The following is a 57,671-nucleotide window of genomic DNA, read 5'->3' as shown; positions in this document are numbered from 1 at the left end:
GACAACCACATGTTTCCCGTGCCTGACCATTGTATCATATTCGGGGTCATAGGCTTTCATGAGGTTTACGCGGGTCAGGAATTCGTTTGCGGAATATACGCCGTTTAAGTTTTCTCCTTCGATTCCCATGAAGTTCGGGAGCCCTGCGCCCGTAACCAGGAAAACGGCGTCGAAATCGTCACAGAGTTCGTCCAGGGTCTTGATCCTGCCGATGATATAATTGGGCTTGACCTCTACCCCAAGCTTTTCGATGTACTCTACTTCCTGCCGCACAATTTCTTTTGGCAGCCTGAACTCGGGGATGCCGTAACTCAGGACTCCTCCGGCTTTGTGCAAGGATTCAAAGATTGTGACCTTATGCCCGAGCTTTGCAAGGTCTGCTGCGGCAGTAAGCCCTGCAGGGCCTGAACCCACAACTGCTACCTTCTTGCCTGTCGGGGGCATGACTTCAGGAGCCTTCACACCCTTTTCGCGTTCATAGTCTGCGCAGAAACGCTCAAGCCTTCCGATTGCAACAGGCTGGCTTTTCTTCCCGAGTACACAGCGGGCCTCACACTGGGTTTCCTGGGGGCAGACACGGCCGCAGATTGCAGGGAGGGCGTTTGTAGCTTTGATTCTCTCGATCGCCCCTTCGAAGTTTTCCTCGCAGATAAGTTGAATAAAGCCCGGAATGTCCACATTCACAGGGCATCCCTCAACACACTTCGGGTCTTTGCAGGCAAGGCAGCGAGAAGCTTCGGCAAGGGCATCTTCTTTTGTGTATCCGAGGGTTACTTCATTAAAGTTTTTCCTGCGCTCTTCTGCAGGCTGTTCCGGCATCGGGGTTCTTTCTTTCTTTGCTTTTCCCGGTTTTTCTCCTTGTACTTCTTGCATTTTTCATCCCCTCCTGCTCAGTGCAGTCCGCACCTGCATTCCGCTTCGTACTTTTCCACGGCTTCTGTCTCTTCGCCGCGGTACATTGCAAGCCTGTTCATAAGCTGGACAAAATCAACCTTCCGAGCATCAAATTCAGGGCCGTCAACGCATGTAAATTTCGTTTCTCCGCCGACCGTAACTCTGCAGCCTCCGCACATCCCGGTTCCGTCTACCATTATGGAGTTCAGGCTGACAAGAATTTCCACATCATAGGGGGAAGCGACCCCTGCCCCTACTTTCATCATGATAGGAGGTCCGATAATTACGACCCTTGCAACCTTTTCGCCGCTGTCCAGGATCTTTTTCATGATATCGGTTACGAACCCATGGTGTCCTTTTGACCCGTCATCGGTTGCTATGTACAGTTCGGAACTGGCTTTTTCCATCTCATCTTCAAGGATCAGAAGGTCTTTGTTTCGAGCACCGATTATTGAAATTACCCTGTTGCCTGCACTTGTGTAAGCCTTTGCCTGGGGGTAGATCGGGGCAACTCCCACTCCTCCTCCTACAAGAATTACCGTGCCGAGCTTTCTGATGTCGGCAGGGGTTCCGAGGGGCCCTACAAAATCTTCAAGGTAATCGCCTGCAGAAAGCTTTGCAAGCTGTTTTGTGGTTTTGCCCATTTCTTGATATATTACAGTAACCGTACCCTTCTCTTTTTCAAAATCCGCAATTGTAAGAGGAACTCTTTCCCCCCTTTCATCAATCCTGAGGATTATGAACTGTCCGGCTTTTGCAGCCTTTGCCACATCCCGGGCCTCTATTATCATTCTATGCACCGATGGGGCAATTTCTTCCTTTTCCAGTATTCTATATGCCATGAGATCACATTTTCCTGAGTAAAAGCATATCTTCTGAACAAATGATAGGATCAATTTAAGTGTAACTGAGTTTTGTGCGGGGTCCTGTTCTTTTACCTTTCCGCATGGACGTTCTCCTTATAATGATTAATGGGATATATATTCTCCCAAATAATTTTAATTATACCACCTGTTTTGCCCCATCTTTTTAGTAAATTTATAAACACCTGTTTTTTGACAACTTGTTTGGAAATAATCAACATTTTTTTCAGGTTCTTTTGTCTTTTTTACAAAAATTTAATAAATCTGTGAGGTGTAATAAAATTGGGGGCAAATTTCCCAAATCCGTTTTATCCGGGAATAGTAAAAAAGGAGGAATGAAGAGAAGAAGAGGTAAGGGGTCTGAAATAGAGCCACCCGGTTCAAAGACAAGTAATCAATTATTAATCAGGAGACTGTTTGCTCACCGCGATGGGATCTGATAATCTGTCTCAAAATCCCATAGATTGAGGGTTGTTGAAAATGCAATCCGATGAGGCCTGAAAACTGGGAATCCTTCAAAGGTTAGCAGGGTCCTGGGACATTGGATTGAAACTTAAGATAAAAGTATTATTTTCAAAGGCGTAAACTGATTAGGGGAGTTAAATCTATGCCAGAACAAGAGAAAAAGGAAGAACCGCAAGAAACAGAAGAAGCTAAAGTTGAACCGATACACCCCTCCGAAAAGAGGGGAGGCAAGAAGAAAGGTCTTCTTGACACCTGCAAGTAAGCAGGCCTTCATCTTTAATTTTGTTTTTTCTTTTCAGAGTTGAGACAAATTCTCTGAACAAGAATGAATTACAGTAAACTGATATGAATTGCTCAAGGAGGGTTAATTTTGACAGAGAAAGCTACTGTTGAGCCTATCGATCCTATGGAGAAGGCACGGGGAGGCAGGAAAAAGCCTCTGGTGAGCTGCGAAAAATACGATGAGGAAGAAAGAAAGGCGCTTTTAGGGGAAGAAGAGCAAGAAACAGAAGAAGCTAAAGTTGAGCCTATACACCCATCTGAACAGAGAGGGGGTAAAAAGAAAGGCCTGCTTGACACCTGCAAGTAAGCAAAGCAGGTTTTTACTTTTATTTTTTTCTTCTGACTACTCTTTCCCCAAACACTTTTAGTTTCAGATCTTCTTTTAGTTTCAGATCTTCTTTTAGTTTCAGATCTTCTTTTAGTTTCAGATCTACTATTTCTTTCCAGGTAAGCTTTATCACAAATACTATATGGGTAAATGTACATATGCGCATCTAATCATGCTTGGTAGTAAAGTAAAGTTCTTTAAAGCTCTCGGAGATGAGACCCGGCTTACTATCCTTTCTTACCTGCTGGAGCATAGTTACTGTGCCTGTGATTTTTCTTCCCTTACAAAAAAAGACCAGACAACGGTTTCAAAGCACTTGAAGGTTCTTGTTGAAGCCGGAATTTTGAAGTATGAACGGCAGGGCAGAAACATCATCTACAGCATCAAAAACGAGGAGATCAGGGATTTGCTAGTATCTCTCGGAATCCGGGATATAAAACCCTGTTGTGACGGGCGACAAACTTCCGGGGTTTGTTGTGAGGAAATTGAAAATAAACTTCAAGATAAAAAAGGAGAATCTGAAAAATAAGGACTGGGGTAAAAGAATGGATGCCGCTGAAAAAAAAGAAGTTATCAAAAAGAAGTATCAGGAAATTGCAACTTTAGGAGGTTCCTGCTGTTCTGGTGGGGGGTGCTGCGGGGACTTGAGTGCAGCAGACCTTTCCAGATCTCTTGGCTATTCGGAAGCGGATGTTCAGGCTGTGCCTGATGCAAATCTGGGGCTTGGTTGTGGCAATCCTACTGCTTTTGCAGAACTGAAGCCCGGGGATATCGTCTTGGATCTGGGCTCAGGTGCGGGTTTTGATTCTTTTCTTGCTGCACAGAGAGTCGGAAGCCTGGGAAAGGTTATTGGAGTCGATATGACTCAAGAAATGGTTAAAAAAGCTCAGGATAATGCCCGAAAGTATGGCTACTCAAATGTTGAGTTCCGCCAGGGGGATATTGAAGCTCTTCCGCTTGATGATCGTTCCGTGGATGTTATTATCAGCAACTGCGTGATTAACCTCGCGCCGGATAAAGAAAAGGTTTTCAGAGAAGCTTTCAGGGTTCTGAAGCCCGGGGGCCGAATGTATGTTTCGGACATGGTTCTCTTGGAGGATTTGCCCGAAGACCTTAAAAATGATTGCGACCTGCTTGCGGGCTGTGTCGCCGGGGCTTTGTTAAAAGAGGAGTATCTGGGACTTTTAAAAAAGGCAGGTTTTTCGTTTAAAATCCTGGCTGAAGATTCGGATGTCAGTAAAAGACAGTATGAAGGGCTTCCAGTTGAAAGTCTCAAATTAAAGGCCTGGGTATGAACATAATTTACGGGTTCATGTGTTAGAAAGGAGTCTGAGAAGTGAGGTCTGTTTGAGAAGTAGGGTAGATCTGAGAAGCGAGGTCTGTTTGAGAAGTAAGGCAGGTCGAGAAGTAAGGCAGGTCTGAAAAGTAATGTAGGTCTGAAAAGTGAGATCTTTTGGCTTCTTTCCTTCTTTTCCAGATCCAGAGGGCTTATGTCCTTCCAGGAAGAGAATTAAATGGAAGGTTTTATCAGCATGATTCCTCAGAAACTATGCTTCAATAAGTATATCCCTCAATCTATTTATATTACTATTCAATTATTATTTTTTAATGATATGGTGTTCCAGACCCGGGACTCCATGTCTGGTCTTCCGAATGCAGGGGCTCTCCTGAACGTGGGGTAACAGGAGACGGTCTCTTTGAGGTGATACTGCTGAAAACCATAAGAAATGTAAAAATCTGTTTCGCAATAGGTTTTGTACTTTTGTTGCTCAGCTCAGGCACTGCAGCTGCCAGGAGGATCACTGTGGGGAGTGATGAGAATAAGGATTTTTCTTCAATTCAGGAGGCTGTAAATGCTGCCAGTCCCGGAGATACGGTTTATGTCTACGAAGGGCTTTACATAGAAAATATATATCTTGACAAAGAAATTTCTGTCCGTTCTATTTCTGGAATTCCCGATATGATTAATATAACGGCAAAAAACTCCAATGACCATGTTTTTCATGTAAATGCAAACAATGTAACTATCAGCGGTTTTTATATAAATGGTGCCAGTGACCCTTTAAAAGCAGGGATTTATCTGGAAAACACTCACGGAATCCTGATCAGCAATAATAAACTTTCCGACAACCACCTGGGAATTTACCTCGATTCTTCGACCACAAACATGCTGAATCTAAATAATGTTTCAGGGAATGAAGTGGGAATTTTCCTGAAAGCTTCGAAAGACAATTGGGTTATCAACAATAAGGTGAAGGTGAATAGTCTGGATGGCATTTTGCTTGAAGCCTCAGACGAAAACCGTGTTACTGGCAATCTCCTTAATTACAATATCGGGTACGGCTTTGTGCTCTCAAACAGCAGTAGAAACCTCATTTACAATAACTTCTTCCAAAATAATATAAACGTCGGGTACGAAGGAACTAACTCCGAGAATACCTGGAATATGACCCGGAAGAGGGGAATAAATATTGTGGGGGGTCCTTACATCGGTGGAAACTACTGGACTGGTCCTGAAAGTATTGCACTGTGTGCAGTTGACGATCTGGATGACGATGGATTCTGTGATGTTTCCTATGATCTTGGGGAAGGAAATATCGATTACATGCCTCTCATACTCCATCCCTCTGCTTTTCAAGGCAATGAACGGTCTATCACGTTTTCTCTTTTAGGATTTGCCTTATTTGTATTTGCCGTCTCAATATTCATCGTAAAAAAGGTAATGAGCTGGGGCAAGGGCGAGCTTCCAGAAGATGATGTAAAATAAACCCAAGGAAGCTCGTCATTAATTTTTTACCATCTTATTTGAGTTTATCGTGTTTATATTTCATTTATTCATAGCCTGTTCCCCTTCCTTTTTTCGGTTTGAAGGTTCGAATTTGATAGTTTGATACACTTATTTTTCGGCGTTCTCAGAGCCAAAGATTATATATTAACTCCTTATCATATACTACTAAAAAAATTATCAAACTCCAAAAATAATCCAATCTTAAACTCAATTTATTTATTAAGTAGGCAATCCAAAAAGCAATATAATCATTAGTGATTGATACTAAAGAACGTATTACCTCGGATAATTGATACCAACTATAATAGAATCTCAAAGTAACTGATTCCAAAACCAATACATTCTATAATCAATGATTTATATTCAAAGAATGGTTTCTTCTATTTGGAAAATACATCAAAAAATAATCATGTCCTGAAAATAACCTTCTTCCACAGCATATTTACATTTCCTTCCTCCAAGACAATGTTGAAAGGGTTTTGTCTTGAAATACTTTGATTAAATATTTTTTAAATCAATTTCCATGGAGATGAAAGGCATTAAGTCAATAATTCTAGCAGGCGGTTCAGGGACAAGACTCTGGCCTCTAAGTCGGGAAATGTATCCCAAACAATTTTTAAAATTTGGTGACACTTCACTTTTTCAGGAGACAGTGCTTCGATGTCTTGAGGTTTCAGATATTTCTGAGATTTTTGTTGTAACGAACGAAGCCCAGAAATTTTTCGTGATTGGACAGATCAAAGAGATAGGCTACTCAATTCCTCCGGAAAATGTCCTGATAGAGCCAGAAGGCAAAAACACTCTTCCCGCAATCTTCTTTGGAATGAAAGAGATTGAACAAAAATTCGGAAATTCAATCGTAGGGGTATTTTCCTCCGACCATGTGCTTGATAGAGCTGCAATGGCAACGATTTTTTCAGCCGAAAAACTTACTTCGGATTATCTGGTCACTTTCGGGGTTGTTCCCGCCTTCCCTCATACGGGATACGGCTATATTAAAGCCGCCGAATCCTGCGAACCCGGTTACAGAGTTTCGGAATTCAGAGAAAAGCCTGATTTCGAAACTGCACAAAAATACATTGAAGAAGGCTGCCTCTGGAATAGCGGGATGTTCCTTTTTGAAACAAGGCTCTTCTTTGAAGAAGTCAAAAAACATGCGCCTTCGATTTTTGCCTGCTTTGAGAAGGGAGGCAGTATTGATGAGATTTATGCGTGTGTGGATAATGTTTCTATTGATTATGGCATAATGGAAAAGTCCGATAGGGTTGCCGTTGTAAAGCTGGACCAGAAATGGAGTGACCTTGGAAACTTTGCGGCAATTTATGATGAGCTTGAAAAGGATTCAGTAGGAAACGTAGTCCATGAATGCGACTCCATGCTTCTGAACTCCGATGGGAACCTGGTGTATTCGAAATGTGGCAAAATAGTTTCTCTGATTGATATTAAGGACATGGTTATTGTTGACACAAGCGATGCCCTCTTAATATGTCCCAAATCAAGCAGTCAGAGAGTAAAGGAAATAGTCTCCGACCTGAAGGGTAGGAACGATGAAAGAGCATTTATCGGGCAAACAGTCTACCGGCCCTGGGGTTCATATACGCTGCTTGATGCCTCTCCCGGCCATAAGATCAAGAATATTACCGTGCTTTCCGACCACAGGTTAAGCCTTCAACTGCACTATCACAGGAGTGAACACTGGGTGGTTGTAAAAGGTATGGCCTGCGTGGAAGTGAATGGAGAACAGTTTTTCCTGAGACCCGGGGAAAGCACGTTTATCCGGGCCGGACAACGGCACAGACTGTCAAATCCGGGGAAGGTCCCTCTGGAAATTATTGAGGTGCAGTTGGGAGAGCTTGTGGATGAAGACGATATTGTCAGGTTCGATGATGAATATGGGAGAAGCTGAGGGAAACGTATGAAGCTGATTAATACTGAGATAAAAGATCTCTTCATACTCGAACCTGATGTTTTTGGGGATGATAGGGGTTACTTTTTTGAAAGTTACAATAAAATGAAACTTGACGCTCTTATTGGAAAGATGTACCATTTTGTTCAGGACAATGAATCCAAGTCTTCTTATGGGGTTATTCGCGGGTTGCACTATCAACTGGCTCCTTTCAGTCAGACGAAACTTGTGAGAGTTTTGCAGGGAAAGGTATATGACGTTGCCGTAGACCTCAGGAAAGACTCTCCTACTTTCGGGAAGTGGTTTGGAGTTGAACTTTCCGGCGAGAACAAAAGACAGTTCATTATCCCAAAGGGTTTTGCCCATGGATTTTCAGTACTGAGTGAAACCGCAGTTTTTGTGTACAAGTGTGATGAATACTATCATCCCGAAACTGAGGCAGGAATCGCATACAACGACCCTTCATTGAATATTGATTGGAAAGTAAGGGATGAAGATATAAAGGTTTCTCCAAAAGATGGTCTGCTGCCCAGATTTGAAAAAGCCGAAATTAACTTTTAATGCACAAATTTTTATCTTTCAGAACAGTTTGTTTATTGTTGGTTTATTGTTGTGATGTATTATTTGCAGAGGCGACCTGAATGAAACTGTTGGTAACAGGAGGCTGCGGATTTATAGGCAGCAATTTCATCCGTTATATGTTGGGAAAGTACCCGCATTATCAGATCATAAATCTTGACAAATTGACATATGCCGGGAATCCCTCCAGCCTCAAAGATATCAAAAATAATCCGAATTATTTTTTTGTCAAAGGAGATATCTGCGACCCCATCGTTGTGAACGAAGTAATGAAAAAGGTGGATCATGTTGTTCATTTCGCTGCCGAAAGCCATGTTGATCGTTCAATTGAAGATGGTTCGGTTTTTGTAAGGACAAATGTACTAGGTACAAACACCCTTCTCCAGAGTGCGCTTGCAAATAATATAAAAAAGTTTGTACATATTTCTACAGATGAAGTATATGGAAGCATTAAAGAGGGTTCATTTACAGAAACAGACAAACTCAACCCTTCAAGCCCTTATTCTTCAAGCAAAGCAGGTTCAGACCTTCTTGCAATGTCCTATTACACAACTTACGGACTTCCTGTTTGCATTACCAGGTGTACAAACAATTTTGGTCCTTACCAGTATCCTGAAAAATTAATTCCTTTTTTTATCAGCAGGTTAGCGGAAGGAAAGAAGGTTCCCGTCTACGGCACCGGCCTGAACATAAGGGACTGGATCTACGTCGAAGATCACTGTTCCGCAGTAGACTTTGTTCTCCACAATGGCAGTAGCGGAGAAGTCTACAACATAGACGGCGGAAACGAGCTCACCAACCTTGAAATTACTCACCGCCTTCTTAAAATGCTCGGTAAAGACGAATCTTCAATCGAATATGTTGAAGACCGAAAAGGTCACGATTTCCGTTATTCCCTTGATGGCAGCAAACTGAAAAAAATGGGCTGGAAACCTCAATATGATTTTGATACTGCCCTTGAGCAGACAGCCAGATGGTATGTTGAAAATCGATGGTGGTGGGAGCCATTAAAACGCTGATCCTCGGCGCAAATGGGATGCTAGGCTTTGATCTCTGCAAAGCGTTTCCCGATGCTATCAAATTGACTCACAGGGAACTTGATATAACAAACAGAGATCAGGTTCTGGAGTCTATTCTACGAATAAACCCGAAACTGGTAATAAATGCAGCTGCCTATACTGATGTTGAGGGTTGCGAGGATCAGCAGGAACTGGCATTTCAGGTCAACGGGTATGGGCCCGGATATATTGCCGAAGCCTGCAATAAAATAGGGGCGATACTTGTACACTTCAGCACAGACTACGTGTTTGATGGTTCCAAAAAAGAATATGTGGAATCTGATGCTCCAAATCCGATTAATATATATGGCCATTCAAAACTTCTCGGGGAGAAGAAAATTATTGAGAGTATGGATGATTACAGGATCATCAGGATTTCCTGGCTTTTTGGTACCCATGGAAGAAATTTTGTAGAGACAATGCTGAAGCTATCAGGTGAGATAGCTGAGGTCAAGGTTGTAAATGATCAGTTTGGAAAACCCACCTATACTGTGGACCTTGCACATAAAATTTCGGAGCTTGTTGAACTTGACCCTGGAATCTATCATATTACAAATGATGGGATCTGTTCCTGGTACGAATTTGCGTCTTCTTTTATAAGGAATGCTGTTCCATGCACAAGTGAAGAATTCCCTAGAAAAGCAAAACGTCCGAAGTACTCGGTTCTTGTAAATACTAAAATAGAGCCTATGAGGCACTGGAAAGAAGCACTTAAAGCCTATTTGAAGGAGCGAAATATATGAAAGGCGTAATACTTGCAGGCGGTACAGGCAGCAGGCTTTATCCCCTCACAAAGGTTACAAACAAGCATCTGTTACCTGTTTATGATAAACCAATGATCTATTATCCTATCAAGACTCTGATCGATGCAGGCATCAAAGAAATTATGATTGTATCGGGTAGGGGCCATGCCGGACATTTTCTTGAACTGCTTGGTTCAGGTGCGGATTTCGGTGTGAAATTTACATATGAGATTCAGGAAGAAGCGGGAGGCATTGCCCAAGCTCTTAGCCTTGCCGAGAATTTTGCTGATGAGGATGATGTGACTGTAATCCTTGGGGATAACATTTTTCAGGACAACATTAAAGAAGATGTTGAAAATTTCAACAACGGTGCCAAGATCTTCTTAAAAGAGGTACCTGATGTTCACAGGTTTGGAGTAGCCGAACTGAAAGGAGATAAAGTAATAGGAATTGAAGAAAAACCTGCTGTACCAAAGACAAATTTGGCAGTTACAGGCCTTTATATTTATGATTATGATGTTTTTGATGCAATTAAAACACTCAAACCTTCAGGAAGAGGAGAACTTGAGATCACTGATGTAAATAACTATTATGTCAATAAGGGAGTAATGGAGTACAGGGTGCTTGAAGGGTTCTGGAGTGATGCAGGAACATTTGAAAGTTTGTTGAGAGCAAGTATGATGGTAAAGGGTCTCCTTGAAAACAAAAAATGACTTGAAACTTTTGGATTGTTCCAGTAAAACTATAAGCAAACGGTTTGTATTTTTAGACTAATATTCCTGCAAAATATAAATTGCTGTGAATAAAAGCTCAATTCAAAAATGGAGATGTATATGAAAATAGTAATAATTGGAAGTGGTTTTGCAGGACTTTCTGCTGGGTACAAACTATGTAAACAAAATGATGTTGTAATTTTTGAAAAGGATGAAGATCTTGGTGGTATGTCTTCCAGTTATCGTATCAACGACTATGACATTGAAAAATATTATCACCACATCTTCAGGTCAGATAAAGAACTTTTGAAGTTAATAAATGAGCTTGGTCTAAGAGCGTGTCTTAAAATTAAACTTAATCCTACAAATGGGATAGGACTACATGCATTTGAACCGAAAAATGGTAGCATTTAGAGCCTATCCGAAAAGTGTTGTGACCTACTGTAACTTACCATTAGCAATATGCAAAACCGAAGAGGAAGCCCTGCTATTATAGACCTGCTGTAATTTTTCGATCGCATTACCGACTTTTCGGATAGGCACTTAATGTCTAATGTGCTTTATTTTATACTTTGAGTTAGTATAGTCCTATGGGAGAACGGGAGTGTCACGATTTTGCTGTAAATTAGAAGTCATATTATCCAACTGGGGAAATGGTTTGAATTTTAAGACAGCCTCTTATAGATTTCATATGTAACTTTTTTGAGGACTCAACATCTTCAGCACTCATCCACGATCATTTCCTTCCCAAAAGTTCTTATTTTAAAATAATATTCCAGAATACTAATAAAAAGAACAAGGAATAAGCAAAAAACAATAGACGTTGCATAATTTCTATATTTCAAACATTGCTTCCTGACTTCTTTGAAGACACGATAAATGTCCTTAAAAGGAAAATTAATATCCCTTACAAGGTTAAACCTTTTATTGTTAAGAGTGAGGACTACATGGAAAATGTCCTTCCCTGAAATCAAATACTTGCTTTTCAAAATCTTAAAAAATTTAGAGGATATCTGGGGAACCTTTTTGAATTAAACCCTTCGCTTGATTCTTATTTCACTAACCTACAAGTTTCAATGGGATATACGTCTCAACTTGAAGTATTGGCTTTTAATAATATTTTCAAGTTAGAAGTATCAAAATGCAAACTTGGATATTCTAATCTTGAATCATTTATCAGAAATTACAACCAGAACCAAGCTCTAAGGAATGAATTAAAAATCAAAAGCGGAGATAAGATTATTCTTTCTTGTTATCGACGAAACCTAAAAATGATTTATCCTTATCTGGACAAATATGCAGAATTACTGATCCAAGAATGTAGAAATCTTAACCTTATTGGTGACAAAATCTGGATTTGGGATCGAAGATTTTTTGGGTGTAATTGCAGTGGTTTGAAAAATAAAGAGACTGGACAACTTTCCGATCCAGATGCTGGCCATTATGTCAAGAAAACAGGTAAATTTAGTGTATTATCAGGAACAGGATACACTGATACATGTATTGTTGATAGCTGGTGGGGTTTACCTGTTTATTGGGATGCAGTAAATGCTAGTACATCGATTCCAAATTATGGGAAGAATTGGACTTTGAAATCAGCACTGGTCAATGTTTTTTCTATGAGAAAACCACAAGCGGACAAGAATAAACACGAATTGAAAATATTTGTGTTCACTTGTTTTTATTCATGGTTTATTGAGGATATATGGAATCGATGTACTAGTAAAAATGACAACACTATATTTCAGGATACAATAAACCAATGCATGCGTCTTCGGTTAAGTGTGGAATCGTAATAAATTGCCTCCATTCTCACAACAGTTGCCAATAATTTTAATGTGTTGTGGACTGGAACTGGGTATCGATTTCATGTAATAAGGCCAAAATTTAAGGCAGCCTTTTGGTGCAAAATCGATAGCTTTCAGGCAAGAAAATTCCTTAACCGATGACCAATATAAACCAATGTATGAAATCAGCAACAGAAAAACCGTTTTTTGTGATCGCTGATGCAGGATCTGATAGTAATCTTTCCAATGAAACCGTAATTGAGAAAGGGGTTATTCCAATCATAGCAGCAAGAGCGAATAGTGTTGGAAATATCTTGAAAACAGAAAAGGGGAGCCACTTCAGAGCTCAATACATACCACGAATTTACCATAGATTGCTTGGTAAATTGTACAATCTAAGAACTCCTGTTGAAAGGAAAAATTCAAACGATGTTATTGGGTTCAATAGATCAAAAACACCAACAAGAGGAAGTGAGTGGGCTAAAATCTATGTATCAATAAGCAATATTGTCTCGTTACTTACGGCACTTACGGCTTTTAAGGTTGGAAGACATGACCTGATAAGAGCGCCAGGAGCTTTTAGAAGGTTGAATATATGAGTAAGCAGAGGTAATTTTTTTCAAAAAAAGGGAATTTAATACTTTTAACCTACTTTCCGCACTATTTTTTCACATATAATATTTTTCGTACTTTTCTCCCATCAGTTTCAGCACTTTAATGTTTTCCTCATCTAGATTCAATACCTTCTTTATCCTTTTTCCATCAATTTCGATCACTAATTCTGTTATTCTTCTGAACAGGAAGAATACCCATTTCATCGTTGGAGTCTGTGTTTTCTTCTTAACCTGGTTTCTAATAGCTTCTTTTGCTTCTTCCAATCTTGTTCTCAGTTTCCACTCAGCTATTGAATACAACAATAAGCACAGAACCATTACCATTGCAAGTGCTTCTATTCTGGACTCTTTTTTCAGGTATACCTCAGACACTCTGAAACTCTTATCTTTAAGGAACCTGAACCCTCTTTCAACTGTTCCCTGTTCCTTGTAGTATTCTAGGAGTTGATCTGGAGTCAACTCCAGATCATTGGTTGCAAGAATGAACCTTCCTAACTTTGCTCGTCTTTTCTGTACTTTCTCCTGATCATGTTTAATCCCTGCTTCTATCATGTAGAAAGTCTGTACCTCTTCATCTTTTCTTGGTCTTCCTCTCTTGTTTCAAGCCTGCGAGACTTAGTTTTTATATCAAGTTTTGTGAATTCATACGATTCATTCTCTTTCAACCATTGTTCAGCAGCCATTCTTGCGTCAGCTTCACAGGCAAATTCACGATTAGAAAGCTTTTTAAGGGATTTTTCTGCTGCTTCAAGCTCCTTAATAATCTTTTCTTCAAAAGTCTTCTCTTCCTTCTTTTTCATTTCCTCTGAACAGAATACAACCCATAACTGTTCAACTCCGCCATAACAGGACTTTGTAGAATAGCAAGAATAACGTTCATCAGAGCATGTTTCCAGAATTAAGTCGGCTATTAAGAGTTCCTTTGCTTCATTGATGGTTGCAGGAGCTCTCGATATAAAAAAAGCGTTAGTTCCTATTTCTTTCACATTATCTTCAGTATAAAATGCGCTGTCTGCAACATGGTAGACTCTTTCATCAAGATTCAGGTTCTGTGTTAGTTCCTTTATGGTTTTGATGAGAGCTTTCTTGTCGGAACTGTTGCCATCTAATGCTCTTACGAAAAGAGGAATTCCTTTCTGGTCAGTAACCATGGAAATGGAAAAACGAAGTAAGTCGACTCTCTTGTCTTTCGGATGACCATAAGTAATGTTGATAGTTTTGCCATCATCGTTTTCATAGTCACCATAAACACTGAAATTAGTAGTATCTGTATGACAGAAACGGGGATTAATGGGAACATGTTTCATAGCTTGCAGAATTATATAGTTGAAGAGTTCGGTTGCTCCGTGTTCATAGATTTTATCCAAAGTTCTGCCAAAAACATCGTCATTAAGGTGTTCTGGGAGAACACCTTCTCCCAGTAACCTCTCAGTGGGTAAATTTTCAAAAAAGTTTGGAAACAGGTAAAGACGGCGCTCAGTGAATCTTAAACCGTTAATGCACATTGCCTTGATAACAGTAGAATGAGGAATGTTATGGCCACTTTTCTTGGGAAGGAGAGTGTCAATCAAATCTGAAATATCAAGCTCGTCAAATACGCCAGCAATAAGACCATAATGACCAAGATGAGTTGTGGATTCAGAGCTAGGGGAAAGAGTCATCAAGGTAAATGAGAAAATATTTTATAAAAAATAATTGGAAGATTTAAAAAATATAAAATCCTGAAATTTTACTGCGGAAAGTGCGTTTTAATTTAATTTTAAAGTATTAATAGAGTCTACCCCAAAACTCAAAATTTGCTTTTTTGGATCTCTTAATTTAAGTAACCAACAAAGCTTCTGATTACGAAAGCAATCTTGAATTATTTTGATAATTGAGATTAAAACTGGGTTTTGGGATGAGCTCATAGTGAAATTGACAAAGGCTCAAACTATTCTTGATCATATTAACCCAAGTTTGACAGTTTAAGTTTCATTAACGAAAAAACTTTGAAATTTGAAAAAAATCCTGAAATAAATTTGACAGATTCTAAAAATTGAGGCTAACTTTGACTCAATTTTACTTGGAAACTGTCATGTTATGCTTAGAATTCAAACATAGTAATAATTCTGGTGATCGTTTCTAACATAAATGCATAAAAAATTATAAATAATTTTACTTATGTAACAAGTATCAAATTAAAATTTGCCAAAAAATTGATCTGTCAAATTTAGGTATTAATACAAAATACAAGGTGGTTCATTTACGGAAATTTCGCTAATACTCCCTGCTTATAACGAATCCCAAAGAATCATAAATACAGTGGAAACAACCTTAAAAGCGTTAGCTGAGATTAGTCCTTCATTTGAAATAATTATTGCAGAGGATGGTAGCAAGGATGGAACTGATAATATTGCGAAAGAACTTGCACAAAAATATAGTTGTGTGAAACATTTACATTCTGATGAACGTCTAGGGAGAGGTACTGCTTTAAACAGGGCCTTTAAATATGCTTCTGGAGAATTCCTCTGTTACATTGATGTTGATCTTGCGACGGATATGAAACACTTAAAAGAACTGATTGATTCCCTTCGTTTTGAAGGATTTGATTTTTCAACAGGTTCACGGCTGATGTCTCAGAGTGATGTGAATAGACCTATCAAAAGAGATGTTGCAAGTAGGGGATTTAATTTTATTGTACGTACCTTATTTAGATCAAAATTATATGATCATCAGTGTGGATTTAAAGCTTTTTACAGAAAACCATTATTCGAGCTACTAGATTCCATAGAAGATAAACACTGGTTTTGGGATACAGAATTGCTAATTAGGGCACAGTATAATGGATACAAAGTAAAGGAATTTCCTGTTTGCTGGAGGCATGGGGGGCTAACCACAGTAAACCTCAAAAAAGATGTAATAGGTATGGGTTCACAAATTATCCGTTTATGGCGGCAATTATATGTATCAGGTTTCTCAAAAAAAGAATAAGATTTACATTTCTGCTATTTTTGCGATTATTATATTGTCCTCAGGTGCATCTCTTACAGGAGTTCAAGATATTGTTGAAAATTTAAAAAATATGTCAAAGCAAGGGATTATATTTGCAACCTTTATTTACGCGACTGAATGGCCTTTGAGAGGCATAAGGTACAAAACGATTTTAGCTAGACTGAATAAACATTATGGTATATTATTTTTAACTGAATCAATATTTATCAGTCAATTAGCAAATGTCTTGCTCCCTGCTAGAATAGGTGATATTGCTAGAGTTCACGTTTTAAAAAGAAAAGTTGATCTGCCAGTAACAACTGGACTTTCATCTCTTGCAGTTGAGCGAATTTGTGACATTACTGCAATCACATTAATTGCCTTTCTAACTATATTAATGGTTTCCTCTATGGTTACGGTATATCTTTGGGTTATATCTACAATTTATCTAGGTGGGATTATTGTCCTTGTTTTCTTTATTTTTTTGTGTGCATCTGTCATCATCAAAGGAAACATATCTTATGGTTTAATTGGGAAAATTTCTAATCCTTGTAATTCTGTGAAGTATTTGAATAAAATTAAACATTTTATCTTTCAATTAATTCGTGAAATTTTGATTTTTGCCTCCGATCCAAAATCATTCATATCATCTCTGTTACTGTCGATTTATATCTGGATAATTGATATTATAACTTGTTTTGCGGTTTTAGCATCATTTCAAGAAGTTCATTTTTCAGTTTCTATGGTAGCACTCATCTTTCTCGCAGTTGCTGTTGGAACCATAACCAAAATGTTTCCAGTTACTCCTGGTGCAATAGGGACGTACGAAGTTGCAGTAGTTGCAATATTTGGATTAGCTGGTATTGAACCGAGCATTGCTTTTATTGTTGCTGTAGTTGACCATCTTATTAAGAATTGCGTTACAGTATTTGGAGGAGGAATTTCTCTTTATAGTCTTGGTATAAAGTGGAATGAAGAATCAATATCTCTCCAAAATACATTATAAATGTGCATAATAACAAAATGTTCCAACATTCAGTGACTGTTTGCCTCACATTTGATCACTGTATTTTGGAACAGTATTGGTAAAGTGGCCAGAGGGGGAGTACACAATGAATACAAATTCAATCGAATGTCAACAGATAATGAAAGAAGTTAAAAAAAGATTATTCAATTTGAACTTAAGTAGTATCTACTATTTCTATCTCCCAGTACTGCTAATATGCTTCATTTCATATGTTGTCACCCCTTTCACAGCAGACACAAGAGTATTCTACAGTTCAGCGATCTTGGCAGATCAGTTAGGTAATTTCCCATACAATATTGATGCCTCTTGGGAAATCAAACCTATTGGAAATCGTTTAATCGTATATTTACTATATAAGTTCACACTTTTATTTGTAGAGATTGACGAGAAGACAAATTTTGAAATCACTACAAAAATAATCTTTTCTGTAATATCTTTAGTTGCGGTTTTAGCTTTTGTATATAGAATAAAAAATTTAATAAATAAATATTCAGTTACAGTGACACAAGTGTTTATTGTTACAACTTTTTCATTATTCTCAATCTCATATTGGTGTGCCCTACAAGCTGAAAACTTTTGTGTAATATTAATACTTTTTTCATTTTATTTAATACTCTCCAAATCCAAAATTTTAAATATTCTTTCTGGATTTACACTCGCCTTATTATTTCCAATTAAAGGCATCACAATCATATTAGCACTTTATGTTTTTGTAGCAGTATATTACTTAGGGGAAGATTACCGACAAAATTTAGTTGTTTCACTAAAAGGTTTTATTGTTTCAATGATACTAATCGTAATTTCAATCGTTTTTGTATTCCCTTATGCGCTTAATGATATGTCAAATTCAACGTTGTATCAAAATACATTCCAAGATTTCAATATAGTATCCCGACTAATACTTTTCTCTGAAGGTTATATTAGGAATTATCCTCATATTCCAGTCTTACTACCAAGTATTTATGTTAGTGTTATAACACTTAGCTACCTAATGTGGGGGAATAAATTTAATGAAGTTGCCATATATTCATTCTTTTGGTTAATAGGCGTAATTCCAATTGTTGTTCAAGGAAAATATTTTGGCTATCACTATTTTCCACTAGTTATCCCTGCTATATTTTCATGTTTTTACTTTGAATATATCTTCAAAGAGTTTATTTCAACTCTAAACGAAAAACGCTTAATTTATTTGAATTTATTATTATTTTTGATAACCTGTAGTGCTTTATATGTTACAACTCATGTAGGGGGATTCGGTTATAAGTTAGGTACCAATTTTTATTATCTATATCCCGGATTAGTTGCAATTGTATATATTATATTTTCAATCTTGATCATAACAAAATACAATTTAGATTCCCCAGGGGAAATAAAAGGATGTAAAACACTACATGTGTTACTAATAATTGCAATATTAATATGGGCAATTTTCAATTCTTTTTCAGGATGTTTATTTAAACCTTATTACGAATACTCTGTTCAAGAAATAGAAGTGATGCAAGAATTAGATAAAAGCTATGAACTATCGTCAGAACCTTCTATTTTATATCTTTCCGACGGAGTTTGTTCATATTACATTAATTCTAAAAGTTATTGTAGATATTATTACCCTTTACCAGTTCAAAGAGCAAATTACAATCCAAATCTTTATGAAACTCAAGTGTACAAAGAGACATTTGATTGTATTTTGAACTACTCAGGAGACTTCATCGTTGTTCAGACAGATTGGTTTGACCTAAACTTTGAAAAAAATAAACCAATAAAAGAAAAAATATATTCAAGCTATGGGGTAGTTGATGAAACTCCTACATCTAAAAGGCATTACGTTATTTTCAAGAAAAAATGAAATGTGTCGTATCTAAAAATTATCATGATTAGATTGGATTATAGAAAATAAATATGAAATTATTAATAGCAAAAAAGAATAGGAGGAGAAATGGACAATATAAAAGTAATTGCTGAAATCGGGTGCAACCATAAAGGCGAGATGGAAATTGCTCATGAAATGATAAAAGTTGCTGCCCAATTTTGTAAAGTAGACATTGTTAAATTCCAAAAAAGAACTCCTGTTGAACTGCTAACTCCAGAAGAATATAATGCTCCCCATCCGGTGCCTCACAATTCTTACGGAAAAACATATGGTGAACACAGGGAATTTCTGGAATTCAATCTTGATCAACACAAACAGTTAAAAAAATGGTGTGATGATTGGGGTGTCGTTTATTCTACGTCTGTCTGGGATCTGACAGCTGCAAAGGAAATTGTCTCAATAAATCCTGAATTGATCAAAATTCCTTCGGCATGTAATCTTAAGTTTGATATGCTTGAATATCTTTGCAAAGAATATGATGGAGAAATCCATTTATCTTTTGGAATGACAACAAACGAAGAAGAAGAGAAAGTTGTAACATTTTTTGAAGATCGAGGCCGTGGAAAAGACCTTATAATATACAGTTGCACTTCAGGTTATCCCGTTCCTTTCGAGGACATTTGTTTGAAGGAAATACTAAGAATTAGGGCAAAATTCGAGAAAAGAGTAAAAGGCATTGGTTTTTCAGGTCACCATCTTGGTATTGCTGCGGATATAGCAGCTCTTGCATATGGTGCGAAATATTTCGAGAGGCATTTCACATTGGATAGGACCTGGAAAGGAACGGATCACGCTGCAAGCCTTGAACCAGATGGTATGAGAAGGCTGGCAAGAGATTTGAGGAATGTATCGAAAGCGCTGACATACAAGCAAAAAGAAATTTTGGATATCGAAGAAATTCAAAGAAATAAACTAAAGAGGTTCTGACTTGAAAAAATACATAGCGCTTATTCCGGCAAGAGGAGGAAGTAAAAGCATACCTTTGAAAAATATAAAAAAAATTGCCGGTAAACCATTAATCTATTGGACAATCGAAGCTGCAATTAATTGTAGTAAGATTGACAAAGTATACCTATCCACGGATTCAGAGAAAATTATTGATACGGCAAAAATGATTGAAAGTAAAAAATTTGAAATTATAGGCCGGAGCCCTGAAACTGCCACAGATACTGCAAGTACAGAATCTGTTATGCTTGAATTTGCCAGTTTTCACGACTTTGAAAACCTAATTTTGATCCAGGCAACTTCCCCTCTTTTAACAGCAAAAGAATTGGAAGAGGCAATAGCAATATTTGAAGGTAGTAAAGCTGACTCTCTCTTGTCAGTGGTTGAACAGCAGCGCTTCATATGGAAGAAATCCTCAGATTCTCTTGTAAAACCTTTGAATTATGATCCACTAAATAGGCCCAGAAGGCAGAATTTTGAAGGTTATCTGGTTGAAAATGGTGCATTTTATATTACTTCTAAAAAACTGTTACAAGAAACCGAGTGTAGGATTTCAGGGAATATAACCTATTACAAAATGCCAGAAGATACTTATTACGAAATTGATGAGCCTGAGGATTGGGAAATTATCGAAAAATTGCTTCTTTCCAGAAAGAAGATAAATCAAAGCCTGGGAACAAAATTAAAAAATATCAAATTACTCATCACTGATGTTGATGGAGTTCTTACTGATTGTGGAATGTACTATTCCGAATACGGTGACGAGTTGAAGAAATTCAACACAAGAGACGGAATGGGAATCCAGCTGTTAAGAGAATATGGAATCAAAACCGCGATAATTACAAAAGAAAATACAAAGATTGTAGAGAGCAGGGCTAAGAAATTAAAGGTCGATGATGTTCATCAGGGAATTGATAATAAATTAATTGTTTTTGAAGAATTGAGAAAAAAATACAACCTGGACTATTCAGAAGTAGTTTATGTTGGTGATGATATAAACGACATCCCTGTCTTAGAAAAAACCGGAATTTCGTTCTGTCCGAATGACGCTATAGATGAAGTGAAAGATGTCTGTGATTATGTTCTTTCTAAGAAAGGTGGAGAAGGAACTATTCGTGAAATTGTGGAATTAGTGATTGGGGGACGGTTGCCTTGAAATGCATTATTTGTAATAGTCGAAATGTTAATGCCCTAAAAATGGTTTCAAGAGACGATAGTGAAATAGAATTGATAAGGTGCAAAAAATGTGGTCATTTATGGCAACCCATTGAGAATTATATGGATATTTATTCAGAGGGGGAGTTCTCAAACATTGCAAGAAATGGAAATGCGCCATCCTCTGAGAAAATGAAACAGCTTGATAATATGGCATTTTCACGATTCAATTTCTATAAAACTTATTTGGACAAAATGGACAATATACTTGAGGTGGGGAGTTATGTTGGTTCATTTGTTAACCTTTTAAAAATTTATGGAAAAAACGTAACGGGATTAGAGCCCGATCCAGATTATTCTGCATATTCTGAAAAGCAATATGGATTTAAGCAAATTACCAGTCTGCTAGAAAACTTTGAGGCAAAAAATAAGTACGATGGGATAATTAGTTTTCATGTAATAGAACATGTTAAAAATCCACATATATTTTTGAAATCAGTGTTTGATTTGTTGGATAACAATGGGAAAGTATTATTTGAATGCCCCTCTTTAGACATACATTTGAACGGCGATATAAATAAATTTATTTGGAAACCTCACATTCACTATTTCAGTCTTACTAGCATTTATTATTTATTTTCTCTTTATTTTAATGTATTAGCCTTAGACATAAAGCAGGATTCTTTGTACATATATGCAGAAAAAAATAACAATAAACCTAACTTTAACACCCTTACGTTTACAAAGTTAAAAATTGCTTCTAGGTGTATGTATTCTTTAAATAACTCAAAGCTGGTACCTTTATTTGGGAAAAAAATTACTCTAGCACTTTTAAGGGAACCATATCAATCTCTAAAACAAGCTAAGTCGATAACAATTAAAAAAATTAACTATTTTTTGTATGTCAAAAACGAAATGAAAAATAAAAACAAAATTCCGGTTTCTCATATATCGGTATATACATTAGGAAATGTGGGAGACACAGTTTTATCCAAATGTGTGAGAGATACTTTCAATAAGATCTGTAGTAATAAGCTAAAATGGAACCTGTATTCTGTATGGTCTCCTGTAGATCAAAATCTTATTGAAAATATAAATAAATCTGAGTTTTTATTAATTGGGGGTGGTGGTCTTCTTTTACCTGACACAAATAAAAATTCGATTTCTGGTTGGCAGTGGGCTTGTAGTAAAGAGAATTTAAAAAATATTAACAAAAAAATCATTGTTTTTGCGATTGGATATAATTATTTCAAAGGGCAAGAACCTGAAGAATTATTTATCGACAATCTCAGAGAGCTGGTAACTCGAGCTAGCTTTTTTGGAGTAAGAAACAATGGAAGTTGTGGAAAAGTTAGAGCGATAGTTGGAAAAAATTTAGAAAACAAAATTGTGTTTCAACCGTGTCCGACTACATTGATAAGAAAATTGTATGAATTACCTGATAAAAACAAAACTAGAAACATAGCTTTCAATATAGCTTTTGATAGATATGAACGAAGATTTGGAAGAAATATGTATTCAGTACTTGATCAAATTGCACTAGCTGCAAAAAAACTTAGCAATAAAGGATACAAAATATATAACGTGGCTCACGTAGATAATGATTTGATTTTTGGTTTATCTTTACAAAAGCATGCTGTTCCTTACAAGACAATTTTACTAGGTGGAGAATTCCCTGATAAAGTGTTTGATTTTTACAATAAAATGGATGTAGTTATTGGAATGAGAGGACATGCTCAAATGATTCCTTTTGGATTAAATTGCGGAATAATTACGTTAGGAAGCCACGAAAAAATGAGATGGTTTTTGGAAGATATCGATTTTTTAGATTTGTACATTGACCTTGATAGTAATATCGAAATTATATGTCAAGAAATTATTAAGAGATTTGAACTTTTTTACTCGGAAGAAAATTATTATGAGACTATCCAAAAAATTAAAGCAAAGCAAGAATATTTGTATAAAATTACGTTGGAGAATGTTGATTATATAAAAAATATTGTAACTATTCATTCTGGATAAAACAACACCAATAGCCATCTTTATTGAGGTTCAACAGACAAATTTCTATTAATTTATTTTCTTTGATTGCTAGCGTTTGATCACGTTTTTCCATTTCTCAGATACTTCGTTTTCAGAGAAATCAATATTAATCGATTTGTTGTGGGAGGTTGAATAGTTACAATTTTTTTTTAATAATCGCTAATTTTTTTTTAATAATTGTTTCTTCATATTCAAATGTTTTGAATATATGTAGAACTATAAAATATGCAATCGCACATATTATTATTGTAAAAAATATTTCGATAAGTGTTGATGGGTTATTCAAAACTAGTATTACTGACATAATAAGTGAAGATACTATTATTTTTAAAACAGATCTATAATCAACATATATTTTAAAAGAACGTGTTGATCTCAATATTAAGATTAAACTGACTGTGAAGGCAAGTAATGTTGTAAATGCAGCACTTATTATTCCAAAACTTGGTATGAGCACGACATTTAATGCTATGTTTATTAAGGCTGAGATTAACCAAATTTTAGCGCCGATACTTGTTTTTTTTTCTAAGACTACAATTTTTTGGAGTATTGTATAAATTCCTAAAAATAAAGAACTTAATGCGACAAAAGGTGTAACTAAATATCCTCTTGATGCGATCTCAGGGGTTGTAAGAGTAGTAAGCAATGATTTAGATAGAAGTGATATACCAAAAAATGAAGGAACTGCAATCAGTAAATAGTATTTAAGTGAATTACTTAATATGTTCTTAACTTCATCTATATTGTTATTGTCATAATACCTGGATAATGTGGCTGGTAATATGAAATTCAAAGGGAAAGAAAACATATCTAAAATACTTCCAAGTGAATATCCTGGCGAATAATAACCTACTGATGCAGGGCCCAGATAATAATTAATGACATAGCGATCACTTGCATTAACTATCCAATTAGATAAATTGCCAGGAATCGTGGGAATGCCAAAATTAAGATATTCCTTTATGTTTTTAAACCTTGGAATTTTCACACCAATTTCTGAAATGATTATATAATTTAACACAAGAAATACTGATACTGAACTGCATAATAATCCTATTTCTGCACCTATTATTCCCTTTCCAGAAAGCACCAGGTAGGAAATTAAGGTTATTTGCAATATTGTTTTTATTAAATTTAATATTGAGTATTTTTTTATTTGTTCTCTTGCTCTAAGATACCCAATAAGAAAAGAACTACAACACTCAAAAAAAACAATCAATGCCATAATCTCTACTATTAAACTATTTCCTTCAAATAATATTGAAGCTATTTCTTTGGAAAAAATAAAAAATATTGAACTAACCAGAATACTTATTAGAATTTGTATGACGTATATTGAATAAAATATTTCAAGTATTTCTTCCTTCTTATGTAATGGAGCTAAAAATCTAACTAATGTAAAAGGCAACCCAAGCATAGCTAATACTGTTACTATTCCTACAGTAACTCCAATCTGGACCCAATAGCCGTATTCTTCAATAGATAAAGTTTTTGTAAGAATCGGCAATAGAATAATTCCACTAAAACTTAGGAGGAAGTTGGTAAGTCCTATTAGTCCAATTCGTTTAACTAACAGGAGATTTTCATTATTACTTTTAATTTTTTTTTCATTCATATTATTCTTTCCAGCGTGAAGTAGGAGATCTACGGCGAAGTAGAAGATTTATGAAACAAAATTATGTTAAAAGTAACTTTGATATCGATGCCATCAGTTATGACTTCCGTCTAAACAAAGAAAACTATGTCCAATACGCATACTTATAAATAAATTTAATGCCTAAACATATCTATATAAGAATTTCTTCTAATAGATCTTGTGCCAGAATTGACAAACTTCTTTAAATGTAAAAAACAGATCGGCTTTGTAGAATCCTATGAAACAACAAATCTACATTAATTTGAACTGAATAATATTATCTATATTTTCATAGTTAGTTTCAGTCTCTTGACGCTGATTGAGATAGGTTTTCTATAAAGCCAATAGATCATAGCTATTTATTTATCCAAAAAGTACATTTACCATCTCAAAATCATTTTTAAATAGTTACTATAGTGAAGAGTCTTATATTTGATCCGGTATATCTCTTTTTTTCCACAAATCTATGAGTAGCTATTCCAGCTAAGATAAAATACAAGAGTGATAGCTTAAAATATTGAGTTTACAATATTGAGTTTACAATATTGAGTTTACAATATTGAGTTTACAATATTGAGTTTACAATATTGAGTTTACAATATTGAGTTGAGGGCATTATGAATGAACAAGTCATGAATGAATTATTAAATAATGATCTGGATTTTATAGCGTTTGTGATCTCACCATTTCATGCTTTGGGGGTAGATGCTTTTGCATATGATCTTTTTACTAAATATAATCGAAAATTGAATGGATTAATTGTTGTTTATCCACATTCTAAAAATGGAATATTAGTAGATGAAACTCATTTTATATGCACAAATTTTTCTGATGTGAAGCTTATTTATGCGCAAAACTCAGAAAAATTAAGTTGTTTCCAGCAGTTCAGAACTGCAATTAAATTAATAAAAGGGTCAGAAATAATATTAAGAGATAAATGTAATTTGGGCAAAAACATATATATTATTTCTGTAATGAACATTACATACACAATTTTAGAAGCTTTTGAAAATGAAAGTATTGCAAAAAAATATTCTCCCCAGTTCATTTTGATTGATGAGGGAATTGGAACATATTTTAGTAAAGATTTTTGGACATTAACTTCAAAATATGATCAAGAGAATGTCGAAAAAAAGAGGCTAACTGATGTTGTTAGTGATTCTTTTCAATTAATGTTTTTTCATGCTTTAAATGCAGTTTTCGAAAAAAAATTGAAAGTAGGAGATCGTTGCTTATTTTCCCATAATTCAAATTGTTTGATTCAAAATCGATCTGTAATTGAATCCTATCAAAATGTACTATCATTAAATAAATATACTAGTCCAGAGATGGAGCAAATTTTATCTAATAATAACTGGGCGATTATTGCGACTCAACCGTTTGTGGAATATAATCAGGTTGACATTAACGATTATATAGAATGTATAAATGAAACGATAACATTTCTAAGACAAAAAGGAATTATATGCATAATAAAACCGCATCCAAGAGAAGATATTTTTAAATATGATATGATAATTTCTGAAAATGAAAATACTATTCTGTTAGATAAAAGCATTTCTTTAGAAAAAATATTGTATCTGCATCCAAATCTGGTTGTTGGTTTTACCAGCACGGCATTAGTCACAGCCAAAATTTTTTATAACGTTTTTTCTGTTAGCATTATTGATAAATTAATGAAAAAAACAAAAGATCCTCTATTAGATGTTTCCAGAACAGAGTTCAAAAATTTATTTGGAAATATTGTTTGTTTCAAAACTTTAGAAGAAATAACAATTGACATTCATGTGTCTCCGGTTAAGTGATAAATCATGAGAAATTACTTCAACTTATATAATATTTACCAAACGTTCACTCCTGTTGTAGACTTGAACTGGTATTGATTTCATGTAAATAGGCCAAAACTTAATGCGGCTTCTGGTGCAAAATCAATAGCCTTTGAGTATGAAAATTCTTTAACAGATGACTAATGCACAAGAATCTCCCCAATAGTGGAATATATTTTGAAAGTACCAATCTGAATGGATCAACTTTTCAAGTAGACTGGATTTTTTACTTAATTTCGAATGAAATTTTGTGATTCTTTTTGAAATCAAAGAAAAACCAGAAAAAATTAAAAAGACTCTAAAATCATTATTCGATTTTAAGAGAGATATAGGGGTAAAGATATTCCTTATACCGAACAGAACTACATGGCGTAGATCCAAAAAGGCAAAGGAATTTTATCAAAATAACAAGCAGTGGTTGAAAATACTATTTTTCCCTCCAGCTGCTCCAGATAGAAACCCAAAAGAATTTTGCCGGAAAACAACAAGAGAAAAGATAACATCAATAAAATGAGGTTTTGCCATTTTTCACATAATCCCTTTATTTCCGCTAATATTTAACAGCATAGCTTATCTCGTAAAAAATTTACCTAATAACAACTTAAAATCCATTTAATTTGTTATTTTTATCTATAATTAAAATTGAAGTAATAAATAACTCATTAATTAGGAAATAAACTTCATTTAAGCTTTCAAAACATAATAAGTATTTATGTTTTTATGTAATTTATGGAAATAAGTTGCAATAAATTCTAATTTTTGAAGTAAATGTAATATTATATCAATTTTTGAGCTTAACTCGTATTCAAAGACATTTTGAAGTATTATTTTAGAGGCTTTAAAGGTAATTTTTTATCAAAATAAGTGATTTTGACCGATTTTTTTGCTTTTAGAGTATTTTTATCAATTTTGGTAGAACCTCAAATCATTCAAAAATATTAAAGTATTGAAACAAGAACTGGATGACTTCTGGCAGAGACGTACATTTATTGTCAAGGGCGGTTAACTTTTTTGAGACTTTTTATTATTTTCTGGTTTTTCGTTTTCCCTCTATATCGTGCAAAACAATAAAATTTTAATTATATTGATATATTTTTTCTATTTATGGGAAAAGGAAACATTGCAATAGATAAATCAATGATAAAAACGATAGTTGACGGCAAAATAATAATTCCTTTGCCAAAAGTTTTGGTTGAAAATCGATACTATCCTATGTTCTCTATATTCTCCCCTACTCAGTGTGATAGTTGTGGAAGTAAATTACATGTTAACTCTCATCACACTCGTTTTATTATATCACGTTACGGCACTATATCTCTCAATGTTACATACTGGCTTTGTCCCACTTGTAAGAAACATTATCATGATCGGGTTATTGGTGTTCAGGGTTCTGCAAATTACAGTTCTGAATATTATGATACACAAATAAATGTCAGATACGATGGACGATGCAGTCTGCACAATTCTCGGCGAATTGGGGAAACATATACAGAAGGAGTAATAAATGTCTGTGGAAGAGCTCCTTGTCCCACTTCATTGTGGTTATATGAACAGAAACTAGCAAAACTTTCAAAGCAAGAACTTTTGAACCAAGGAGTTAGCTTTGAAGAAACATTGTATGTTGATGGGAATTGGATCAAGAATGGATGGAAAAAAAAGCTTGAAGAATTTATTGGAACGAAACTCACAAAGAAAGAATGGAAAAAAATGCGATATAAATCTGTTTACGTTGTTGCTACCAAAGAGAAGGTCATTTTAGATTTTGAAGTAACTGAGAGGTTACCAACAATTGAGGCTCTGATGCCTCTTTTTATACGAATAAAGAACCGATTTCCTGAAGATAAAATCAAAAAGATTGTTTCTGATGAGGATAAAGCGATCATTGGAGCCGTAAAAATGGTCTTTCCTGAAGTGACTCATTCTTTTTGTGTGTTTCATCAATTAAAAAACGTTAGTAAGAGGTATTATGAGGAATTCAGTTCTGTTGAAGAGATTCCAGATAACGATAAGATTACCTACAATGAGATATCTCAATTGATACTTTCTGATACGGTTATCAGTGCTGTTGCGCATATTCAGAAGATACGAGAATTTAACTCTGATCTTGAACTTTCTGAAGCGTCTCATAAAGCGATTTCTTATGCCGAAGAGATTTTCAGCAAGAATGTGAGCTTCTTGAAAAAAGGTTTTACACCTGAGACAGATAATACAATGGAACAAATATTTTCTTTGATATGTGATATAGTAGACAAAGTAAGGTCATTCAAAACCGATAATGGACTAACTAATTTTTGTTACAATCTATTTACTTTTTTCAACAAACGGTGTTTCAGCACTGGAAAATGGAAAGGTTTCTCACCTTTAATGAGAGCAAGATTCCAATATGGATAATGCTAGAATTGGAGAATAATTAGTTCTTAAACTTGATGGCTTATAGCTGTAGCTGTCGGAAATTCCCACAAAAATAGTTCCACAATTTGGAAAATTTTGGTGGATGCTTGTGTGAATGAATCAACATTTTTAAATGAGTGAATTGATTTGCTCAAATTGGGATAAAATTTTGTGGTTGTCTTGAGATTGAAGAAAAACCAGAAAAAATTAAAAAGACTCACTTTTTTCCATTTTGGGCGGTTTAGAATTTGCCAACCTTTTAATATAAATTTTACTCAATTTTTCATAAACTTTTAGAAATTACTGGCATATATTTCCTGTTTTTATTCCCTGTTTCTTCCTTTCTTTCAGCCTGTAACTTTCCCCTTTGATGTTAATCGTAGTTGAATGGTGGAGAATCCTATCAAGTACAGCAGCCGCTATTACATGGTCCTTGAATATCTCTCCCCATTCTCCATATGATTTATTTGATGTCAAGATCGTTGAACTCTTTTCATACCGTCTTGAGATCAGCTGAAATAGGCAGTGAGCTCCTTCTTCGTCAAATGGGAGATACCCTATTTCGTCAATTATCAGCACTTTATATTTCATCAAGTCCCTTAGTTTCTTTTCAAGCATTCCTTCTCGATTTGCTATTTTCAACTTCTCGATAAGGTTTCCTGTATTGGTAAAGTAAACCGAAATCCCTGCTTTTGCTACTTCAATCCCAAGAGCGATTGCAAGATGAGACTTTCCAACTCCGGGAGGACCAAGGAAAACGACATTCTCTGAATTATGAACAAATCTCAAGGTTGCAAGGTCTTCGATTGCTTTTTTATCAATGGATTTCTGAAATTCAAAATCGAATTCCTCAAGAGTCTTTTTAACGGGAAAAACTGCACTTTTCATCCTTCTCTCAATTGCAACAGCTTCTCTGTGTTTCTTTTCCTGTTCAAACAAGTAATCAAGGACTTCCATTGTTGTCTTGTTGTCCCTTGCAGCAATTTCAAGGTAGTTATCCAGAAGCTCTTCGATAGAATTAAGTTTCAGGTATTGCAGGTTATTGTGAAGTCTCTCATAGGTGAAGTTGTTCATTCAAAACCACCTTCACTAAATATTTCATAGACATCAAGAGACCTTTTTTCAACTTCGGGATCTGAGAACTTCAACGGGATCTGTGAATCTTTTTTGCATTTTGAGTTCTCTTTAAGAATCTCACTCAGGAGACCCTGGAAATGTTCCTTTTTCCTTGAAACTCTGCAGTTTCCAGGAAGGATTTCATGTTCACAGACTTTCTCATAATCAACATAGACCTCGAATATTCCTTCAAGGATCTGAAGCTCTGCAGTTCTCCCTGCAAACCTGTAAGGAACAGAATACTTATTTCCAAGGAACGAAATATAACAGTCTCTGGAGACCTTTCTGGTCTCCTTATGGACAACTTTGTAAGGAGGAACCTGATCCAGAGGGCTCAGTTTCTCCTCCTTAAAGCGTTCAAGAGGGATTTGATAGGTTGTTCCGTGGACAGTTGAATTTACCCTTTCCAACCATCTGTGAACTTGGGCGTTCAGGTCTTCGAGAGAGGTAAACCTTCTTCCAAGGAAGAAATCCCTCTTGACGAAACCGACTGTATTTTCAATTTTCCCTTTTGTCTGAGGCCTGTAAGGCCTGCATAACCTTGGAATAAAACCAAAGCATTTGAAGAAATCCTCAAACTGTGGGTTCCATTCGGAATCTGATGATTTTAAGGCTCTTTTGATAACAACCTGTTTCATGTTATCATAGAGGATCTCCTGTGTAAATCCTCCAAAGTACTCAAAAGCGTTCAGATGACACTGAATAAGAGTGGGAGTGTCTATGCTCAGTGTAAATTCAACATATCTCATTCTTGAATATCCAAGAATCATGTTGAAGCAAAAGAGTTTCTTTACCTTTCCATCAACCTCAACTGTTCCCATCTCTGCCCAGTCAACCTGAGCCTGTACACCTGGTTTTGTTTCATAGCGGAGTACAGCAGGGACTCCCTGTTTAGGTCGGACTTCTCTTACGAAGTCCTTGACTATGGTTTTTCCTCCATCAAAACCCATTTCTTTGATTTCCCTATAAAGGCGAACAGCAGTATAAGGACCTTCTTTGAGTTTTTCTTGTATGTAAGGTTTGAAAGGATCAAGTTTACTCGGTTTTGGCGGACGTTTCTGAGGTTCTGGGGCAGTTTTCTTTTTAAGATATTTCCTCACAGTTTCCCTAGCATAACCTGTTCTTCTAGAGATCTCACTGATGCTGAAGCCTTGTGAATACAAATCTCGTATCAATAGCCATTCCTCCGTTTTCAGCATTATCTACAATCCTCGAACTTTTCACAAGGATTGAGAATTGGAAGTTTTTAAACCGCCGAAATTGGAAGATTCTTAACCGCCCTTGACATTTATACACAAAATGCCATACTATTTAAATGGTGACTATATATACCTATCTCTTTGTGTTAATTATGATTATTGTGATTTCCATGAATTATATTTTCTGATAACGATAGAATATTAGTTTAAATATTTTTATAGCTCGAAGATAACCTCAAATGTTGGTTTTATAAGGTTATCGTCAGAGTAATAATTAATCAACAAGTATATGAAATTTTAAACATAATGGAGATTATATAGATATTAGAGATTTGAAAAATGAACCCAAAAGTCGCCATCATAATTCTCAACTGGAATGGTTGGGAAGACACCGTAGAATGTTTAGAGTCTGTTTATCAAATCGAGTATCCCCTTTACGAAGTTATAGTAGTCGATAATGGCTCAAAAGATGGCTCTATTCAAAAAATAAAAAACTATGCTGATGGAAAAACTAAAGTTAAATCTACATTCTTTAAGTTTTCCCAGGAAAATAAACCAATTTATGTCAAAGAATATTCTAAGGCTGAGCTGGAAAACTCAGTTCCAATAAAAGAAACAATTACAAATCCAGTTTCAAGAAAAAATTTGATTCTTATAAAAAATGATAATAATTATGGTTTTGCTGAAGGAAATAATATTGGTATTAGATTTACTTTAAACAATCTCAATCCAGATTACATTCTCTTACTTAATAACGATACCGTTGTTGATCCTTATTTTTTAAATGAAATGATAAAGGTGGCAGAGAACGATTCGCATATAGGAGTACTAGGGCCAACTGTATACGAATATAAAAACCCTTTTGAAGTTCAGTCTGCTGGTGCAAAAATTTATTGGAACAAGGGTGAAGTAGTTAATCTGACATCACGTGAAAGTAAATATTCTGACGAGCCAGAGGATGTCGACAGTGTAATAGGTTGTGCATTACTTGCAAAAACTGAATTATTCCATAAAATTGGGTATCTGAATAAAGATTATTTTGCATATCTGGAAGAATCTGAGTGGTGCGTACGTGCTCATAAAGCATCCTATAGAATAGTTTACGTACCAATAGGGAAGATATGGCACAAAGGTGGAGCCACAAGTAATAAAATAACTGGTTTTACTCTTTATCATTACACAAGAAATCGATTTTGGTTCATGAAAAAGCATGCATCAAAGAGCCAGTATGTCTCTTGCCTAATTTATTTTTTTGGATTTCGAATGTGGCTTGTTGTTGGTGGCATTTTTTATCGTCAAAGAACTAAGGAAATGTTGCCATCTCTTATTTCATTCTTTAAGGGGATTAGAGATGGAATTATGACCTGAGGTTACATTTCTCTGTAAACTTTCAATGTTTTTTTTGCTGAATTCTCCCAGCTAAACATTTTCGACCTTTCCAGTCCTTTTCTGATCATTTCTTCTTTGAGTCTCTCATTGGTCAGTACTTCATACATCTCTTCAGCAAATTTCTCAACATCATAAGGGTTTATCTGAATTGCAGCATCTCCCACAACTTCAGGTAGTGAGGATGTGTTTGAGGTTATGACGGGGGTTCCGCAAGCCATTGCTTCTAAAGGAGGTATTCCGAATCCCTCATACAAAGATGGAAATACGAACAAGTCTACAGCATTGTATATTTCTGCCAATGCGAGTTCCGATACATACCCTGCAAAGATAATGTCTTTCTGCAGGTTTAAAGACTCTATTTGTTGAATGAGTTTTCTTCTTACTCCAGGATAATTTGGCATCCCAACTTTTAATAATTTTACTTCTGGAATTCTTTTCTTTAAGTTGCTGAATGAGTTTATTATAAATTGAACGTTTTTTCTCGGCTCTTCGGCTCCAACATAGAGAATTACTTTCTCGTTATCCTTTATCCCATATTTTTTTAAAATCATTTTGTTTCTATTTCGATAGTACAAATTATGATCCACTGCGGGATGTATGATCTCAATATTTTCTTCCGGATATTTTATATATTTACCAATTTCCTTTTTGGAGAATTCTGATACAGTTATTATTTTTTCTGCTTTCCTTAATCCTTTTCCATTAAGTTTCCAAACAGGGCTCTGGGTCTTATAATATGATATCGGTATGATGTCGTGGCAAGTAACGATGGTTCTTTTTAATTTCATCAATACTAGGAGAAATGCTAGATCTTGACGGGTCACATGCTTAATATTATTCTTAATTACTTTTTTTTTTACAATAAATGGATATACAGAATATTCTACAATTTTATTAATTCCAGTTACTTTTGATATATTAGGATATTCTATCCGATTTAATTTTACATTTTCTAACCTCTTATGAATCTCACTTTGATATTTTGACATCCCGAATATCTCATCTGTTTTCAGGCCGTTTATATAATCTATTTCCATATTTCGTTTCCTCTAAAACCTGGGAATAATTCATAAAATTTCTTCCCTAACTAAATAATATATTATTTATTCTGAATAATTATTTCAATGTCTTTGTATAGTTTCTCGATTCTCACTGAAATATCATTCCAGTCAACTATTCCTTTCAGTCTTCCAGAATTCCATTCTCCTTCATTTATCTCAAGTTTTTGAAGAGTTTCTATCACTTTTATCACTTTTTTTACTGTTACCGGGTTTTCAATCCCCACACAGTTCTTCCCATCCACAAACTCTTCAAGCGCACTTCCTTTTGCAACCACACAGGGAGTCCCTGCAGCCAGCGCCTCTGCAACTGTTATTCCATATGCTTCATGAGAAGAAAGCATCAAAAACACATCAGATGATGCATAACATTCAAGCAGTTCTCTTCTTGACAGGTTTTTTAACCACTCAACCCTCTCAGATACCCCCAGGTCCTTTGCCATCTCGTGGAGTTCTTCTTCATAGGGTCCCTTTCCAACAACCCTTAGCCTGAAATCCCGGAGCTCAGGCAGACTTTGAATAATGTACTGTACTCCTTTATATTCTTCCAGGCGGCCCACATATAGGAGGATTTTCTCTTCATCTTTCTTTTGATGGCGCTTCAGGTGTTCAAACTCTTTAAAGTTAATCCCGTTTGGAATTTTTACCGTTTTTCCCTGAACCCTGAAATCGGATTCAACAAGTTTTTTTTCGTACTCAGACACACAAATTATCGTGTCTGCCCGTGAAAAAATAATATTTCCTAAAAATCTGTACGGCTTATGCAGCAGGTTTCTAAAAGCGGTATGCCCGCTCCGGTGATAATGTGGGGTAAACACAAATCTTCTTTTACGTTTTCCCAGGGCTGCAAATAACGCCGGAAGTGCGTGATAGCTATGTGCGTGAATCACGTCATAATTGTGTTTTTTAAGATAAAAATAGATCTGAGGAGCAAAATAGTATGCATTGCCGGGGGCAAAAGACCTGAACCTGATAATCTTTACCCCGTTTATGGTGTCCCTTTTGTTCAATTTTCCCGTCGGGTCTGTCGTTATGACCTCAACGTCGTGCCCTGCCTTGGCCAACCTCTCGCTAATCTCTTTGACATGCGTTTCTACTCCTCCAATATCAGGGAAATAGCGGGGGCAAATCTGGGCTATTTTCAAAACTGAACCTCTCTATCCAGGTACTTATACAGTCTAATGCATTAGCTTAATATAAAGATAATGTGATAGTTAAGGTCAATGGCATCCCACAAAAGCATTTGCATAGTCGGACCTTCTAAGCGTTTTTTAAGTGGTATCAGTTATTATACAATTCGTCTGGCAAACGCGATGTCTGCGGAAAAAGATGTCTCTGTTGTCTGCTTTCGGCAGCTCCTGCCAACCTTTCTTTTCCCAGGTAAATCTCATGTAGGAAAAGACATTTCAGACCTGAGTTTTTCACCTGAAATTTCCGTTTTTGATGGAATGGACTATAATAATCCTTTGACGTGGGTCCGAGCATACAATTTTATTCAATTACATAAACCTGATGTCATAGTTTTACAGTGGTGGACTTCTTCAGTTGCGCACATGCACCTTTTGCTTAAGTTCTTTGCAAGTGTACTTAACAAACCTAAAATAATCATTGAGTTCCATGAAGTCGTGGACCCTTTTGAAGAGTCTATACTACCTATCCGTTTATACTCAAAAATAACGGGAAAATTGCTCCGTAAAAACCTTGATGCATATATTACCCATTCCGAATCTGACAAAAAGCTTGTTGCAGAAAGGTATGCAATTGCCCCTGAAAAAATCCATGTAATTCCTCACGGCCTCTATGACCAGTATGGGAAAGTGCTTGACAGTAAAGAAGCAAAAAAAACTCTCTCAATAAAAGAAGAATTTGTTATCCTTTCTTTCGGTTTAATTCGCAAATACAAAGGTATCCCTTATCTTATCAGGGCTTTCGAACAGCTTCCTGCTGAAATCCTTGAGAAAAGCAAACTACTGATTGTCGGAGAAATCTGGGAAGACCGCAAAGAACTTCTTGACCAGATCGAAGCTTCCCCTTACTCCGGCAGGATTACGATTGTGGACGAATATGTCCCCGATGAAAAAGTAAGCCTTTACTTCAGCGCTGCAGATGTGGTGGTCTTGCCCTACCTTAGAGCTTCCCAGAGCGGAATTGCGCATATAGCCATGTCTTTTGGAAAACCGGTTGTGGTTTCTGAGGTAGGCGGCCTGAAAGAATCTATGGCTGGATATGAAGGTACTTTTTTTGTTCCCCCCGGAGATGTAGAATCCATCCGGCAAACTATTCTGAATCTTCTTGGAAAGAACGAGTGTTATGAAGCTCCGGATCAAAAATGGGATAAAATTATAAACCGTTACATCGAATTAATACAATCTATTTAATTTTCTTTTGGCATAAAGGTACTTGCAATTATTTTCATTATTTGTGCTTGCTATTCGAAAGATATGTGTTTTCTGTAGCTACATATTAGTTTCACTTCCTGAAGGGGATTACTATGAGTTCTCAGGATCGTCCCACATCAACGTTTAAGTCTAAAATAAAATCCAGATTGCCTTGTACTCTGGTAGTTTCGATAATCGGTTTTATAGCTTTTTTGATCAGAATACGCCCCTCAAATTCGGTTTTCCTCTCCAACGGGTTTGTAAGGTTCGGGGGTAACGACCCTTGGTACCACATGCGGACCTTAAATTTTCTCCTTGAAAACTATCCCAGCAGGGTGTTTTACAATCCCATGACCAACTATCCTTATGGGAGTTACATCCATTTCGGTCCTCTGTTTGACCAGATGATGGCTATAACCTCTCTGCTCCTTGGAATGGGAAGTCCCGATCAGAATCTGATTACTACTGTGGGAGCTTATTTCCCTGCAGTGCTTGGAGCCCTTACTGTCATTCCTGTTTATTATATCGGAAAATATCTCGGAGGTCATAAAACCGGGATACTTGCTGCAATCCTGATAGCTTTTGCTCCGGGGCAATTTTTGCACCGTTCCGTCATAGGTTTCACGGATCATCATGTATCTGAGACTTTATTCAGTACTTTTTTCATGATGTTTTTCATGCTGGCTTTGATTTCTGCAAAGGAAAAAGGGTTGCGTTTCGAGCATGTAATTACCAAAAATCTCGATGCCCTTAAAGAGCCACTTATATATTCCATCATGGCTGGTGTCATGTATTCGGCTTACCAGCTTTCGTGGCCCGGAGCGTCTCTTTTCTTATTGATCACTCTGGTTTATGCTGTGATCCAGTATGTCCTTGATAATTTCCGTGGTGAGTCAAGTGACTACCTTGGGATTGTAGGAACGGTTACATTTCTTGTAAGTTCAATCCTTATCCTTCCCTTTGTTCATCCTGAAATGGGCTTTTCAATGTATTATTACTCCTGGTTCCACGTAGTTACAGCTTTAGGAGCGTTGGGGATTTTTGAAGTTTTAAGTTTTATTGAAAGGGAGTTCAAAAAAAGAAACTTGAAGGCTTATTATTTACCTCTGGTAATATTCGGAGCTTTTATTTTTGGGCTTATTGCAGCAAAAATTACGGTTCCATCTCTTTATTCGCTAATCATAAACGCTCCTCATTCAATTTTTGGGATCCAGACAGGGGGCCCCTCTACAATTAGGGAAGTTACCTCCATATTTTACCCCGAGGGGGGATTTTCATTTTCAAGAGTGTATGAGTATTTTACAGCTCCCGCTTTTTTCGCCTCAATCGCCGGAATGATCCTCCTGACGGCAAATATCGTCAGGAAACCAAGACCTGAAGAGCTGCTGGCTCTGGTATGGGGCTTTTTAATTTTCATGGCAATCTATGGCCAGAACCGTTTTGCATACTACTATTCAGTAAATGTTGCGGTTATGGGGGCGTATCTGGCAGGGAGGTTCCTTGAACTTGTAAAATGGGGCAGGCTCGAAGAAAGCTTCGGGACCAATGTAAAATCGCTTAAGGATTTCCCAGGTTTCTTCAAATCCGTAAAAATAGAACAGGTCTTTGCAGTTCTTGTCATATTCGTGGTGCTCGTTTTCCCGGAGTACTCCTCTTCAATGGCACAGACAACAGGCACTGGAGGTCCCAACGGACCATGGATTGAAACCTGCCTGTGGCTTCAATCCAATACTCCTGATCCGGGCATGGATTACAATGCAATCTACGAGGCTCCTGAGGACGGAGAAACTTTCGATTACCCTGAAACCGCTTACGGAGTCATGTCCTGGTGGGACTACGGGCACTGGATTGAAACTATCGGGCACAGGATGCCCAACGCCAACCCCTTCCAGGCTGGAATTGGGGGGCGCAGAGGAAGTATTGAAGACGAGAACCAGCCAGGAGCTTCTACATTCTTTACGGCCCAATCCGAAGAAGAAGCAACCGAAGTGCTTGAAGCCGTTGATCCTGATCCGGATAAATCCGGGGCTCGTTATGTGATCTCAGACATAGAAATGGCTGCTTTATATGATGGGAAATTTTTGGCTATGGCTACCTGGACCCTTGATTCCGAAGGGTACTATGCCCAGTACCAGATAGAAGGTAACTCTCAAATCCTGCCTACAATGCGTTATTACAACTCGATGGAATCCAGACTTCACTTCCTTGACGGAAATGGTTTAAAGCAGTATCGACTGGTTCACGAGTCCTGGGCGGGTCAGAGTAACGAGGTGGCGTACAAGAAGATCTATAATCTCTTTTACGGAGGCAACGTTTCCGAAGAGGATAGCGGGTATGTTAAAATCTTTGAATATGTAAAAGGTGCAAATATAACCGGGACCGCTGCTCCTAATGAAACGGTAAAAATAAATACAACAATTCTGACCAATCAGGGCAGGACTTTTGAGTACTCCCAGTCTACAACTTCGGACTCTGAAGGCAGGTATAAGTTTACCGTTCCCTATTCTAGCGAAGGTCCTACTTCCGGGGAAACCCGGTTCGATACCGCACCCACAGGTCCGTATGTCGTAAGCTACGGGAATACGACTAAGGAAGTAAGGGTTAATGAGGAAGCCGTGTTAAATGGAGAAGAAGTGAAGGTTTGAATACGTCTGAAGCATATGTTTGAGGAAGCAGTTTGATTTTTTTAACTTCTTCTATTTTTATCTTCTATTTTTATCTTCTATTTTTATCTTCTATTTTTATCTTCTATTTTTATCTTCTATTTTTATCTTCATTTTTATCTTCTATTTTTATCTTCATTTTTATCTTCATTTTTATCTTCTATTTTTATCTTCCATCTTTAATCTCTATGGATGCTCTAATCTGAGTTTTACTAAAAAAGCCGGTAATTTTTTACAGGATATCTCTTTATTTATCTGATTTATCCGTTATTTAGATATACTATTAAAAAACTTATTTTATAAGTCTAGGGTTTATTAAGTGTAGTTTATTAAGTGTATTATGTATCTTGCACGTTTTTGAAAATGTGTTATTATCTCTGAGGGAGACGGCTTGAAGAATCAATGTTCATTATGAAATCACTGTAAAGGAACTTTTGTTCCTGCGGGATTGGTGTGTCCATCCTGAAGGAGATTATTATGAGTTCTCAGAATAGTCCCACATCAACGTTTAGGTCCAAAATAAAATCCAGCTTGCCTTTTACTCTGGTAGTTTCGATAATCGGTTTTATAGCTTTTTTGATCAGAATACGCCCCTCTGATTCAGTTTTCCTATCCAATGGGTTTGTAAGGTTTGGGGGCAACGACCCCTGGTACCACATGCGGACCCTAAATTTTCTCCTCGAAAACTATCCCAGCAGGATGTTTTTCAACCCCATGACCAACTACCCTAACGGGAGTTACATCCATTTCGGTCCGTTGTTTGACCAGATGATGGCTATAACCTCTCTATTCCTGGGAATGGGCAATCCCAGTCAGGAACTGGTTAATACCTTAGGAGCCTATTTTCCTGCAGTTCTCGGAGCCCTTACGGTAATTCCTGTTTATTATATCGGAAAATATCTCGGAGGTCATAAAACCGGGATACTTGCTGCAATCCTGATAGCTTTTGCTCCGGGGCAATTTTTGCACCGTTCCATCATAGGTTTCACGGATCATCATGTATCTGAGACTTTATTCAGTACTTTTTTCATGATGTTTTTCATGCTGGCTTTGATTTCTGCAAAGGAAAAAGGGTTGCGTTTCGAGCATGTAATTACCAAAAATCTCGATGCCCTTAAAGAGCCACTTATATATTCCATCATGGCTGGTGTCATGTATTCGGCTTACCAGCTTTCGTGGCCCGGAGCGTCTCTTTTCTTATTGATCACTCTGGTTTATGCCGTGATCCAGTATGTCCTTGATAATTTCCGTGGTGAGTCAAGTGACTACCTTGGGATTGTAGGAACGGTTACATTTCTTGTAAGTTCGATCCTTATCCTCCCCTTTGTTCATCCTGAAATGGGCTTTTCAATGTATTATTACTCCTGGTTCCACGTAATTACAGCTTTGGGAGCATTGGTGATTTTTGCAGTTTTAGGTTTCATTGGAAGGGAGTTCAAAAAAAGAAACTTAAAGGCTTATTATTTTCCTCTGGTAATATTCGGAGCTTTTATTTTTGGGCTTATTGCAGCAAAAATTATGGTTCCATCTCTTTATTCGCTGGTCATAAACGCTCCTCATTCTATTTTCGGAATCCAGACTGGTGGCCCCTCTACAATTGCAGAAGTTTACTCCATATTTTACCCCAATGGAAAAATTGCAGGATTTTCATTTTCAAGAGTGTATGAGTATTTTACAGCTCCCGCTTTTTTCGCCTCAATCGCCGGAATGATCCTCCTGACGGCAAATATCGTCAGGAAACCGAAACCTGAAGAACTTCTGACTCTGGTATGGGGACTTTTAATGTTCATGGCAATCTATGGTCAGAACCGCTTTGCATATTACTATTCGGTAAATATTGCGGTTATGGGGGCTTATCTGGGAGGGAGACTCCTTGAACTTGTAAAATGGGACAGGCTTGAAGAAAACTTCGGGACCAATGTAAAATCGCTTAAGGATTTCCCAGGTTTCTTCAAATCCGTAAAAATAGAACAGATCTTTGCAGTCCTTGCCATATTCGCGGTGCTCGTTCTTCCAGAGTATAGCTCTGCAATGGGACAAACAATCGGCACCGGAGGCCCCAATGGTCCCTGGATTGAAGCCTGTCTGTGGCTCCAATCCAATACTCCTGATCCGGGCATGGACTACAATTCAGTCTACGAAGCTCCTGAGGATGGAGAACTTTTCGATTACCCTGAAACCGCTTACGGAGTCATGTCCTGGTGGGACTATGGACACTGGATTGAAACTATCGGATACCGAATGCCCAACGCCAACCCCTTCCAGGCTGGAATTGGGGGACGCAGAGGAAGTATTGAAGACGAAAACCAGCCCGGTGCTTCCCCGTTCTTTACGGCTCAATCCGAAGAAGAGGCAACCGAAGTGCTTGAGGCTGTTGACCCTGACCCGGATAAAGCAGGGGCTCGTTATATTGTTTCGGACATCGAAATGGCTTCTTTATTTGGAGAGGGAGTAAATCCAAAATTTGGGGCTATGACTTCCTGGACTCTTGATTCCGACGGATACACTCAGGCTTACTGGACAGGGAGTGGATATCAGTACTTCCCCTCCGACCGTTATTTTAACTCAATGGAATCAAGGCTGCATATTTTTGACGGAAATGGCCTTAAGCAGTACCGTCTTGTGCACGAGACATGGGCTTATCAAACTCAGGAAACCTGGCACAAACAGGTTTACAATTACATGTACGGAGGTAATATCTCCGAAGACAATACGGGTTATGTCAAAATCTTCGAGTATGTAAAGGGGGCAAACATAACCGGGACTGTTTCTCCAGATGAAACAGTCAAAATAAGTACTACAATTCAGACCGGTCAGGGCCGGACTTTTGGATATTCCCAGTCTACAACTTCGGATTCTGATGGCAGGTATGAATTTACTGTTCCCTATTCAACCGAAGGTCCTATTTCCGGGGAAACCCGGTTTGATACTGCGCCCACAGGCCCGTATGTCGTAAGCTACGGAGATACGACTAAGGAAGTAAGGGTTACCGAGGAAGCCGTGTTAAATGGAGAAGAAGTGAAGATCTAAATGGAGAAGAAATGAAAATCTGAATTATTCTGGAGCATATTTTTTGGCTTTCTACTGAATTTTTATTTCCTTCTTTTTCTTTCCTTTTTTATGGATGCTCTAATCTGGGTTTTACTGAAAAATCCTGTCTTTTTTTGCAGAAATCCTCTTTATTTCTCCTGCCTATCCGTTATTTAGATATACTATTAAAAAAGTTATTGTACAGGTCTAGGGTTTCTTAAGTGTATTACGTATCTTGCACGTTTTTTGAAGACGTGTTATTATCTCTGAGGGGGACGGCTTGAAAAATCAATGGTCATTATGAAGTCACTGTAAAGGAACTTTTTGTTCCTGCAGGATTGGTGGATTCATCCTGAAGGTCATCGGAGTTAATCTTGCGGCGAGGGTATTGAAGTTCTACTAAAAGTTAAATGTAAAATTAATCTGAAATAGTTGCATTTGAGTTTATTAAATCTACTTAATTTTCTTCTAACACAAATTATATATTTTATTGAAAAAATGTACCTCCTGAAGGAGATTACTATGAGTTCTCAGGATCGCCCTGTATCAACGTTTAAGTCTAAACTAAAATCCAGCTTGCCTTATACTCTGGCAGTTGCAGTAATCGGTTTTATAGCTTTCTGGATCAGAACACTTCCATCAGGCACGGTGTTCCTATCCAATGGGTTTGTAAGGTTTGGAGGCAATGATCCCTGGTATCATATGCGGACCCTAAATGTTCTCCTTGAAAACTATCCTAACAGGATGTTTTACAATCCTATGACCAACTATCCTAACGGGAGTTACATCCATTTCGGTCCTCTGTTTGACCAGATGATGGCTATAACCTCTCTGGTCCTTGGACTGGGAAGTCCCGGTCAGGACATGGTTAATACCGTAGGGGTCTATTTTCCTGCCGTTCTCGGAGCCCTTACGGTCATTCCTGTTTATTATATCGGAAAACATCTCGGAGGCCATAAAACAGGCATACTTGCTGCAATTTTGATTGCTTTTGCTCCAGGGCAGTTTTTTTCACGTTCAATTATTGGTTTTACGGACCATCATATAGCCGAATCTCTATTCAGTACTTTCTTCATGATGTTTTTCATGCTGGCTTTGATTTCTGCAAAAGAAAAAGGATTGCGTTTCGAGCATGTAATTACCAAAAATCTCAATGTCCTGAAAGAGCCACTTATATATTCCATTATGGCCGGTGTCATGTATTCGGCTTACCAGCTTTCGTGGCCCGGAGCTCCTCTTTTCTTATTGATTGTTCTGGTTTATGCTGTGGTCCAGTATGTACTTGATAACTTCCGTGGGGAATCAAGTGACTATCTGGGATTTACGGGTATAGTCGCATTTTTGGTAAGTACAATAATTATACTTCCGTTCGTCCATCCCGATATGGGATTCTCGATGTACTATTACTCCTGGTTCCATCTTGCTACAGCTATTGGATCAATGGCAGGTTTTGTAGTTTTGAGTTTTATCGAGCGGGAGTTCAAAAGCAAAAATATAAAAGCTTACTACTACCCTCTGACTATACTCGGAATTGTCGTTCTGGGCATGCTAGTACTAAAAATCGTATCTCCATCCATTTTCTCCCTGGTTATAAATGCTCCAAATACCGTGTTTGGAGTTCAGACGGGCGGAGCAGCCACAATTGCTGAAGTGTCTTCGATATTTTACGAGAGTGAAGCTTTTACCCTGTCAAAAGTCTTTGGAAACTTTACAGCCTCAGGTTTCTTTGCTTCTCTCCTTGGAATGTTAATACTGGCTGTAAATCTTTTCAGAAAACCGAAGCCTGAAGAAGTACTGGTTCTTGTCTGGAGTTTTTTGATCCTCCTTACCATCTACGGCCAGAATCGTTTTGCGTACTACTATTCAGTAAATGTTGCGGTTCTCAGTGCCTATGTAGGAGGCCTGCTGCTTGAAAAAGTAAAGTGGGGACAGCTCAATGAGAAGTTTAGATCCAGCGTGAAATCTCCTGCCGATATCCCGGGATTTTTGAAATTCGTTAAGGTAGAACAGGTTATTGCGGTTCTGGTTATAGCAGTTGTCCTTATTTACCCAGTATACGGTCTCTCTATGAAACAGACAACAGGCACAGGTGGTCCTGACGGGACCTGGATTGAAGCTTGTCTGTGGCTCAAATCCAATACTCCTGACCCTGGTATGGACTACAATGCAGTCTACGAGGGTCCTGAAGACGGGGAAACTTTCGATTATCCTGATACTGCTTACGGAGTCATGTCCTGGTGGGACTACGGGCACTGGATTGAAACTATCGGGCACCGTATGCCCAATGCCAATCCTTTCCAGGCTGGAATTGGGGGGCGCAGAGGAAGCATTGAAGACGAGAACCAGCCGGGAGCTTCTACATTCTTTACGGCCCAATCCGAAGAAGAAGCAACCGAAGTGCTTGAAGCCGTTGACCCTGACCCGGATAAAGCCGGAGCCCGTTATGTAGTATCGGATGTTGAAATGGCAACAGGCAAGTTCTATGCAATGACTGCCTGGACTCTTGATTCCGACGGATACTATCAGCCTTACTGGACAGGGAGCGGATACCAGTATCTTCCTTCCGAACGTTACTTCAAATCAATGGAGTCAAGGCTGCATATTCTTGACGGAAACGGCCTTAAGCAGTACCGTCTTGTGCACGAGACCTGGGCTTATCAGACTCAGGAAACCACCTACAAACAGGTTTACAATTACCTGTACGGAGGCAACATCTCCGAAGTCGATACGGGTTATGTCAAAATCTTCGAGTATGTTAAGGGAGCAAATATAACCGGAACCGCTTCCCCTAATGAAACAGTCAAAATAAGTACGACAATTCTTACCAATCAGGGTCGGACTTTCGAGTATTCCCAGTCGACAACTTCGGATTCCGAAGGCAGGTATGAATTTACTGTCCCCTATTCTACCGAGGGTTCTATTTCCGGGGAAACCCAGTTCGATACCGCGCCCACGGGCCCGTACGTCGTAAGCTACGGGGATACGACTAAGGAAGTAAGGGTCAGTGAGGAAGCCGTGTTAAATGGAGAAGAAGTGAAGGTATAAAGGAAGATCTGCAGTTAGAAGTAAAGTCAAAGTGTAAGATGTGCATTATATCCTTCTGCACATCTGCTTTTCTTCTAATTTTTACTCTTTTCTTTGCTGTGCATCTTCTTAATATCTTTCTTTAGTTTCCCATCATTTTCTTAAATATCTTTCTTAGTTTCCCATCATTTTCTTAAATATCTGTCCGTATCTATCATCATTTTTCTTAAATATCCGTCACTTAGATATACTATTAAAAAACCTACTTCACAGGTGATGTGTGATGAAAAACCCCATCATAGGCCGAGTCTGGAAATTCGGAGACGACATAGACACTGATGTGATTATCCCGGGAAAATACCTGCGGACAAAGGATATGCAGATTTTTGCAGCTCATGCGATGGAAGGTATTGCTCCTGAGTTTACGAAAAAGGCAAAGCCCGGAGATATTATTGTTGCAGGAGAGAATTTCGGGTGCGGTTCCTCAAGGGAACAGGCTCCTCTTGCTATAAAACATGCGGGAATAGCCTGCGTTGTGGCAAAGTCCTTTGCAAGAATCTTTTTCAGAAATGCGATTAACGTGGGGCTGCCCCTGATGGAGGCTGATATTGAGTGTCAGGAGGGGGACGAGATAGAAGTCGACCTGCTCAAAGGGGAGGTCAGGGTTCCCGGAAAAGGGGTGTTTGTTGGAAACAAACTGCCTGACTTCCTGCTCGATATACTCACAGACGGCGGACTTGTTTCCCATAGAAAAAAAGCGCAAAACGAGCAGAAAGAATAACAACCGCTTAATAGACAGGTTATTGTTAAATAGATAGCAAGCAGAAAAAACAATTGCTTAATAGGTCGTAACGATCTGCTTGAAAGAGTTGCTGACAAAGAACGGGATAAAATTCGAACAGATCGGATTCAGTACCCACTCATACAGCTGATTTTAACAGTCGATTCCTATGATTTTTCCTGATGAATACAAGTATGTGGGAGTAACAAAAGTCCTTCCCACAAGCACCGAGCAGCTAATTTATTTCCTTACGGAGTACCTGATCGAAGAAAGGGAAAATCCCGAAACCGGAAATCCTGAGTATGCAGTTTACCACGTGAAAAAAAGTGGAGACGGGTTTCTCAGAAAGGTTGAGGCCCTTGAGCTGATCGCCTCAGGCGATGAAGTGGTCAGGTATGCCCGGGAATTAAATATAAAAGATCGTGCCCTCCTTATAGAGACTGCCGAAAAGCTCTGCACAGGCAGGGTAAACACTGTCATCTTTACGGGTGTGGACAGACATGTTACAATTGTGCATGACCCTGATCCCTCCGTAATTCTCGAAATCGAAATTCTTGACGTTGCCCCCCCTGAGCCTGCCTGGCTTTTGCAGGTTGTAAGGAGGCTTGAAGCAAGTGGAATTTTTGGAGACCTGCAGGTCCGGTTTACTGAAAAGATAATTGACCTCAGGCAGTTCGAAGGGAAAAACACGGTTTTCCCCTGTAGTGCCTCGGGACTTGAAGGCAAATGCCTTGACTCGGATTTTCTTACCGAACATGGGCACCTGCTTGTAGGGTGTGAGATCTCAAAAACTCTTTTTGAGATGCGTTTTCCGGAACTTGAGTATTCTTTCGTAAATATCTGCCCTTTTAAGTCCGAAGTAGTCGTACCCTCAAAAACCTTTATTACGCGCTGCTGCAGGTCCGAAAAATCAGGGCTTGTAAATATTTCTGGCTTTGAAGGGGCTGTCGTCCACTGGGGAGCATCCGAATACCAGGTTGTTGAAGCGGTCAGAAGCCTTGTAAACAGGCTGAGGAAAACCGAGTGATATTATTCTGAATGTCTTATCAGGGGAACCTTTAAATTGAAATCTTTAAATTGAGACCTTTAAATTAGGAAACTTTTTAAATTGGGGAATCTTTAAGTTTCAGGAAATTCATTATCCCCAAAACCCATGTGTAAAACGAAGGTGGAGCAATTTTTCGATGTCTTTTTTAACCAATTTCCTTTTAGGGCTCGGGCTTGCAATGGATGCTTTTGCAGTTTCCATGTCAAGCGGCACCACAATCAGGCCTTTTCGGGTCAGTGATGCTCTTAAGCTGGCTGTTTTTTTCGGGAGTTTTCAGGCCATGATGCCGGTACTGGGCTGGATTGGAGGAAGTACGGTAAGTAGTTTTGTTTCGGATTATGCTCCCTGGATTGCATTTTTGCTTCTGGCTTTTATCGGGTGCAAAATGATCTATGAGGCTCTTTACGGAGATCAGGATGGAAAAGTAAACTCCCTTAACTATTCCGTGCTTTTCCTGTTAGCTGTTGCAACGAGCATAGACGCACTTGCAGTGGGCATGAGTTTTGCTTTTCTGGGGACACCCATTCTTGAGCCCGTAATTATCATAGGCTGTGTAACTTTTGTCATGTCATTTTGCGGCGCAATTCTGGGATACCGGCTGGGACATTTCTTTGAACACGAAGTCGAAATTCTTGGCGGGCTCATTCTGATCGGGCTAGGCGGAAAAATCCTTGCCGAACATATGCTCTGGATCTGAAACATCTCCTTAGGGTCTGAAAAAGTTACGCCAGATTCATATACCTCAAGCATAGATGCAGTACCATGAAACTCGCGGTAATCGAAGGTGATGGGATCGGCAGGGAAGTAATTCCCGCAGCTGTTGAAGTCCTGGACGCGTTCGGACTTGAGCTTGAGAAAGTGTCTCTGGAACTGGGCTATGCAAGATGGGAACGGACAGGGAGTGCGATCTCGGAAGAAGATATAGCCACAATAAAAGGGTGCGACGCTGTTCTTTTCGGGGCGGTTACCACAGTACCTGACCCGAGTTACAAAAGTGTGCTTCTGACAATCCGAAAGGAACTTGACCTCTATGCCAATGTGAGGCCCGTAAAACCTCTCCCCGGCATAACGGGCGTTACCGGGAGAAATGATTTCGATTTTATTATTGTCAGGGAAAATACGGAAGGACTCTACTCCGGGATTGAGGAAATAGGCCCTGACCTTTCCTGGACAAAAAGAGTAGTTACCCGAAAAGGCTCTGAGAGGGTTGCAGAATACGCCTGCAAGCTTGCAAAACAGAGAAAGAACAAACTTACCATTGTCCACAAATCCAACGTCCTGAAGTCCGACAAACTCTTCCTTGATGTCTGCCGGCAGGTTGCCAGCTCCCATGGGGTGGAATATGGCGACATGCTGGTCGATTCTATGGCTTATAGCCTTATGATGCGCCCCGATAAGTACGATGTTGTGGTTACTACAAACATTTTTGGAGATATCCTGAGCGACATGTGCGCAGCCCTTGTGGGAAGCCTGGGGCTTGTCCCGAGCGCCAATATAGGGGAGAAATACGCCTTTTTCGAGCCCGTACACGGGAGCGCTCCGGACATCGCAGGAAAAGGTATTGCAAACCCTCTTGCGGCAATCCTCTGCGTGAAGATGCTGCTTGAATGGAGTGGCAGGGGGAAAGAAGCTGCTCTTATTGACAGAGCTATCAGTTACATACTGGAAAAGAAGCTCATCACTCCTGACCTCGGGGGCGTCAGCACCACAGCAGAAGTCGGGCAGACGGTAGCGAAGTATGTAATGCAGAATCTTTAAAAAGGGATTCGTAAACAGAGATCCATAAACAGGGATCTGCAACTAAATAGCGGATCTCCCGCTGATTCTCTGTCTTTTTCTTTCCTCAGGGGAATTTTAATATTTTAAAATTCCTTTTATTACTGGCATATTTTGCTGTTAAAGGCATACAGTTCTGCAGTTGCATAATATAATTGCAATAGATTTTAATCCATTGCTAGCGAATGAATGGGGGGTTCATTCTGCCGGAGTTTTTGATGTTTCAAAGCTTATTACAGAGGAGATGGTTGTATATCCCGGAAATCCCGGACCTTCGATCGAGAGGTATGCCTCCTTACCGAAGGACGGGGTAAATGAGTCTGTTCTGACTCCTGGATGTCACACAGGCACGCACGTTGACTCAAGGCTACATCTTAGAGAAGGAAAAGAAGGAGTTTCATCCCTTCCTCTTGAAAGCTTTTATGGGAAATGCAGGGTTTTTGACCTTGTCCATGTGGAAGAAGAGATCCACAGGCAGGATCTTGAAGGGTTCCAAATCGATCCCGGAGACATAGTGTTTCTCAAGACAAGAAACTCTGCTCTTGGATACATAAAATTCCTTGAGAACTACGTACACCTGAAAATGGATGCAGTCGAATACCCTGTCAGTGCAGGAGTCAAAACCCTGGGATTCGACTACTTCAGAGTCAAAAAGCTTGAAGGGGATGACGAGGTTCATGAACTGCTTCTCAATAACATGACCCTGTTTGAAGGCCTCAACCTTGCGGGCGTGCACGAAGGAGAGTATACGATCCTGGGCTTGCCTCTTCATATAGATGCGGGGGTAGCTCCGGCAAGAATCATATTGATCAAAGAATAATTACGGAAAATCACAGTAAAATTACGAAAAATTACAGTAAATTAAAGACGCAGTAAACTCGATTATATTTATAAAAGTTAGAAAAGAAATTCGAGAGATTGCTGTTTCTGTCCTTACAGACTCTCTCCATATTTATCAGTATCCAACATTTTTTCATGTTTTTTCTTATATCTTTTTATTTAATTTTGGATTGTTTTTTCCGCTACTTCCAGACTTATCCACTCCTGTTCAATTCCACCTGAACTTTGCTGGTATTCATTTCTAAAAGATTCGAACAATGCATAATAGAAGGCTCTCTCAACAAGGTATTTGAAATATTCATCCATAATTTTTCCCTTTCCCCGTACAGTACTTCTACCTCATATTTGATAAATATTTGCAAGTTTATCGGATTAACTACTAAAAAAATTTATAGTATAAATGCTAAGAATTTTCATCAAACATCCTGTGAGGAATATGTGAGGAACATGTATGAATAAAAAAAGTCTTTTGATTGTTTTTATTCTTTTATCGGTTACTTTAGTTTCCGGTTGCAGTAGCTCTGCCGACAACTTTTCCGGGAATTCCGGCACCACCGATGTCAATCCTGAGAGCGTTGAGAACTCGGGTTCAGATATTGGCAATGGTGATATCGACGTTCTCTATCAGGTCTCAACAATCGATGCCCTGTTGCAGGGTGTTTATGACGGAATTCTGCCAGTTGCGGAACTTGAAACCCACGGAGACTTTGGGATAGGAACCTTTGACGGGCTCGAAGGGGAAATGCTTGCCCTTGATGGAAATTACTATCAGATAAAAACCGATGGAATTGCCTATCCCGTATCAGGGGAAATGACAACTCCTTTTGCCACAGTCACCTACTTTGAGGCCGATGAAAATCTCCGGCTTGAGGAGCCTGTAAACCTTACAGAGCTCGAAGCCTTCCTTGACCTTAATCCCTAGATTCGGCAGGTTAACGTAATTAGAGATAGATATTTTCATATTTCTCTCCCATTAGACCCAGTATCTTCCAGTGAATCTCCTCCATATTCAATATTTCTGACTTCATTTGTCCTTTGTTCTGAGAAATAAGTTCTGTAATTCCCTGAAAATTGAAAAATATCCATCTCATTGTAGGTCTTTTTGTTGGTTTCCCTTTTTGATCTGGAATCGTTTCATTTTCTTCTTCTAATTTTGTCCTTAATTTCCATTCTGCAATTGAATAAATCATTAAGCAGAGAACCATTATCATAGTCATCGCTTCAATTCTCTTTTTGTTCTTGAGGTAAACTTTCGATATGCTAAAGGTGTTACTTTTCAAGAATCTGAATCCTTTTTCCACGTTATCCTGCCCTTTGTAATACTTCAGCATATCCTCAGGAGAAAGATTGATATCATTACTTGCAAGAATAAAAAGTCCCATTTTATCCATTTCATTTAAAACAAAAGCATCATTAACCTTTATGATTCCATTAATCCTGCAATAAGTCTTTAATTGCTCATCTTTTGAAGGTCTGCCTCTTTTCCCCAACTCACGTTTTTTAATGGATTTCACATCTACTTTTTCAAATGAGACAGAAGGGAAATCTTGAATCCATTTTTCTGCAGCTTTTAATGCATCCTCTTCGCAAAAAAAGTCCTCTCCTTTCAGTTTTTTAAAAGACTTCTCTGCTTTTTCAACCTCTTTTTCAAGCTTCGTCCTGAGAGTTTGCTCTTTCTTCTCTTTCATCTTGTGAGAAAGCAGCAAAACCCACTTTTGTTTGACTCCACCATATTCCACAAAGGTTTGATAAAATGAGTATCTTTCGTCGCTTTTTAGCGTTTTCAGGTTCAGATTTGCAGTTAGCAGTTCCTTTGCCTCGGTAATTGTTGCGGGAACACGACTGATCCAGAATGACTTTCCCATGTTCTTGATATTATTGTCTGTGTAAAAGGAACTATCAGCGACGTAGTAAACTTCGCTTTCAGGTCTTAAAACTGATTTGAGAGACTGGATCGCTTCCAGAATTGTGTTTTTGTCGGAAGAATTTCCTGAATGTGTGTTCATGAAAAGAGGTATCCCATGCTGATTAACAATCAAGCTAAGTACAAATTGTTTGAGGTCCCATCTTCCGTTTTTGGGAATTCCAAAAGTAATGTCAATAGACTCAGTTTCTTCGTCATCATAATCCCCATAAACGCTGACACTTGTAGTGTCAGCGTGTAAACAATGAACAGGAATAGGTAGATGAGTCATGATGTGAAGAGCAATTTCCGTAAACAGTTTTGTAGGGCCATATTTTACGATTCTGTCAAGAGTCTCTCCGATAACGTATTGATTCAGATCCTCTCTTGTTATACCGTCTCCGAAAAGCCTTTCCGTAGAAATGTTTTTAAAAAAATCAGGAAACAGGTACAGACGTTGCCCTACGAAACCAAGACCATTGAGCAACATGGCAAGGATGCAGACTGAGTGAGGGACAGTATGATCCCTTTCTTTGGGAAGTTTTTCATCGATCAGATTGTCAACCTCAAGTTCTCGGAACACTCCAACTATCAGACCAAGGTGACCTAAGAACCTTGTACGTTTTAGGGAGGATTCAACTCTTCTACTGCTGTCTTTTTCTGCCATGGGAAAACCAGGACAAAGATATAAAATTAATAATATTAAGATATTTGTTTACCTGCCGAATCTAGGTTAATCTGCCTTCGGAAAACCTTTTTTACGCGGTTCGGGTCGATGGCAATTTCTCTTACATAAAAGCACGAAGTGTGCCCAGGCAGGAAAAACCCTATCCCAAACTTGCGGATGCCGTATCCTCCCAATCTGTCTTCGAATTTGAAAACATAAGCGGCACACTGGTAGGTTTCAGAACCCCTGAATATGTGAAAGGCGTGAACGTGCCTGGATATCACCTTCACTTTATTACAGAGGATAGAAGCGCTGGCGGGCATGTCCTGGACATCGAGATGGAAAACGGGGAATCTTCCCTCGACATTACAAATGCGTTCTTCATGGAGCTCCCCACAAGCGGAGATTTCTATAACGTGGAACTGGGCCAGGACCTCCAGGCTGATATGGAAAAGGTTGAAAAGTGATCTTCAATTCTCACTTTTAATGCTTTCTTTGCTTTTGGAAGACAAATTCCCCCCTTCTCCCCTTATTTTTGTTTTATTCCCGTTTTTTGTTTTATTCTCGTTACTTCTTATTAATTTTGCCTTTACTTTTCCCTCACTTCCATCTAATTTTTTTATTTTATCTCCCTTTACTTCTTCTTAATTTTATTTTTCGTTTTTCCCTTCCTAATTCTTACATATTTTTAGGTCTGTTGCTTTATCTTACTTGCTTTATTTCTTAATTTGTTTCTTTTTTCTTCTCCTCATGAATTTTTGTTGAGATTCGCATCTCAACATTCCGCCAGTTCATAGAGGTTTTGCAGCTTTTACTATCCTGATTTTTTATTCCCAATCTGGTATTCCTTGTATATGTTCCCAATTTACTATTCCCAATTTACTATTCCCAATTTACTATTCCCAATTTACTATTCCCAATTTACTATTCCCAATTTACTATTCCCAATTTACTATTCCCAATTTACTATTCCCAATTTACTATTCCCAATTTACTATTCCCAATTTTTCATATTGATTTGCTATTCTTTATTTACTATCTTGTTTTACTATTCCCTACAAATGTTAACCGGATTCCGGTCTTTACATGTTCGGTACTGAAACTTTCATCTTCAGGTCCATTCCCGGTATCTCCCCAAACTGTCCGGAAATGTAAGTGTTTCTGAAGTTTTCAAACTGTTCATAGTACTGAGCACGTTCAACTAATCCTTTGAATATCTCTTCCATTGTATTCACCTCTATTCCCAAAAACTACTCCAGTACTTATTAAGCTCCGCCAAGCAGGGTGAAAGTATTATTTGATGGGGTTCCGGAGGTAGAAACTTCAATATCTATATGGCTAACGTACCTGAAAATCTCTCTCTACAGGCTGTAACCCTATAACTGAAAATTTCAAGAGATCGGGCTGAAATTATATCAAGGGCTGAAATTATGTCAAAAAAGAGAGTTTAAAATAAAAAAGTTGTAGGGAGACTGGTTTACTGCTCTTTTGCAACAGCCGCAAGCTGCTCCCCGAGTTTTCTGCATCTTTCCAGCTCTTTTTCATATGGTCTGTACCTAATCTGCAGTCCGGGTTCCAGCACTTCGATTCCTGTATCTTTTAATTCTTTTTCTACTGTTTTTACTGCTCCTCCGCCCCATCCGTATGATCCGAAAGCCACAGCTTTTTTCTTCTGGGGGCGAAGGCCTTTGAGATATACCAGGAAGTCTCCTACTGTTGGGAAAAGCCCGTTATTAAGAGTTGGGGATCCCACTGCAAAGGCAGCTGCATCGAGCATCTCTTTCATTATATGGTTCCGGGTGTTTTTCCGAAGGTTAAGAAGTTTGACCTCAACTCCCGCCGCCCGGACCGCTTCTGCAATCTCGGTTGCCATTATTTCCGTGCTTCCCCACATAGTGTCGTATATGACAAGCACCTTTTCATTTACTTCCCCATTAGCCCATGCCCTGTATGCCTCAAGGATTTTTTTGAGGTCCTGTTTCCAGATGATCCCGTGGGAAGGGGCGATCTGCAGAGGGTCCACTCCCATTTTGTCCAGTACTCCCATAAAACGAAGCAGAGGCATGTGAAACGGCATCAGTATGTTTGCATAATACTCGGCAGCATCCGGGATAACATCCCCTACTTCGAAGTCATACCTCTTTGAGGTGGCTATGTGCTGCCCGAAACCATCGTTTGAGAAGAGGATCCGGTCTTCTTTCAGGAAAGTTTCCATGCTGTCAGGCCAGTGAAGCATTGTGGCTTCAAGGAACATGAGGGTCTTGCCTCCAAGGTCCAGTTCATCTCCGGTCTGCACAACCTCAAGATCCCAGTTCTCACTGCCCAGGCCTCTGAAATAGCCGTTAAGGATGTCAACGCCCCGTTTTGTAATGAAAATCTTTGCATCGGTTTGTTTTTTGAGCTCGGCCAGAGAACCTGCGTGGTCAAGTTCCATATGGTTTACTACAATGTAATCGAGCTTTGAAGGATCGATTATCTGGGTAATACGCCTGAGCATCTCCCCTGCAAAGGGAGCCTTTACGGTATCGATAAGGGCAGTTTTTTCCCCCACAACAAGATAGGAGTTGTAGGTCGTCCCACCAGGCGTGGTGAACCCGTGAAAATCCCTGCCGTTCCAGTCGATTGCTCCTACCCAGTAAACTCCCCTGGCAATTTCGACGGCTCCGTCAGTTTTTTCTGTTTCCATATCTCCCAACCCTCTCAGTTTTCAGGTCTGCATCCTGAACTGAGTGATATATTCAAGGTAGCTATCAATAACCTCGTAGTGGCCCCTTTCGTACCTTGACAGCATTTCAAAGAATTTTTTCTGAGTTTCGTCTTCGACTCTTTTTGCCATTTCCGAATAAAAGTCCTCACTCTTCCTTTCATGCCTCATGGCTGCCAGAAGAATGCCTGCATCGCCGAGAGTGATCTCCCCTACTTTTGTTCGGCTGGCATCGAATTCAGGGCTGAAGGACTGCCCGCTGGGAACTTCCGTGCTGATTTCAGGCAGTTCTTTTTTGTCACGGTAATTTTCAAGGTAGCCAAGATGCTTCATTTCCTCAGCCGCCAGCTCCTCATAAAGTTCCTTGAACTTTGGGTTTTCCATTAAGCCAGCCTGCTGTAGATAGAATTCCCTTGCTTCTTTTTCCCTATCAATTGCAAGAGCTATAGCTTCTTCAATTCCTTTAAGATTTCTTACTTCTTCAATTGTTTCCTTATACGCGCTTTTCATACCGCTTACCCCCTATGGGACTATTTTTCTCAGATTTCCCTTCCTTTTAAGAGTTTAATTCCCTGTTTACTTCCTAGTTTTGGATTTCTTTCTCTCTTTCACTTTTATGGTTATATCTTCAGAAGGCTTTTCAAGTCCAAATATATCATAAATGTCATAGGGACTGGCAAGTACGCTTATGTTTTCCATCTGCGCAAGTTTTTCCGAATTTGTAACGTCTACTTCGCGCATACTCAGCTCAAATGCTTTACCGCTGGGTGCAGCGGTTTTCACAGTTCCCCTTTTCTGGTCTACCGGCAGGATGAAAATAGGCGTTTTTCCTTTTGCAGTCTGGGAAACCGCATTCGTAACAAGAGTATCTGCAATCCCGTACACGATCTTTGCCACCGTATTGGCAGTTGCCGGAGCTATGAGCAGGAAATCATAATACCCCATCTGTAATGGGCCTGCAATGAACGGGGAATTGGGGCCTGCATCTACTTTGAAGTTAGGGAAATCTTTCTGGATTTTGTCCCAGAGATGATACCATTTCATTACGGTTTCGCCCTCTTTGGACAGGAAAACCATTGTTTCAACGCCTGTTCGGTCCTTAATATCTACCAGAATACTATATGTCTCAATCATCTGGTCTCCGGAACCTGTAATCCCCCATGCTATACGTTTAACTTTCTTGCCTAACGGTTCTACCAAAATAACACCCTCCTTAAGGTTTTAATCCAATCTCTGATGCCTTATTATCCTGATTATCTGACTTTTAATCGGATTTCTGAACTTCCAATCCTTTATTTCCAGTCCTAACGGTTTACTATCATTTATTTCGCTGCTTATTTGTTTCGCTGCTTCTTAACTCATTGCTTATTTGTTTCTTTTCCCGGAATTTCCGGCTTTTGAGCTTCGGGATCCGCTCCGGAACTGGCTTTTCTTATCAGCTGAGTTGTCTGAATAAGTTTCTTCAGGGTTTTTCTAAGGCTCCTCATACCTTCCGGGTCCTCGGAAACCCCTTCAGCTCCCCTGTCCTGTGACCAGAAAGTCCCGCCCAGATTTGCTCCGAAAGAGCCTCCTCCGACAGGGATCATTTCATTGATCACGTAAAAGTTCAGAATGGTCTGGATAGCCGGTTCCTGTCCTCCCATCCGATCTCCTCCGTCTGCGATCCCCATCCCTACCTTGTTCAAAAATACTTTTGGGTCTTTTGCAACGACTGCTCTGCAGCGGTCCATAATCGTTTTTGTCTGGGCACTTAAGGTTCCCTGATAGACAGGAGTCCCTATGATCCAGGCATCGGCCCAGATCATTTTGTCATACAGTTCAGCCGAAATGTCATCTTTGTGGATACAACCTTCTTTTTTCCTTATACAGAAATCGCAGTGGATGCAGAAGTTTAACTTTTTCCCTTTGGCAGAGAAATAGTCGGTTTCTGCCCCGTACTTCTCCCTTGCAATCCTCAAAGCTTCCCGGACCAGAAAATCAGTCGCCATATTTCTGGGACTTCCCGATATTCCCAGAATTTTTATCGGTTTGGTTTCAGTTTCTTGCATGTCCCATCTCCGACATCCCTTTTTAAAAATTAATCATATCTTGATATATACGTTGGTATGTCTTTTGGGCACATAATTTTATGCTCCGTAATCTGGATGCCCTTATTTTTTCATTTTGCCCTTTTTTCATGCCTTTTGTCTTTTTCTATGCTTTTTGTAAAAGCTTCCCAGAGTGAGGGCAATAAGCGTTCCTGTGGTCCCAAGGCCGGGAGTTGAGGCTTTTTCTTCCTCCGGATAAGCTGCCATATCAATTACAGGCACCGGATAGACTCCTTCTCCGAAAAGCTCGTCTATATGTTCCTGAGAGGCTGACCGGTAGTGAAGTACTGCCTTTGCACTGATGGGATTGGAAGCATCTTGAGGCATTGAAAAGGAATGTTTTTCAACAACTGAGGATTTAGGGCCGATCCTGTTGTCTGAAAGGATGCTTTCTGCTTCCCAAACTTTTACTGTGGGGTTTCCTTCGGAGTCGGCAAAAACCGTGTGATAGACCGTTGCTTCGGGGTCAATGTTGCCTTCACCGTCAAGGGCTCCTGAATGGTAAATTTCCTTTCCTTCAGCATCCAGTGCAATAAGTTCAAGCCACATCTCTCTGTCTTCGGTGACCCCGGTTGGAATTTTGTGTCCTGCCCCTGTGTTAGTAATTTCTACTTCCACTTCCACATTCTCACCCGGTTCTGCCGAATCGGGAGCCTTTACCTCGATTTCTGCGGCGTGCTGAAGGTACTCAATAGCCCTTTTTTCGTGTCTTCCTTCGCCCATGATGCCTGTTACGAAAGCGTTTGCACCCACAAAGTAATGGGTATACACATGTGCCCTTTCCGGACCTGTTGAGGCAGCTTTTCCGGGGTTTTCTTCGAAACCGACAATTCCCGGGGTCATATGGCAGGCCTGACAGTTCACTCCTTCTTCGGCATATGGGCTTTCTTCCCATTCGGTATAAGTGGCTGCAAGAGTCAGGTTATTTACCGGGTGGTAGATATTATGGCACATGCCGCAGTATGCTGACTCATTATAGAACTCATGTGCTTCTGTCTCATGGGAAGGGGACTCAGAATCCTTCCTGCTTCCCCATTTTACATCTCCGGGCTCAAGGACATAAGGGGCGTTTCCTATCCCCTCGCTTTCGGCAATAGAGTGGCAGAAATCACACTGGACCCCTTC

At 38.6% G+C, this 57,671-nt stretch carries 48 protein-coding genes and 2 pseudogenes (2 of these 50 running past the window's edge); 33 read left to right on the top strand and 17 right to left on the bottom strand.

Translation table 11 applies throughout. The features are described 5' to 3' along the window. Positions 1-873 carry the 5' portion of an NADPH-dependent glutamate synthase gene (gltA, locus tag MA_RS19720; protein ID WP_011023687.1) on the bottom strand. It extends 537 nt beyond the left edge of the window, so only the first 873 of its 1,410 coding nucleotides appear in the window; its start codon is at positions 871-873; the stop codon falls past the left edge of the window. A gap of 17 nt (positions 874-890) precedes the next feature. After that, entirely contained in the window at positions 891-1,736 is an 846-nt protein-coding gene (locus MA_RS19715; RefSeq protein ID WP_048065799.1) for a sulfide/dihydroorotate dehydrogenase-like FAD/NAD-binding protein, read from the bottom strand. A gap of 856 nt (positions 1,737-2,592) precedes the next feature. On the opposite strand from MA_RS19715, the gene MA_RS19710 reads away from it, so the two are divergent. Continuing rightward, entirely contained in the window at positions 2,593-2,811 is a 219-nt protein-coding gene (locus MA_RS19710) for a hypothetical protein (RefSeq protein ID WP_048065798.1), read from the top strand. A 19-nt stretch (positions 2,812-2,830) separates the two neighbouring features. On the opposite strand, the gene MA_RS29555 is transcribed toward MA_RS19710, so the two are convergent. Further along, positions 2,831-2,965: a hypothetical protein gene (locus tag MA_RS29555; protein WP_281085280.1), complete on the bottom strand. Its 135-nt coding sequence runs from the start codon at positions 2,963-2,965 to the stop codon at positions 2,831-2,833. Between the two features lie 9 nt (positions 2,966-2,974). Here MA_RS29555 and MA_RS19705 point away from each other — a divergent pair, with 9 nt between their 5' ends. The 11 genes from MA_RS19705 (at position 2,975) to MA_RS19650 (ending at position 13,005) form a co-directional block, all read left to right on the top strand. Further along, positions 2,975-3,361 (top strand): ArsR/SmtB family transcription factor, encoded by a 387-nt coding sequence (locus MA_RS19705; protein WP_011023684.1) that lies wholly within the window; start codon positions 2,975-2,977, stop codon positions 3,359-3,361. Between the two features lie 16 nt (positions 3,362-3,377). Continuing rightward, positions 3,378-4,127 (top strand): arsenite methyltransferase, encoded by a 750-nt coding sequence (gene arsM / locus MA_RS19700; RefSeq protein WP_011023683.1) that lies wholly within the window; start codon positions 3,378-3,380, stop codon positions 4,125-4,127. Between the two features lie 407 nt (positions 4,128-4,534). After that, complete coding sequence (locus MA_RS19695) at positions 4,535-5,599, top strand: right-handed parallel beta-helix repeat-containing protein (protein ID WP_011023682.1); 1,065 nt, start codon at positions 4,535-4,537, stop codon at positions 5,597-5,599. A gap of 544 nt (positions 5,600-6,143) precedes the next feature. Then, on the top strand, positions 6,144-7,526 hold the full coding sequence (locus MA_RS19690) for a mannose-1-phosphate guanylyltransferase/mannose-6-phosphate isomerase (RefSeq protein ID WP_011023681.1): 1,383 nt from the start codon (positions 6,144-6,146) through the stop codon (positions 7,524-7,526). A 9-nt stretch (positions 7,527-7,535) separates the two neighbouring features. Further along, the gene (gene rfbC / locus MA_RS19685) at positions 7,536-8,087 is read left to right on the top strand and encodes a dTDP-4-dehydrorhamnose 3,5-epimerase (protein WP_011023680.1); all 552 of its coding nucleotides are present in this window, start codon (positions 7,536-7,538) and stop codon (positions 8,085-8,087) included. An 80-nt stretch (positions 8,088-8,167) separates the two neighbouring features. Next, a complete protein-coding gene (gene rfbB, locus MA_RS19680) occupies positions 8,168-9,124 on the top strand; it encodes a dTDP-glucose 4,6-dehydratase (protein WP_011023679.1) in 957 nt (318 codons plus the stop codon). Then, positions 9,097-9,906, top strand: a complete 810-nt coding sequence (gene rfbD / locus MA_RS19675) for a dTDP-4-dehydrorhamnose reductase (RefSeq protein WP_011023678.1) — start codon at positions 9,097-9,099, stop codon at positions 9,904-9,906. Before rfbB ends, rfbD begins: the two co-directional genes overlap by 28 nt. Further along, the gene (locus tag MA_RS19670) at positions 9,903-10,619 is read left to right on the top strand and encodes a sugar phosphate nucleotidyltransferase (RefSeq protein WP_011023677.1); all 717 of its coding nucleotides are present in this window, start codon (positions 9,903-9,905) and stop codon (positions 10,617-10,619) included. The genes rfbD and MA_RS19670 overlap by 4 nt, the downstream gene beginning before the upstream one ends. 120 nt (positions 10,620-10,739) lie before the next feature. Continuing rightward, positions 10,740-11,033 (top strand): FAD-dependent oxidoreductase, encoded by a 294-nt coding sequence (locus MA_RS19665; protein WP_048065797.1) that lies wholly within the window; start codon positions 10,740-10,742, stop codon positions 11,031-11,033. A 662-nt stretch (positions 11,034-11,695) separates the two neighbouring features. Beyond that, a complete protein-coding gene (locus tag MA_RS29005; RefSeq protein WP_011023674.1) occupies positions 11,696-12,415 on the top strand; it encodes a hypothetical protein in 720 nt (239 codons plus the stop codon). Positions 12,416-12,585: 170 nt separating this feature from the next. After that, positions 12,586-13,005, top strand: a complete 420-nt coding sequence (locus MA_RS19650) for a hypothetical protein (RefSeq protein WP_157860338.1) — start codon at positions 12,586-12,588, stop codon at positions 13,003-13,005. A gap of 69 nt (positions 13,006-13,074) precedes the next feature. Here the strand turns inward: MA_RS19650 and MA_RS19645 are convergent. After that, positions 13,075-14,681, bottom strand: a pseudogene (locus MA_RS19645) (IS1634 family transposase). A 640-nt stretch (positions 14,682-15,321) separates the two neighbouring features. Between MA_RS19645 and MA_RS19640 the strand changes: the two are divergent. The 6 genes from MA_RS19640 to MA_RS24810 all read left to right on the top strand — a co-directional run bounded on the left by MA_RS19640 (position 15,322) and on the right by MA_RS24810 (position 23,009). Next, the gene (locus tag MA_RS19640) at positions 15,322-15,990 is read left to right on the top strand and encodes a dolichyl-phosphate beta-glucosyltransferase (RefSeq protein WP_248698057.1); all 669 of its coding nucleotides are present in this window, start codon (positions 15,322-15,324) and stop codon (positions 15,988-15,990) included. Continuing rightward, positions 15,962-16,996, top strand: a complete 1,035-nt coding sequence (locus tag MA_RS19635) for a lysylphosphatidylglycerol synthase transmembrane domain-containing protein (RefSeq protein ID WP_048065794.1) — start codon at positions 15,962-15,964, stop codon at positions 16,994-16,996. Before MA_RS19640 ends, MA_RS19635 begins: the two co-directional genes overlap by 29 nt. Positions 16,997-17,102: 106 nt before the next feature. Then, entirely contained in the window at positions 17,103-18,863 is a 1,761-nt protein-coding gene (locus MA_RS19630) for a hypothetical protein (protein WP_048065793.1), read from the top strand. Positions 18,864-18,953: 90 nt separating this feature from the next. Further along, positions 18,954-19,814, top strand: coding sequence for an N-acetylneuraminate synthase family protein (locus MA_RS19625; protein WP_011023669.1), 861 nt, complete (start codon positions 18,954-18,956; stop codon positions 19,812-19,814). Between the two features lies 1 nt (position 19,815). Next, positions 19,816-20,988 (top strand): cytidylyltransferase domain-containing protein, encoded by a 1,173-nt coding sequence (locus tag MA_RS19620; RefSeq protein ID WP_011023668.1) that lies wholly within the window; start codon positions 19,816-19,818, stop codon positions 20,986-20,988. Beyond that, positions 20,985-23,009 carry a polysaccharide pyruvyl transferase family protein gene (locus MA_RS24810; RefSeq protein WP_011023667.1) on the top strand — a complete coding sequence of 675 codons (2,025 nt, stop codon included), beginning with the start codon at positions 20,985-20,987 and terminating at the stop codon, positions 23,007-23,009. Before MA_RS19620 ends, MA_RS24810 begins: the two co-directional genes overlap by 4 nt. A gap of 157 nt (positions 23,010-23,166) precedes the next feature. Here MA_RS24810 and MA_RS19610 read toward each other — a convergent pair whose 3' ends face one another. After that, the gene (locus MA_RS19610) at positions 23,167-24,645 is read right to left on the bottom strand and encodes a lipopolysaccharide biosynthesis protein (RefSeq protein ID WP_011023666.1); all 1,479 of its coding nucleotides are present in this window, start codon (positions 24,643-24,645) and stop codon (positions 23,167-23,169) included. A gap of 638 nt (positions 24,646-25,283) precedes the next feature. Here MA_RS19610 and MA_RS19605 point away from each other — a divergent pair. The 3 genes and pseudogenes from MA_RS19605 (at position 25,284) to MA_RS19595 (ending at position 28,883) form a co-directional block, all read left to right on the top strand. After that, complete coding sequence (locus MA_RS19605; protein WP_011023665.1) at positions 25,284-26,471, top strand: polysialyltransferase family glycosyltransferase; 1,188 nt, start codon at positions 25,284-25,286, stop codon at positions 26,469-26,471. A gap of 319 nt (positions 26,472-26,790) precedes the next feature. Further along, positions 26,791-27,003 (top strand): annotated as a pseudogene (locus tag MA_RS19600) (IS630 family transposase); the annotation flags it as partial. 593 nt (positions 27,004-27,596) lie between these two features. Further along, complete coding sequence (locus MA_RS19595) at positions 27,597-28,883, top strand: transposase (RefSeq protein ID WP_011020086.1); 1,287 nt, start codon at positions 27,597-27,599, stop codon at positions 28,881-28,883. Between the two features lie 300 nt (positions 28,884-29,183). Here MA_RS19595 and istB read toward each other — a convergent pair whose 3' ends face one another. Together istB and istA are read right to left on the bottom strand one after the other, a co-directional pair. Continuing rightward, positions 29,184-29,957, bottom strand: a complete 774-nt coding sequence (gene istB, locus MA_RS19590; RefSeq protein WP_011020063.1) for an IS21-like element ISMac3 family helper ATPase IstB — start codon at positions 29,955-29,957, stop codon at positions 29,184-29,186. Next, a complete protein-coding gene (istA, locus tag MA_RS19585) occupies positions 29,954-31,198 on the bottom strand; it encodes an IS21-like element ISMac3 family transposase (RefSeq protein WP_011023663.1) in 1,245 nt (414 codons plus the stop codon). Before istA ends, istB begins: the two co-directional genes overlap by 4 nt. A 339-nt stretch (positions 31,199-31,537) precedes the next feature. Here istA and MA_RS19580 point away from each other — a divergent pair, with 339 nt between their 5' ends. After that, a complete protein-coding gene (locus MA_RS19580; RefSeq protein WP_011023662.1) occupies positions 31,538-32,566 on the top strand; it encodes a glycosyltransferase family 2 protein in 1,029 nt (342 codons plus the stop codon). Positions 32,567-32,568: 2 nt separating this feature from the next. Here the strand turns inward: MA_RS19580 and MA_RS19575 are convergent, their stop codons facing one another. Both MA_RS19575 and MA_RS19570 read right to left on the bottom strand, forming a co-directional pair. Continuing rightward, complete coding sequence (locus MA_RS19575) at positions 32,569-33,624, bottom strand: glycosyltransferase family 4 protein (RefSeq protein WP_011023661.1); 1,056 nt, start codon at positions 33,622-33,624, stop codon at positions 32,569-32,571. Positions 33,625-33,686: 62 nt separating this feature from the next. Further along, the gene (locus MA_RS19570) at positions 33,687-34,790 is read right to left on the bottom strand and encodes a glycosyltransferase family 4 protein (protein ID WP_011023660.1); all 1,104 of its coding nucleotides are present in this window, start codon (positions 34,788-34,790) and stop codon (positions 33,687-33,689) included. Positions 34,791-34,868: 78 nt separating this feature from the next. Here MA_RS19570 and MA_RS19565 point away from each other — a divergent pair, with 78 nt between their 5' ends. From MA_RS19565 to MA_RS19525, 9 genes are all read left to right on the top strand, one after another. Then, positions 34,869-36,023 carry a glycosyltransferase gene (locus tag MA_RS19565; protein WP_011023659.1) on the top strand — a complete coding sequence of 385 codons (1,155 nt, stop codon included), beginning with the start codon at positions 34,869-34,871 and terminating at the stop codon, positions 36,021-36,023. 113 nt (positions 36,024-36,136) lie between these two features. Next, the gene (locus MA_RS19560) at positions 36,137-38,668 is read left to right on the top strand and encodes an oligosaccharyl transferase, archaeosortase A system-associated (protein ID WP_011023658.1); all 2,532 of its coding nucleotides are present in this window, start codon (positions 36,137-36,139) and stop codon (positions 38,666-38,668) included. A gap of 495 nt (positions 38,669-39,163) precedes the next feature. Continuing rightward, positions 39,164-41,716, top strand: a complete 2,553-nt coding sequence (locus MA_RS19555) for an oligosaccharyl transferase, archaeosortase A system-associated (protein WP_011023657.1) — start codon at positions 39,164-39,166, stop codon at positions 41,714-41,716. Between the two features lie 522 nt (positions 41,717-42,238). Then, positions 42,239-44,761 (top strand): oligosaccharyl transferase, archaeosortase A system-associated, encoded by a 2,523-nt coding sequence (locus tag MA_RS19550; RefSeq protein WP_048065792.1) that lies wholly within the window; start codon positions 42,239-42,241, stop codon positions 44,759-44,761. A 262-nt stretch (positions 44,762-45,023) separates the two neighbouring features. Then, the gene (gene hacB / locus MA_RS19545; protein ID WP_048065791.1) at positions 45,024-45,521 is read left to right on the top strand and encodes a homoaconitase small subunit; all 498 of its coding nucleotides are present in this window, start codon (positions 45,024-45,026) and stop codon (positions 45,519-45,521) included. A 169-nt stretch (positions 45,522-45,690) separates the two neighbouring features. Continuing rightward, complete coding sequence (locus MA_RS19540) at positions 45,691-46,548, top strand: DUF7714 family protein (RefSeq protein ID WP_011023654.1); 858 nt, start codon at positions 45,691-45,693, stop codon at positions 46,546-46,548. Between the two features lie 157 nt (positions 46,549-46,705). After that, positions 46,706-47,266, top strand: a complete 561-nt coding sequence (locus tag MA_RS19535; protein ID WP_011023653.1) for a manganese efflux pump MntP — start codon at positions 46,706-46,708, stop codon at positions 47,264-47,266. Between the two features lie 65 nt (positions 47,267-47,331). After that, positions 47,332-48,327: an isocitrate/isopropylmalate dehydrogenase family protein gene (locus MA_RS19530; RefSeq protein WP_011023652.1), complete on the top strand. Its 996-nt coding sequence runs from the start codon at positions 47,332-47,334 to the stop codon at positions 48,325-48,327. Between the two features lie 193 nt (positions 48,328-48,520). Next, positions 48,521-49,165, top strand: coding sequence for a cyclase family protein (locus MA_RS19525; protein ID WP_157860337.1), 645 nt, complete (start codon positions 48,521-48,523; stop codon positions 49,163-49,165). Positions 49,166-49,344: 179 nt separating this feature from the next. On the opposite strand, the gene MA_RS27540 is transcribed toward MA_RS19525, so the two are convergent. After that, positions 49,345-49,491 carry a hypothetical protein gene (locus MA_RS27540; RefSeq protein ID WP_157860336.1) on the bottom strand — a complete coding sequence of 49 codons (147 nt, stop codon included), beginning with the start codon at positions 49,489-49,491 and terminating at the stop codon, positions 49,345-49,347. Positions 49,492-49,636: 145 nt separating this feature from the next. Here MA_RS27540 and MA_RS19520 point away from each other — a divergent pair, with 145 nt between their 5' ends. Beyond that, the gene (locus MA_RS19520; protein WP_011023650.1) at positions 49,637-50,107 is read left to right on the top strand and encodes an acetolactate decarboxylase; all 471 of its coding nucleotides are present in this window, start codon (positions 49,637-49,639) and stop codon (positions 50,105-50,107) included. 19 nt (positions 50,108-50,126) lie between these two features. On the opposite strand, the gene MA_RS19515 is transcribed toward MA_RS19520, so the two are convergent. Next, positions 50,127-51,755 (bottom strand): IS1634 family transposase, encoded by a 1,629-nt coding sequence (locus MA_RS19515; RefSeq protein WP_011021085.1) that lies wholly within the window; start codon positions 51,753-51,755, stop codon positions 50,127-50,129. A gap of 71 nt (positions 51,756-51,826) precedes the next feature. Between MA_RS19515 and MA_RS19510 the strand changes: the two genes are divergently transcribed. Further along, complete coding sequence (locus MA_RS19510) at positions 51,827-52,222, top strand: acetolactate decarboxylase (RefSeq protein ID WP_011023649.1); 396 nt, start codon at positions 51,827-51,829, stop codon at positions 52,220-52,222. A gap of 615 nt (positions 52,223-52,837) precedes the next feature. On the opposite strand, the gene MA_RS27535 is transcribed toward MA_RS19510, so the two are convergent. From MA_RS27535 to MA_RS19485, 6 genes are all read right to left on the bottom strand, one after another. Then, positions 52,838-53,002: a hypothetical protein gene (locus tag MA_RS27535; protein WP_157860335.1), complete on the bottom strand. Its 165-nt coding sequence runs from the start codon at positions 53,000-53,002 to the stop codon at positions 52,838-52,840. 230 nt (positions 53,003-53,232) lie between these two features. Further along, positions 53,233-54,441, bottom strand: coding sequence for an FprA family A-type flavoprotein (locus MA_RS19505; protein WP_048065790.1), 1,209 nt, complete (start codon positions 54,439-54,441; stop codon positions 53,233-53,235). A 21-nt stretch (positions 54,442-54,462) separates the two neighbouring features. Beyond that, positions 54,463-54,969, bottom strand: coding sequence for a ferritin family protein (locus MA_RS19500; protein ID WP_011023647.1), 507 nt, complete (start codon positions 54,967-54,969; stop codon positions 54,463-54,465). A gap of 66 nt (positions 54,970-55,035) precedes the next feature. Further along, the gene (gene afpA / locus MA_RS19495) at positions 55,036-55,659 is read right to left on the bottom strand and encodes an archaeoflavoprotein AfpA (protein WP_011023646.1); all 624 of its coding nucleotides are present in this window, start codon (positions 55,657-55,659) and stop codon (positions 55,036-55,038) included. A gap of 158 nt (positions 55,660-55,817) precedes the next feature. Continuing rightward, a complete protein-coding gene (locus tag MA_RS19490) occupies positions 55,818-56,507 on the bottom strand; it encodes a flavodoxin family protein (protein WP_048065789.1) in 690 nt (229 codons plus the stop codon). 126 nt (positions 56,508-56,633) lie between these two features. Beyond that, positions 56,634-57,671, bottom strand: the 3' portion of a protein-coding gene (locus tag MA_RS19485; protein WP_052279209.1) for a multiheme c-type cytochrome. Its footprint extends 345 nt past the window's final position; the window shows 1,038 of its 1,383 coding nt (coding positions 346-1,383); the start codon falls outside the window, past its right edge; it ends in the stop codon at positions 56,634-56,636.

It is taken from the genome of Methanosarcina acetivorans C2A (genome assembly GCF_000007345.1).
In the GTDB taxonomy this organism is placed as follows: Archaea; Halobacteriota; Methanosarcinia; order Methanosarcinales; family Methanosarcinaceae; genus Methanosarcina; species Methanosarcina acetivorans.
Note: the sequence above shows the minus strand (reverse complement) of the source record. Positions and strands in the feature narration are given on the sequence as shown.

Bases quoted from the DNA above. Each gene is read 5' to 3' on its own strand.
- MA_RS19715 (WP_048065799.1), bottom strand. From the start codon at position 1,736: ATGGCATATAGAATACTGGAAAAGGAAGAAATTGCCCCATCGGTGCAT.
- MA_RS19705 (WP_011023684.1), top strand. From the start codon at position 2,975: ATGGGTAAATGTACATATGCGCATCTAATCATGCTTGGTAGTAAAGTA.
- arsM (WP_011023683.1), top strand. From the start codon at position 3,378: ATGGATGCCGCTGAAAAAAAAGAAGTTATCAAAAAGAAGTATCAGGAA.
- MA_RS19690 (WP_011023681.1), top strand. From the start codon at position 6,144: ATGGAGATGAAAGGCATTAAGTCAATAATTCTAGCAGGCGGTTCAGGG.
- rfbC (WP_011023680.1), top strand. From the start codon at position 7,536: ATGAAGCTGATTAATACTGAGATAAAAGATCTCTTCATACTCGAACCT.
- rfbB (WP_011023679.1), top strand. From the start codon at position 8,168: ATGAAACTGTTGGTAACAGGAGGCTGCGGATTTATAGGCAGCAATTTC.
- rfbD (WP_011023678.1), top strand. From the start codon at position 9,097: ATGGTGGTGGGAGCCATTAAAACGCTGATCCTCGGCGCAAATGGGATG.
- MA_RS19670 (WP_011023677.1), top strand. From the start codon at position 9,903: ATGAAAGGCGTAATACTTGCAGGCGGTACAGGCAGCAGGCTTTATCCC.
- MA_RS19665 (WP_048065797.1), top strand. From the start codon at position 10,740: ATGAAAATAGTAATAATTGGAAGTGGTTTTGCAGGACTTTCTGCTGGG.
- MA_RS29005 (WP_011023674.1), top strand. From the start codon at position 11,696: ATGGGATATACGTCTCAACTTGAAGTATTGGCTTTTAATAATATTTTC.
- MA_RS19650 (WP_157860338.1), top strand. From the start codon at position 12,586: ATGAAATCAGCAACAGAAAAACCGTTTTTTGTGATCGCTGATGCAGGA.
- MA_RS19635 (WP_048065794.1), top strand. From the start codon at position 15,962: ATGTATCAGGTTTCTCAAAAAAAGAATAAGATTTACATTTCTGCTATT.
- MA_RS19630 (WP_048065793.1), top strand. From the start codon at position 17,103: ATGAATACAAATTCAATCGAATGTCAACAGATAATGAAAGAAGTTAAA.
- MA_RS19625 (WP_011023669.1), top strand. From the start codon at position 18,954: ATGGACAATATAAAAGTAATTGCTGAAATCGGGTGCAACCATAAAGGC.
- MA_RS19610 (WP_011023666.1), bottom strand. From the start codon at position 24,645: ATGAATGAAAAAAAAATTAAAAGTAATAATGAAAATCTCCTGTTAGTT.
- MA_RS19605 (WP_011023665.1), top strand. From the start codon at position 25,284: ATGAATGAACAAGTCATGAATGAATTATTAAATAATGATCTGGATTTT.
- MA_RS19595 (WP_011020086.1), top strand. From the start codon at position 27,597: ATGGGAAAAGGAAACATTGCAATAGATAAATCAATGATAAAAACGATA.
- istB (WP_011020063.1), bottom strand. From the start codon at position 29,957: ATGAACAACTTCACCTATGAGAGACTTCACAATAACCTGCAATACCTG.
- istA (WP_011023663.1), bottom strand. From the start codon at position 31,198: ATGCTGAAAACGGAGGAATGGCTATTGATACGAGATTTGTATTCACAA.
- MA_RS19580 (WP_011023662.1), top strand. From the start codon at position 31,538: ATGAACCCAAAAGTCGCCATCATAATTCTCAACTGGAATGGTTGGGAA.
- MA_RS19575 (WP_011023661.1), bottom strand. From the start codon at position 33,624: ATGGAAATAGATTATATAAACGGCCTGAAAACAGATGAGATATTCGGG.
- MA_RS19565 (WP_011023659.1), top strand. From the start codon at position 34,869: ATGGCATCCCACAAAAGCATTTGCATAGTCGGACCTTCTAAGCGTTTT.
- MA_RS19560 (WP_011023658.1), top strand. From the start codon at position 36,137: ATGAGTTCTCAGGATCGTCCCACATCAACGTTTAAGTCTAAAATAAAA.
- MA_RS19555 (WP_011023657.1), top strand. From the start codon at position 39,164: ATGAGTTCTCAGAATAGTCCCACATCAACGTTTAGGTCCAAAATAAAA.
- MA_RS19550 (WP_048065792.1), top strand. From the start codon at position 42,239: ATGAGTTCTCAGGATCGCCCTGTATCAACGTTTAAGTCTAAACTAAAA.
- hacB (WP_048065791.1), top strand. From the start codon at position 45,024: ATGAAAAACCCCATCATAGGCCGAGTCTGGAAATTCGGAGACGACATA.
- MA_RS19540 (WP_011023654.1), top strand. From the start codon at position 45,691: ATGATTTTTCCTGATGAATACAAGTATGTGGGAGTAACAAAAGTCCTT.
- MA_RS19535 (WP_011023653.1), top strand. From the start codon at position 46,706: ATGTCTTTTTTAACCAATTTCCTTTTAGGGCTCGGGCTTGCAATGGAT.
- MA_RS19530 (WP_011023652.1), top strand. From the start codon at position 47,332: ATGAAACTCGCGGTAATCGAAGGTGATGGGATCGGCAGGGAAGTAATT.
- MA_RS27540 (WP_157860336.1), bottom strand. From the start codon at position 49,491: ATGGATGAATATTTCAAATACCTTGTTGAGAGAGCCTTCTATTATGCA.
- MA_RS19520 (WP_011023650.1), top strand. From the start codon at position 49,637: ATGAATAAAAAAAGTCTTTTGATTGTTTTTATTCTTTTATCGGTTACT.
- MA_RS19515 (WP_011021085.1), bottom strand. From the start codon at position 51,755: ATGGCAGAAAAAGACAGCAGTAGAAGAGTTGAATCCTCCCTAAAACGT.
- MA_RS19505 (WP_048065790.1), bottom strand. From the start codon at position 54,441: ATGGAAACAGAAAAAACTGACGGAGCCGTCGAAATTGCCAGGGGAGTT.
- MA_RS19500 (WP_011023647.1), bottom strand. From the start codon at position 54,969: ATGAAAAGCGCGTATAAGGAAACAATTGAAGAAGTAAGAAATCTTAAA.
- MA_RS19490 (WP_048065789.1), bottom strand. From the start codon at position 56,507: ATGCAAGAAACTGAAACCAAACCGATAAAAATTCTGGGAATATCGGGA.